This window comes from Paracoccus sp. PAR01, assembly GCF_014851995.1.
Taxonomy (GTDB): domain Bacteria; phylum Pseudomonadota; class Alphaproteobacteria; order Rhodobacterales; family Rhodobacteraceae; genus Paracoccus; species Paracoccus litorisediminis.
Window position 1 is genome coordinate 1 of sequence record NZ_JACVAW010000011.1, and the last position, 56,647, is coordinate 56,647.

General features: G+C 63.5%; 54 protein-coding genes (1 of these 54 cut by a window edge). 30 read left to right on the forward strand and 24 right to left on the reverse strand.

Translation table 11 applies throughout. The annotated features are described in order from the left end of the window. The first annotated feature begins 179 nt into the window (after positions 1–179). Positions 180–1,364: a glycoside hydrolase family 5 protein gene (locus IB235_RS16005; RefSeq protein ID WP_192337522.1), complete on the forward strand. Its 1,185-nt coding sequence runs from the start codon at positions 180–182 to the stop codon at positions 1,362–1,364. 25 nt (positions 1,365–1,389) lie between these two features. On the opposite strand, the gene IB235_RS16010 is transcribed toward IB235_RS16005, so the two are convergent. Both IB235_RS16010 and IB235_RS16015 read right to left on the reverse strand, forming a co-directional pair. Continuing rightward, positions 1,390–2,274 (reverse strand): EamA family transporter, encoded by an 885-nt coding sequence (locus IB235_RS16010; RefSeq protein ID WP_192337523.1) that lies wholly within the window; start codon positions 2,272–2,274, stop codon positions 1,390–1,392. A gap of 129 nt (positions 2,275–2,403) precedes the next feature. Beyond that, positions 2,404–3,054, reverse strand: a complete 651-nt coding sequence (locus IB235_RS16015) for a glutathione S-transferase family protein (protein WP_192337524.1) — start codon at positions 3,052–3,054, stop codon at positions 2,404–2,406. Positions 3,055–3,462: 408 nt separating this feature from the next. Here IB235_RS16015 and IB235_RS16020 point away from each other — a divergent pair, with 408 nt between their 5' ends. From IB235_RS16020 to IB235_RS16060, 9 genes are all read left to right on the forward strand, one after another. Continuing rightward, a complete protein-coding gene (locus IB235_RS16020; protein ID WP_192337525.1) occupies positions 3,463–4,131 on the forward strand; it encodes a Crp/Fnr family transcriptional regulator in 669 nt (222 codons plus the stop codon). A gap of 276 nt (positions 4,132–4,407) precedes the next feature. After that, the gene (locus IB235_RS16025; RefSeq protein ID WP_225612381.1) at positions 4,408–6,150 is read left to right on the forward strand and encodes an ABC transporter substrate-binding protein; all 1,743 of its coding nucleotides are present in this window, start codon (positions 4,408–4,410) and stop codon (positions 6,148–6,150) included. 89 nt (positions 6,151–6,239) lie between these two features. Beyond that, positions 6,240–8,078 (forward strand): ABC transporter ATP-binding protein, encoded by a 1,839-nt coding sequence (locus tag IB235_RS16030; protein WP_192337526.1) that lies wholly within the window; start codon positions 6,240–6,242, stop codon positions 8,076–8,078. Further along, a complete protein-coding gene (locus IB235_RS16035) occupies positions 8,078–9,031 on the forward strand; it encodes an ABC transporter permease (RefSeq protein ID WP_225612382.1) in 954 nt (317 codons plus the stop codon). The genes IB235_RS16030 and IB235_RS16035 overlap by 1 nt, the downstream gene beginning before the upstream one ends. A gap of 2 nt (positions 9,032–9,033) precedes the next feature. Continuing rightward, complete coding sequence (locus IB235_RS16040; protein WP_192337528.1) at positions 9,034–9,987, forward strand: ABC transporter permease; 954 nt, start codon at positions 9,034–9,036, stop codon at positions 9,985–9,987. A gap of 15 nt (positions 9,988–10,002) precedes the next feature. Then, positions 10,003–11,289 carry an alpha/beta fold hydrolase gene (locus IB235_RS16045; RefSeq protein ID WP_225612384.1) on the forward strand — a complete coding sequence of 429 codons (1,287 nt, stop codon included), beginning with the start codon at positions 10,003–10,005 and terminating at the stop codon, positions 11,287–11,289. Between the two features lie 10 nt (positions 11,290–11,299). Then, on the forward strand, positions 11,300–13,045 hold the full coding sequence (locus IB235_RS16050) for an aminopeptidase P family protein (RefSeq protein ID WP_192337530.1): 1,746 nt from the start codon (positions 11,300–11,302) through the stop codon (positions 13,043–13,045). A gap of 358 nt (positions 13,046–13,403) precedes the next feature. Then, positions 13,404–14,759, forward strand: a complete 1,356-nt coding sequence (gene brnQ / locus IB235_RS16055) for a branched-chain amino acid transport system II carrier protein (RefSeq protein WP_192337531.1) — start codon at positions 13,404–13,406, stop codon at positions 14,757–14,759. A 124-nt stretch (positions 14,760–14,883) separates the two neighbouring features. Continuing rightward, positions 14,884–16,320, forward strand: coding sequence for a coniferyl aldehyde dehydrogenase (locus IB235_RS16060; RefSeq protein WP_192337532.1), 1,437 nt, complete (start codon positions 14,884–14,886; stop codon positions 16,318–16,320). Positions 16,321–16,382: 62 nt separating this feature from the next. Here IB235_RS16060 and IB235_RS16065 read toward each other — a convergent pair whose 3' ends face one another. The 3 genes from IB235_RS16065 to IB235_RS16075 all read right to left on the reverse strand — a co-directional run bounded on the left by IB235_RS16065 (position 16,383) and on the right by IB235_RS16075 (position 19,067). Next, complete coding sequence (locus tag IB235_RS16065; protein WP_192337533.1) at positions 16,383–17,399, reverse strand: AraC family transcriptional regulator; 1,017 nt, start codon at positions 17,397–17,399, stop codon at positions 16,383–16,385. Between the two features lie 82 nt (positions 17,400–17,481). Then, positions 17,482–18,270 carry an HpcH/HpaI aldolase/citrate lyase family protein gene (locus tag IB235_RS16070; protein WP_192337534.1) on the reverse strand — a complete coding sequence of 263 codons (789 nt, stop codon included), beginning with the start codon at positions 18,268–18,270 and terminating at the stop codon, positions 17,482–17,484. Positions 18,271–18,278: 8 nt separating this feature from the next. Then, the gene (locus tag IB235_RS16075; RefSeq protein ID WP_192337535.1) at positions 18,279–19,067 is read right to left on the reverse strand and encodes a 2-keto-4-pentenoate hydratase; all 789 of its coding nucleotides are present in this window, start codon (positions 19,065–19,067) and stop codon (positions 18,279–18,281) included. A 190-nt stretch (positions 19,068–19,257) separates the two neighbouring features. Between IB235_RS16075 and IB235_RS16080 the strand changes: the two genes are divergently transcribed. Both IB235_RS16080 and IB235_RS16085 read left to right on the forward strand, forming a co-directional pair. After that, a complete protein-coding gene (locus IB235_RS16080) occupies positions 19,258–21,420 on the forward strand; it encodes a PQQ-dependent dehydrogenase, methanol/ethanol family (protein WP_192337536.1) in 2,163 nt (720 codons plus the stop codon). A gap of 87 nt (positions 21,421–21,507) precedes the next feature. Then, positions 21,508–22,440: a D-glycerate dehydrogenase gene (locus IB235_RS16085; RefSeq protein ID WP_192337537.1), complete on the forward strand. Its 933-nt coding sequence runs from the start codon at positions 21,508–21,510 to the stop codon at positions 22,438–22,440. Here the strand turns inward: IB235_RS16085 and IB235_RS16090 are convergent. Further along, positions 22,437–23,330, reverse strand: a complete 894-nt coding sequence (locus tag IB235_RS16090) for a LysR family transcriptional regulator (RefSeq protein ID WP_192337538.1) — start codon at positions 23,328–23,330, stop codon at positions 22,437–22,439. The genes IB235_RS16085 and IB235_RS16090 overlap by 4 nt on opposite strands. 108 nt (positions 23,331–23,438) lie before the next feature. On the opposite strand from IB235_RS16090, the gene IB235_RS16095 reads away from it, so the two are divergent. The 7 genes from IB235_RS16095 to IB235_RS16125 all read left to right on the forward strand — a co-directional run bounded on the left by IB235_RS16095 (position 23,439) and on the right by IB235_RS16125 (position 30,984). After that, a complete protein-coding gene (locus IB235_RS16095; RefSeq protein ID WP_192337539.1) occupies positions 23,439–24,452 on the forward strand; it encodes a TRAP transporter substrate-binding protein in 1,014 nt (337 codons plus the stop codon). 62 nt (positions 24,453–24,514) lie between these two features. Next, positions 24,515–25,075 carry a TRAP transporter small permease gene (locus tag IB235_RS16100; protein ID WP_192337540.1) on the forward strand — a complete coding sequence of 187 codons (561 nt, stop codon included), beginning with the start codon at positions 24,515–24,517 and terminating at the stop codon, positions 25,073–25,075. Then, on the forward strand, positions 25,072–26,331 hold the full coding sequence (locus tag IB235_RS16105; protein WP_192337541.1) for a TRAP transporter large permease: 1,260 nt from the start codon (positions 25,072–25,074) through the stop codon (positions 26,329–26,331). Before IB235_RS16100 ends, IB235_RS16105 begins: the two co-directional genes overlap by 4 nt. 19 nt (positions 26,332–26,350) lie before the next feature. Beyond that, positions 26,351–27,508, forward strand: coding sequence for an L-lactate dehydrogenase (locus IB235_RS16110; protein ID WP_192337542.1), 1,158 nt, complete (start codon positions 26,351–26,353; stop codon positions 27,506–27,508). 219 nt (positions 27,509–27,727) lie between these two features. Continuing rightward, positions 27,728–28,231: a molybdopterin-dependent oxidoreductase gene (locus IB235_RS16115; protein WP_155041756.1), complete on the forward strand. Its 504-nt coding sequence runs from the start codon at positions 27,728–27,730 to the stop codon at positions 28,229–28,231. A gap of 7 nt (positions 28,232–28,238) precedes the next feature. Then, positions 28,239–30,206, forward strand: a complete 1,968-nt coding sequence (locus IB235_RS16120; RefSeq protein WP_192337543.1) for a bifunctional diguanylate cyclase/phosphodiesterase — start codon at positions 28,239–28,241, stop codon at positions 30,204–30,206. Between the two features lie 67 nt (positions 30,207–30,273). Beyond that, the gene (locus IB235_RS16125) at positions 30,274–30,984 is read left to right on the forward strand and encodes an FkbM family methyltransferase (protein WP_192337544.1); all 711 of its coding nucleotides are present in this window, start codon (positions 30,274–30,276) and stop codon (positions 30,982–30,984) included. Positions 30,985–31,017: 33 nt separating this feature from the next. On the opposite strand, the gene IB235_RS16130 is transcribed toward IB235_RS16125, so the two are convergent. Then, on the reverse strand, positions 31,018–31,611 hold the full coding sequence (locus IB235_RS16130; RefSeq protein ID WP_192337545.1) for a 2'-5' RNA ligase family protein: 594 nt from the start codon (positions 31,609–31,611) through the stop codon (positions 31,018–31,020). A 142-nt stretch (positions 31,612–31,753) separates the two neighbouring features. Between IB235_RS16130 and corA the strand changes: the two genes are divergently transcribed. Further along, a complete protein-coding gene (corA, locus tag IB235_RS16135) occupies positions 31,754–32,707 on the forward strand; it encodes a magnesium/cobalt transporter CorA (protein WP_192337546.1) in 954 nt (317 codons plus the stop codon). Between the two features lie 71 nt (positions 32,708–32,778). After that, positions 32,779–33,603: a class I SAM-dependent methyltransferase gene (locus tag IB235_RS16140; RefSeq protein ID WP_192337547.1), complete on the forward strand. Its 825-nt coding sequence runs from the start codon at positions 32,779–32,781 to the stop codon at positions 33,601–33,603. Here IB235_RS16140 and IB235_RS16145 read toward each other — a convergent pair. Next, the gene (locus IB235_RS16145; RefSeq protein WP_192337548.1) at positions 33,600–34,499 is read right to left on the reverse strand and encodes a LysR family transcriptional regulator; all 900 of its coding nucleotides are present in this window, start codon (positions 34,497–34,499) and stop codon (positions 33,600–33,602) included. The genes IB235_RS16140 and IB235_RS16145 overlap by 4 nt on opposite strands. Positions 34,500–34,617: 118 nt before the next feature. Here IB235_RS16145 and IB235_RS16150 point away from each other — a divergent pair, with 118 nt between their 5' ends. The 4 genes from IB235_RS16150 (at position 34,618) to IB235_RS16165 (ending at position 38,352) form a co-directional block, all read left to right on the forward strand. Next, positions 34,618–35,547, forward strand: coding sequence for a ring-cleaving dioxygenase (locus IB235_RS16150; RefSeq protein WP_192337549.1), 930 nt, complete (start codon positions 34,618–34,620; stop codon positions 35,545–35,547). Between the two features lie 46 nt (positions 35,548–35,593). Beyond that, entirely contained in the window at positions 35,594–36,196 is a 603-nt protein-coding gene (locus IB235_RS16155; protein WP_192337550.1) for an alpha/beta hydrolase, read from the forward strand. A 120-nt stretch (positions 36,197–36,316) separates the two neighbouring features. Continuing rightward, a complete protein-coding gene (locus tag IB235_RS16160) occupies positions 36,317–37,708 on the forward strand; it encodes a sensor histidine kinase (RefSeq protein ID WP_192337551.1) in 1,392 nt (463 codons plus the stop codon). Next, positions 37,705–38,352, forward strand: a complete 648-nt coding sequence (locus IB235_RS16165) for a response regulator transcription factor (protein WP_192337552.1) — start codon at positions 37,705–37,707, stop codon at positions 38,350–38,352. The genes IB235_RS16160 and IB235_RS16165 overlap by 4 nt, the downstream gene beginning before the upstream one ends. On the opposite strand, the gene IB235_RS25180 is transcribed toward IB235_RS16165, so the two are convergent. After that, entirely contained in the window at positions 38,349–39,125 is a 777-nt protein-coding gene (locus IB235_RS25180; protein WP_225612386.1) for a hypothetical protein, read from the reverse strand. The genes IB235_RS16165 and IB235_RS25180 overlap by 4 nt on opposite strands. A 134-nt stretch (positions 39,126–39,259) precedes the next feature. Beyond that, complete coding sequence (locus IB235_RS16175; protein WP_192337553.1) at positions 39,260–40,174, reverse strand: alpha/beta fold hydrolase; 915 nt, start codon at positions 40,172–40,174, stop codon at positions 39,260–39,262. Between the two features lie 221 nt (positions 40,175–40,395). On the opposite strand from IB235_RS16175, the gene IB235_RS16180 reads away from it, so the two are divergent. The 3 genes from IB235_RS16180 to IB235_RS16190 all read left to right on the forward strand — a co-directional run bounded on the left by IB235_RS16180 (position 40,396) and on the right by IB235_RS16190 (position 42,395). Next, on the forward strand, positions 40,396–41,052 hold the full coding sequence (locus IB235_RS16180; protein WP_192337554.1) for a response regulator transcription factor: 657 nt from the start codon (positions 40,396–40,398) through the stop codon (positions 41,050–41,052). Between the two features lie 111 nt (positions 41,053–41,163). After that, the gene (locus IB235_RS16185; RefSeq protein WP_155041743.1) at positions 41,164–41,442 is read left to right on the forward strand and encodes a lipid-A-disaccharide synthase N-terminal domain-containing protein; all 279 of its coding nucleotides are present in this window, start codon (positions 41,164–41,166) and stop codon (positions 41,440–41,442) included. Further along, positions 41,439–42,395 (forward strand): glycosyltransferase family 39 protein, encoded by a 957-nt coding sequence (locus IB235_RS16190; protein ID WP_192337555.1) that lies wholly within the window; start codon positions 41,439–41,441, stop codon positions 42,393–42,395. Before IB235_RS16185 ends, IB235_RS16190 begins: the two co-directional genes overlap by 4 nt. A 131-nt stretch (positions 42,396–42,526) precedes the next feature. On the opposite strand, the gene IB235_RS16195 is transcribed toward IB235_RS16190, so the two are convergent. Next, positions 42,527–42,847, reverse strand: coding sequence for a hypothetical protein (locus tag IB235_RS16195; RefSeq protein WP_192337556.1), 321 nt, complete (start codon positions 42,845–42,847; stop codon positions 42,527–42,529). 72 nt (positions 42,848–42,919) lie between these two features. Here IB235_RS16195 and IB235_RS16200 point away from each other — a divergent pair, with 72 nt between their 5' ends. Then, positions 42,920–44,122, forward strand: coding sequence for a UMUC-like DNA-repair protein (locus tag IB235_RS16200; protein WP_192337557.1), 1,203 nt, complete (start codon positions 42,920–42,922; stop codon positions 44,120–44,122). Positions 44,123–44,341: 219 nt separating this feature from the next. On the opposite strand, the gene IB235_RS16205 is transcribed toward IB235_RS16200, so the two are convergent. The 4 genes from IB235_RS16205 to IB235_RS16220 all read right to left on the reverse strand — a co-directional run bounded on the left by IB235_RS16205 (position 44,342) and on the right by IB235_RS16220 (position 47,099). Beyond that, entirely contained in the window at positions 44,342–45,454 is a 1,113-nt protein-coding gene (locus IB235_RS16205; protein WP_225612388.1) for a Hint domain-containing protein, read from the reverse strand. Positions 45,455–45,725: 271 nt separating this feature from the next. Continuing rightward, positions 45,726–46,385, reverse strand: coding sequence for an SOS response-associated peptidase (locus tag IB235_RS16210; RefSeq protein ID WP_370576911.1), 660 nt, complete (start codon positions 46,383–46,385; stop codon positions 45,726–45,728). A 238-nt stretch (positions 46,386–46,623) separates the two neighbouring features. Beyond that, a complete protein-coding gene (locus IB235_RS16215; RefSeq protein ID WP_192337558.1) occupies positions 46,624–46,860 on the reverse strand; it encodes a hypothetical protein in 237 nt (78 codons plus the stop codon). After that, positions 46,860–47,099 carry a DUF982 domain-containing protein gene (locus tag IB235_RS16220; RefSeq protein WP_192337559.1) on the reverse strand — a complete coding sequence of 80 codons (240 nt, stop codon included), beginning with the start codon at positions 47,097–47,099 and terminating at the stop codon, positions 46,860–46,862. The genes IB235_RS16215 and IB235_RS16220 overlap by 1 nt, the downstream gene beginning before the upstream one ends. A gap of 201 nt (positions 47,100–47,300) precedes the next feature. Between IB235_RS16220 and IB235_RS16225 the strand changes: the two genes are divergently transcribed. After that, a complete protein-coding gene (locus IB235_RS16225) occupies positions 47,301–47,624 on the forward strand; it encodes a hypothetical protein (RefSeq protein ID WP_192337560.1) in 324 nt (107 codons plus the stop codon). A gap of 46 nt (positions 47,625–47,670) precedes the next feature. Here IB235_RS16225 and IB235_RS16230 read toward each other — a convergent pair whose 3' ends face one another. The 9 genes from IB235_RS16230 to IB235_RS16270 form a co-directional block, all read right to left on the reverse strand. Continuing rightward, entirely contained in the window at positions 47,671–48,186 is a 516-nt protein-coding gene (locus IB235_RS16230) for a hypothetical protein (RefSeq protein ID WP_225612390.1), read from the reverse strand. An 11-nt stretch (positions 48,187–48,197) separates the two neighbouring features. Then, positions 48,198–48,542 carry a DUF6527 family protein gene (locus tag IB235_RS16235; RefSeq protein ID WP_192337561.1) on the reverse strand — a complete coding sequence of 115 codons (345 nt, stop codon included), beginning with the start codon at positions 48,540–48,542 and terminating at the stop codon, positions 48,198–48,200. 4 nt (positions 48,543–48,546) lie between these two features. Further along, positions 48,547–49,368 (reverse strand): N-acetylmuramidase domain-containing protein, encoded by an 822-nt coding sequence (locus tag IB235_RS16240; RefSeq protein WP_192337562.1) that lies wholly within the window; start codon positions 49,366–49,368, stop codon positions 48,547–48,549. Positions 49,369–49,501: 133 nt separating this feature from the next. Then, entirely contained in the window at positions 49,502–49,873 is a 372-nt protein-coding gene (locus IB235_RS16245; RefSeq protein ID WP_192337563.1) for a hypothetical protein, read from the reverse strand. Between the two features lie 239 nt (positions 49,874–50,112). Then, positions 50,113–51,441, reverse strand: coding sequence for a hypothetical protein (locus IB235_RS16250; RefSeq protein WP_192337564.1), 1,329 nt, complete (start codon positions 51,439–51,441; stop codon positions 50,113–50,115). A 10-nt stretch (positions 51,442–51,451) separates the two neighbouring features. Then, complete coding sequence (locus IB235_RS16255) at positions 51,452–53,875, reverse strand: right-handed parallel beta-helix repeat-containing protein (protein ID WP_192337565.1); 2,424 nt, start codon at positions 53,873–53,875, stop codon at positions 51,452–51,454. After that, positions 53,875–54,153, reverse strand: coding sequence for a hypothetical protein (locus IB235_RS16260; RefSeq protein WP_192337566.1), 279 nt, complete (start codon positions 54,151–54,153; stop codon positions 53,875–53,877). The genes IB235_RS16255 and IB235_RS16260 overlap by 1 nt, the downstream gene beginning before the upstream one ends. Positions 54,154–54,198: 45 nt before the next feature. Then, on the reverse strand, positions 54,199–54,777 hold the full coding sequence (locus IB235_RS16265) for a hypothetical protein (RefSeq protein WP_192337567.1): 579 nt from the start codon (positions 54,775–54,777) through the stop codon (positions 54,199–54,201). Beyond that, on the reverse strand, positions 54,774–56,647 hold the 3' portion of the coding sequence (locus tag IB235_RS16270; RefSeq protein ID WP_192337568.1) for a phage tail protein. 1,531 nt of this gene lie beyond the right edge of the window; only the last 1,874 of its 3,405 coding nucleotides appear in the window; the start codon falls outside the window, past its right edge; the stop codon is at positions 54,774–54,776. Before IB235_RS16270 ends, IB235_RS16265 begins: the two co-directional genes overlap by 4 nt.

Sequence of the window (56,647 nt, forward strand, 5' to 3'; positions counted from 1 at the left end):
CTGCGGCCCCACCCCCGAGGTCGTCACCCCAGACCTCCTGCGCCACGTCTTCGACGTCACCGCCCGCATCGAACCCTGCTCAAAAGGAAAACCACAACTCATCGTCGATGGAAGAGCTAGCTAGGGGGATGGCCTGTCCGGTGGAAATGCTGCATTCAGGTGAAAAATCGGGCAGAACCATGATCCACAAGACCACCCTCGCCATCGCTGCACTTTGCGCCGGATTGGCGCAACCGGTCCTTGCCGCCGACCTGATCGGGTTCTGGGACAGCCCGCAAAAAGGCGCGAACGGCTTCAACGCCACCCCGCAGGATCAGGCCTATTTCAAGGCGCTGTCCGATACCGGGGCTAGCTGGCTGCGCCTTTCCTTCAGCAAGTGGAAGGGTCAGGGGCAGGATTTCCTGATCGGGGATGCCGATGATTACGCGGGCCTTGCGCCTCAGGATCTAGCGTCCCTGCGCAAGGTTCTGGATGCCGCCGAGGCCGAGGGCATCAAGGTGGTCGTCACCCCGCTTAGCCTGCCCGGTGCGCGCTGGACGCAGCAAAATGGCGGAAAATATGACGATCGGATCTGGTCGGAGGCGCGCTATCAGGATCAGGCGGTGCAGTTCTGGAAGGATCTGGCGGGCGCGCTGAAGGATCATCCGGCGGTTGCGGGCTACAATATCCTGAACGAACCCGCGCCCGAAAAGAACGGCGGCCCGACCGAGAATGCCCCGCAGCAGGAGCTGGACACTTGGCAGGCCGCGCAGGCGGGCGGTTTGCGCGATCTGCCGGGTTTCTACAGCCGCATCATCGCCGCGATCCGCGCCGTCGATCCGGTCACCCCGATCATGGTCGATGGCGGCTGGTTCGCCAATCCGCGCTCGCTGGCGGCATGGCCTGCCGCGCTGCCCGACGACCGGGTGCTATACGCATTCCACATGTATGAGCCCTATGCCGCGACCAGCGCGCCCAACATGAAGCGGGAAAAACCCCTGCGCTATCCGGGGGCGGAAACCGAATATGCGGGCGGAACGCTGGCTTGGGACCGCGACGCCGTGGCGGCCCATATCGGCGCGGCGTTCGACTGGGCCGAGGCACAGCACCTGCCGCCCGGTCGCATCGTCGCAGCCGAGTTCGGCTGCATGCGGCGCTGGCAGGATTGCGGCACCTATCTGACCGATGTGCTGGACACGGTCGAGGCGCGCGGCGGCCACTGGGCCTTCTATTCCTTCCGCGAGGATGAATGGGACGGCATGGATTATGAGCTGCCGACCGACCTGCCTCCGGGGCGGTTCTACTGGCTGACCGAACAGGGCCAGCCCGAGAAACTGCCGCGCGACGGCAAGCTGATGCAGATCCTGCGCGACAGGATGCGTTGATCGGTCCGGGCGGGGTGTCGGCGCCTCAGGCCGATGCCCTGACCCGCGGCTTGGTCAGCACAAACACATTGCCCAGCAGGACGAATGCCAGCCCCAGCCCGGCCAGCGGCGTGATCCGGTAGCCCTCATAGACGACCGAGATGCTAAGCGCGACGACCGGGAACAGCACCGTCATATAGGCCGCGCGCTCTGGCCCCAGACGATGCACCACGGTCAGATAGGTGGTAAAGGCGATCACCGAGCCGGGGATCGCCAGATAAAGCAGCGATCCGACATAAAGCGCCGATGTGTCAAAGGCGAAGGGCACGCCGCGCAGCAGGGCGAAGGCAGTCACGATCCCGGCCCCGTAAAGCATCGCCCAGGCGTTGACCGTGGCAAGCTGCAGCCCGTGACGCTGATTGCGGGCGGAAACCAGATTGCCTGCCGAAAAGAGCCACGTTCCCAGCAGCGCCAGGGCCAGCCCCTTGGCCGTGCCGGGGTCCAGCGCCGCCGCCGACAGCGTATCGCGAAACAGGCAGGCGATGCCCAGAACCCCCAGCCCCGCCCCGGCCAGAATGCGCCCCGAGGGACGGCGGCCATGAAACAGGAAGGCGTTGATCAGATTGAAGATCGTGGCCGCCGAGAACACCACCGAGACGACTCCGCTGGGGACATAGCCCGTCGCGATGTAGAAGCAGATGAAATTGCACGAAAACAGGCATAGCGCCTGCAGGACCACCCAAGGCTGCTGCCGCGCGGGAATGGCCCTTAGTTTGCCCATGGCCAGCAGCCCAAGGAACATGACCGCCCCGGCCAGCGCGAAACGATAGACCACCGAGGCCTCGATCGGCACGATGCCAAGCTGGTTGTGAATGGCGATCCAGGTCGTTCCCCAGATCAGCACGGTCAGGGCATAGTAAAAGGCGGTCACGGTGATCTTCTCGGTTGGGAATCGCCCGGCAGACATGCCCGAACCCAGCCGGACTGTCCTGCGCGATCTTACGTCAAATGGCGGGGGGCGGGATTCAAGGGGTGCTGCCCGGACTGCGCCAGCGCACGGTCAGCCCTGCTGGCTGCTGGTAAAGACCGCCAATTGCGCGGCAAATGCGCGGGCAAAGGCGGGCCGGCCTTCGGCCCGCGCGATGTATTGCATCAGGTTCGGATATTCCTCCAGCAGGCCCGCCCCCTTCAGCCTTTGCAGCACCGAGACCATCAGCAGATCGCCCGCGTGAAAGGAGCCGTCCAGCCAATCGGCGGTGCCGAGGCGCGCGGACAATTGGCCCAGCCGGATATGCAGAAGCTTGTCGATTTTGGCCAGACGCTGTTCGAACCACAACTCGTCGCGCTCAAACAGCTGCGCCATGCTGCGTTCGACGATTGGCGGCTCGATGGTGTTCAGCGCGGCGAACATCCATGCGATGGCCCGCGCCCGCGCATCGGCATCGTCAGGCAACAGCCCGTCATGGCGCTCGGCGATATGCAGCACGATCGCGCCGGATTCGAACAGGGTCAGATCGCCGTCCTGATAGGTCGGGATCTGGCCGAAAGGATGCAGCGCCAGATGGGCGGGCTGCTTCATGTCGGGAAAGGACAGCAGGCGGACATCATATGGCTGCCCCACTTCCTCCAACGCCCAGCGGACGCGCATGTCGCGCGCAAGCCCCCTGCCACGGTCGGGCGAGCGTTCAAAGGCGGTGATGGTAATGGCCATCGGAACCTTCCCTTCTGCGTGCAGATTATCGCCCGCCCCGCCCCCGCGCTCAAGGCCGGATGCCCGGCCACCGGCGGCGATCCGCGCGGCTGATCCGCAAATGCCCGGCCTTACCGGGTTTAGGCCTAGCCTTTGGGACAGTTTCGTCGCCTTTCTGCGCAAAATGTCGGCCAGCCGACACAAGTTGCGGCAGATTTGCCCTAAATACGGACATGACAGGACATGCTTCGTCCTTAGCGGTAACGAGTAGCCTTTTTGTAAATGTACCACTGAAGAGCAGGGCGGCTTGCATCGCCCTGCTCCACATTGCATTGATTGCCAAAGCGTTTCCGGAATTGCGCCGCCCTCGGGCTTGTCCAAGGCCGTTCGGACGGAAACCTGTCTCGGTTTCTGGGGACTGGCACAAGCATGGAACTGCCCGCGACCTATCGGCCCAACTTCGATTCCGACCTGCTGCAGGGTCTGTCAGAGCAGCAGAAGCTGACCTTCCTGTCCGATTGCATCACCCGCACCCATCTGCGGCCCAAGGACATTCTGCAGCAGGGTCTGGCAACCGACACCTTTTTCATCGTTGAGCAGGGGCAGGTCGAGGTCAGCTATATCGACCCGAACGGCAATTCCCTTGTCGTCTTTATTGCCGGTCCCGGCGAGGTGCTGGGCGAGGTCGAGGCCCTGTCAGGCAGGCCATGCGCCGCCACATGCACGGCGATGCCGGGCTCAAGGGTCCTGTGCTGCAGCTCGGCCGCGTTGCTCAAGCATGTTCCCGCGCAGCTGTTGATCGTGAATCTGGCGGGCTTGCTGCATGATCGGCTGGTCCGGGACAATCGCCAGCGTTCGGTCGACAATTTCATGACCGCCGACCAGCGGATTGATCATTACCTGCATCAACTGACGACCGAGGCAGAGCCCAAGATCAATGTCAGCCAGGCCTATCTGGCGACTTTGGCTGGATGCACCCGCCAGACTGTCAATCTGCGGCTGAACCTGCTGCGGCAGCAGGGCATTGTCGAATTCAGCCGGGGCGAGATCCTTGTTCTGGATCGCGACGGGTTGCAGGCAAGCGGTTCTCTCGTCTGAGAAACTGATCCGACTTGGCAATGCCCGGCACAGGCGGGGCAGACGCTATCGACTATGCGATTCCTCGGACGGCATCACGGCAAAATGGAACGGCGGGGCTGACGGTGGCAAGCCGCAGCCCAGCCGTCATCGAGTATAGACAAACAATTTCAATATTATAGCCGAGCCATGAGGTTTGGCGCGCTGTCTCGTGCGATTGACGCAGCAAACTTCTTGACTTCCATACCAGCAAATTCATTATGTCGACAAATTATATACAACAGGGATGCATGTCAGATGACCACCTTGCTTCGCTCCGCACGGACCCCCATGCTTGCCACGACCGCCATGCTGCTTGCGCTGGCGGTCCTGCCTGCAACGGCACAAGAGACCGGCGGCGTGCTGAAAATCCTTGGTTCGGGGGATATCGACCATTTCGACCCGGCCAGCGTCGGCGTCGTCACCTCGAACAACTTCATCCGCGCGACGCAGCGCACGCTGGTCGGCTATGACAGCTCGCTCGACCCCGCTGAAGGTGTCGCGCCGAAAGCCGACCTTGCGGTCGAACTGCCTCAGCCCGGCGATGATGGCCTGACCTATACCTTCACCCTGCGCGATGGCGCGGCATGGGACATCAAGGGCACGCCGCGCCCGATCGTTGCCGCCGATGTCGAACGCGGCATCAAGCGCATGTGTAACCCGGTGCTGGGTTCGTCCTTCCTGACCTATTTCGTGTCGCTGATCGAAGGCATGGACACGTTCTGCGACGGCTTCGCCAAGGTCGAACCGACCGCCGAGGCGATGAAGGCCTATGTCGAGGGCACGGACATCACCGGGATCGAGACCCCGGATGACAAGACCGTCACCTTCCGTCTGAAGGAAAAAGCCGGCGATTTCATCTATATGCTGTCGCTGCCCTCGGCCGCACCGGCCCCGGTCGAAATCCTTGACTTCATCCCCGACAGCCCGGATTTCCGCAAGAACTTCATGGCCTCCGGCCCCTATACCGTCGCGGATTACGTGCCGGACAGCACGCTGAAGCTGAAGCGCAACCCGGCATGGACCGCCGAAAGCGATCCGCTGCGCAAGGCCTATGTCGACGAGATCGAACTGACCTTCGGCCTGCAGCCCGACGCCGCGATCCAGCAGATTCAGGCGGGCGATGCAGACATGCTTTACGACATCCTCGTGCCGCCGGCGCTGCTGCCGATGCTGCAGGCGACCGGGGATGACAAACTGGTCGCGATCTCGGTCGGGCGGACCAGCTTCATCTTTGTCAACACGGCGGCCGACAACAACAACGGCGCGCTGAAGGATGTGAAGGTCCGTCAGGCGCTGAACTACGCCATCGACAAGGCGGCGATCGTGCAGCAGATGGGCGGGTCTTACGTTGCCGCGCCGCAGAACGGCATCTTTGGGCCGGGCGTCGTCGGCTATCACGACTTCGACCTGTATCCCAGCACCGAACACAAGGGCGATCCCGACAAGGCCAAGGCCCTGCTGGCCGAGGCGGGCTTCCCCGACGGGATCAAGCTGAAGATGCCCTTCCGCAACATCAACGACGAACCGTCCATCGCCCAGACCATTCAGGCCAGCATGAAAAAGGCCGGGATCGAGCTGGAACTGATCCCCGTTTCCGCCGCGGATTACTATTCGAAATACATGACCAATCAGGAAACCACCAAGACCGGCGCATGGGACATCGCCCCGGTCAGCTGGTCGCCCGATTGGGTCGGCGGTGCCGCGCGCTCGGTCTTCCAGCCGCAATTCACCTTTGACGGTCGCCACCAGACCTACAACTACACCGACTACAACAACGACGCGGCCAATGCGAAAGCCGCCGAGGCAATCAACGCCGCCGACGCTGCTCAGGCGGGCAAACTGTGGGCCGAGGTCGACGAGCTGGTCATGGGCGATGCACCGGTCATTCCGTTCATCTCGCAAAACGTCGTCGTCTATCACAGCGATGCGGTGAAGAACTTCCTGCCCTATGCGCTTGGCGCGAACGGGGATTGGAGCAACCTCTGGCTGGAGCGCTGATCGCGGCAAGCGACCGGCCCCGACCGTCGATCACACAACTCTCGCCCGCGCAGATGTGCGGGCGATTTCCTTGGCGCAGGAACACATGAATGCCCCTTCTTGAAGCGCGAAACATCTCAATCCGCATCCCGACCGAGGATGGAATCCTTCACGCCGCGCGCAATGTCTCGTTCACGGTCGAGGCAGGCAGCCTGTTCGGCATCGCGGGCGAATCCGGCTCCGGCAAATCGGTCCTGACCCAGGCGATCATGGGCCTGCTGCCCGGCGTCGAGATCGAGGGCGAATGCCTGTTCGAGGGTCGCGACCTGCTGAAAATGACGCCCGCCGAGCTGCGCGCCCTGCGTGGGGCACGGATCGGCATGGTCTTTCAAGACCCGCTGTCCAGCCTGCACCCCTATTACACCATCGGCCGCCAGATCACCGAAGTGATCCACGCCCATGAAAAGGTCAGCAATACCGAGGCCCGCGCCCGCGCCGCCGAGATGCTGGAAAAGGTCGGGATCAAAGATGCGGCGGCCCGGCTGGACGATTACCCGCACCAGTTTTCCGGGGGTATGCGCCAGCGCGTGATGATCGCGATGGCGCTGGTACTGCGTCCGTCGCTGATCATTGCCGATGAGCCGACCACCGCACTGGACGTGACGGTGCAGGCGCAGATCGTCGCACTGCTGGATGAAATGCGGCGCGAACTGGGCATCACGGTCATCATGATCACCCATGATCTGGGGCTGATGGCCTCGGTCGCGGATAAGGTGATGATCATGTATGGCGGCACGCGGCTGGAAATCGGCCCGGCCAAGGGGTTGTTTGCCGCGCCCGCCCATCCCTATACCTTCGGCCTGCTGCGCGCCTCGCCCGCAGCGGCGCGGCAGGGGACCGAGCTATATTCGATCCCCGGACGGCCACCCAGCCTGCTTGCGCGCCCCAAAGCCTGCATCTTTGCGCCGCGCTGCGCGCAGGTCCAGCCGATCTGCCAGACCGAGGCCCCGCCCAACCGCGCCTATGCCTGCGGGACCGAAGCGCTGTGCCATTTCGAAGCCCGGATCGACCGCGCGGATGCCGCCCCCGCCCAACCCGCCCGAAAGCCGCCCACGGACCGGCTGCTGTCGGTGCAGGATGTCGCGCTGACCTATACGATGTCCTCGGGCTTTGGCGCGAAGCGTCAGCTTGATGTGCTGAAAGGCATCACGCTTGAGGTCGCGCGGGGCGAGACTTTGGGTCTGGTCGGAGAGTCCGGCTGCGGAAAATCGACGCTGGCGCGGGTGATTGCGGGGCTGGTCCCGGCCACGCGCGGCAAGGTCGATTTCGACGGCATCGATGTCGGCGCGCTGACCCCAAAGGCATGGCGCGACATGCGCCGCCGCGTGCAGCTGGTGTTTCAGGACCCGTTCGGCTCGCTCAACCCACGCCGCAGGGTCGGCGCGATCATCGGCGAGCCGTTCCGCATCCACGGGCTGGCCAAGGGCGAGGCGCGCAAGAACGAGGTCCGCCGCCTGATGGAACTGGTCGGGCTGAACCCCGAGCATTACAACCGCTTCCCCTCCGAATTTTCCGGCGGGCAGCGGCAGCGCATCGGTATCGCCCGCGCCTTGGCGCTGAACCCCGATCTGGTGATTTTCGACGAGCCGGTCTCGGCGCTGGACGTGTCCATACAGGCGCAGATCCTGAACCTGATGCAGGAATTGCAGCAGAAGCTGGGGCTAACCTATCTGTTCATCAGCCATGACCTTAGCGTCGTGCGCCATATGTGCGACCGCATCGCGGTGATGAACGCGGGCCGCATCATCGAGATGGACGCGACCGAGCAGATCTTCCAGCACCCGCAGCAGGATTATACCCGCACGCTGCTGGACGCCTCGCATGTGCCGCCGGTGCCCGTGCAGGCCCAGCCGCGCGAACTTCTAAGACTGGAACAGGGAGCCGCATGATGAGCGAAGCCCAACTAGACGCGCCGAAAGTCGTTCAGCGATCCTCGGCCAACCTGACTTTCCGCCGCCTGATGCGCGACCCGGCCAGCCTGCTGGCTGCGGTCTTCATCTTGGCTCTGGTCGCTTTCGCCATCGGCGCGCCTTGGTTCGCCGGCTGGACCGGCCATGACGCGATCGAGCAATATCGCGATACCGGCTTGTCACCGGTCGGCCTGCCGGTCGGGCCCAACCATGAATTCCTGCTGGGCGCCGACCAGCTTGGCCGGGACGTGCTGGTCCGTATCGCCTATGGCGCGCGGATCTCGCTGGCGGTGGGGGTGGCTGCGGCGCTGGCGGCATCCTTCATCGGCGTCACCATCGGCATGACGGCGGGCTATTTCGGCGGCTGGACCGATACCGTGCTGGGACGGCTGATGGATCTGGTCATGTCGGTGCCGTTCCTGCTGTGCGCCTTGGCGCTGGTCTCAGTCTTTGGGCCGTCGCTGTGGCTGTCGATCTCGGTCATCGTGTTTTTCAGCTGGACCACCATCGGCCGAGTGATCCGGGCCGAGACGGCATCCCTGGCCCGGCGCGATTTCGTGCAGGCCAGCCGCTCGCTGGGGGCGGGGAACCTGTCGATCATGCTGCGCGACATCCTGCCCAACCTGTCGGTGCCGATCATCATCTACACGACGATGATGATCCCGAATTCCATCGTCTTCGAGGCGACCCTGTCCTTCCTTGGCCTTGGCATCGTGCCGCCGACGCCAAGCTGGGGCGGGATGCTGGCCGAGGCCGGGGCCAATTCGATCTATCTGGTCGCATGGTGGCTGGTGCTGTTTCCGGGGCTGGCGCTGCTGGGCTCGACGCTGGCCTTCAACATTCTGGGCGATGGGTTGCGCGATGCGCTTGACCCCAAGGGCAGGCGGGTGAAGCGCCGCCGCAAGCCCGCCAAACCCGTGACGGAGGGCTGATCATGGGCAAGTTCATCGCTAAGCGGCTGGGCTTCGGGGCCTTGGTCCTGTTCGTCCTGAGCCTGTTCGTGTTCCTGCTGTTCTTTGTCGCGCCGGGCGATCCCGCGCGGATCGTCGCGGGCGACAAGGCCAGCGCCGAGCAGTTGGAACTGGTGCGCCAGAACCTTGGCCTCGACCAGCCGATAACGCAGCAATATCTGCAATTCGTCGGTCGGGCGGTTCAGGGCGATCTGGGCTTTTCCTATCGCAACCAGCAGCCGGTCAGCGAGCTGATCCTGCGCCGGATTCCGGTCACCATCTCGCTGGTCTTTGGCGCGGTGATCCTGTGGCTGGCGATCGGCATCCCGATCGGCATCATGTCGGCGCGCCATCCGGGCGGGTTCCGCGATCGGCTGGGGCAGGTCTTCATCCTGCTGGGCCTGAGCTTTCCGACCTTCGTTCTGGGGATGCTGGCGCTTTATACGCTTTATTTCTTGCCCAAGCAGGCGGGATTCACCCTGTTCCCGCCCAGCGGCTACAAGCCCTTCCTGACCAATCCGCTGATCTGGGCATGGCATCTGGCGCTGCCTTGGGCCACGCTCGCGCTGGTCACGGCGGCGATCTATGCCCGTCTGACGCGGGGCCAATTATTGCAGGTTCTGGGCGAGGATTACATCCGCACCGCCCGCGCCAAGGGCCTGTCGGAACGCAAGGTCGTGCTGCGCCACGGCATGCGCTCAACCCTTATGCCACTGGTGACGCAGCTTGGCGCGGATATCGGGCTGATGCTGGGCGGCGTCATCGTGATCGAGCAAGTCTACGGCCTGCAAGGCGTCGGGTCGCTCGCGGTGCAGGCGGTGCGCAATCAGGACCGCCCGATCATCATCGGCGTGGTGCTGCTGGGGGGCCTCTTCATCGTGCTGTGCAATATCATCGTGGACCTGCTTTACGCAGCCCTTGATCCCCGGATGCGCTGAAATCGGATGACCGACATGAACGACTATAAAATCCCCGGAGCGATTATCCGCGACCACTCGGTCACGGTTCCCTTGGACTGGTCCAAGCCAGACGGTCCGACGATCAAGGTCTTTGCCCGCGAGATCGCCGCCCCCGATGGGCGCGAGCGGCCTTTGCTCGTCTATCTGCAAGGCGGGCCGGGCGGCAAGGCACCGCGCCCCGGCGGAGGCGCGCCCGGCTGGCTTTCGGTTGCGCTGAAACGCTTCCGCGTCCTCATGCTGGACCAGCGCGGCACGGGCCGCTCGACCCCGGTGCAGGGCCGCGCCTTTGCCGCGATGAGCGCCAATCAGGGCGCGCATTACCTGTCCTGCCTGCGCGCCGACAGCATCATCCGCGATGCCGAACATCTGCGTAAAGCGCTGTTCGGCGGCCAGAAATGGTACACGCTGGGGCAAAGCTATGGCGGCTTCCTGACCCTAACCTATCTGTCACTGGCACCGCAGGCGCTGCTGGGTTGCTATGTCACCGGCGGCATGGCGGGCATCCGCGCCAGCGCCGATGACATCTATCGCCGCACTTATCCGCGCGTGGCCGACAAGAACCGCCAGTATTTCCAGCGCTATCCGCAGGATCAGGCCGTGCTGGACCAGATCGCCGACATGCTGACGGATCAGGACATCCGCCTGCCCGATGGCGACCGGCTGAGCGTGCGGCGGCTGCAATATCTGGGCATGGATCTGGGCATGTCCGACGGGTTCGAGAGCCTGCACTGGCTGCTGGATGAGGCCATTGCCGATGACGGCCAGCTATCGGACAGCTTCCTTGGCCGGATGCGCGAGACGACATCCTTCGATCAGAACCCGCTTTTTGCCGCCATCCACGAGGCGATCTATGCCCAGCACGGCCAGCCGACCGATTGGGCCGCTGAACGGGTGCTGGCCGAATTTCCCGAATTCGCCGCCGCGAACCGCCCGCTGCTGTTCACAGGCGAGATGATCTATCCGTGGATGTTCGACGAGATCCGCGCCCTTCGCCCCTTCGCTGGGGCCGCGCAGCTACTGGCGCAGATGCCGATGGAGGCCGCGCTATACGATCTGGACCGATTGGCCGCCAATGACGTGCCGGTGACCGCCGCCGTCTATACCGACGACATGTATGTCGATCTGGACCTGTCGCTGCAAACCGCGCGCGCCTTGGGCAATGTGCGGATGTGGCTGACCAATGAATTTGAGCATAATGGGCTGCGGGCATCCACGCAGGTGCTCGAGCGGCTGTTTGACATGGAGGACGGCCTTGACGGCTTTAACTGCTATTCACGCTGAACGACTGGCCATGCTGCGCGGGGAACTGGCGCGGCTGGGACTTGACGGGCTGATCCTGACCACCTCGGACGCCTTCCAGAATGAGGAAGCGCCGGACCATGACCGCGTGATCCGTTGGCTGACGGGCTTTACCGGCTCGCTTGCCCATGCGCTGGTGACACCGGACCGGGCGGTCTTTCTGGTCGATGGCCGCTATACGATCCAGGCTGCAAAGCAGGTCAATGGTAAGCTGTGGCAGCATGGGCATTTCCACGAAACCCCGCTGGCGCAATGGGTGGCCGGGCTGGGTGCGGGCCTGCGCATCGGCTATGACCCGATGACTTGGACCGTCACGCAGGCAGAAACCCTGCGCGCCCGCGCCCATGGCGTCACGCTGGTCCCGGTGGCTGATCCGCTGGCTGCGATCTGGCTGGACCGCCCCGCGATGCCGCAAGCGCCCATCCGCGAAATGCCGCTCTCCGAGGCCGGGCGTTCGACCAGTGACAAGCTGGAATGGCTGCGCGGTGAGCTGTCGCGTCTGGGCGTCGAGACTTGGGTCGAGACGCGACCCGACAATATCGCATGGCTTTTCAACCGCCGTGGCGGCGATGTGGCGATGAACCCGCTGGCTTTGTCCTTCGCCATCATCGGCAAGGACAGCGCCGAATGGTTCATCGACCCGGCCAAGCTGGTCATCCCCGCGCCCGAAGGCGTCACCCCCCGCACCTTTGACGACTTCCTGCCCGCGCTTTCCGCGCTGACGGGCCGCGCGGCATTCGATGCCTTCTTCACCCCCGATGCGGTGCCGGTCGCGCTGGCGCAGGGCGCAGCCGTGCCCGCGCCGACCACGGGCCTCATCACGCTCGAAAAGTCGAAAAAGACCCCCGAAGAACTGGCGGGATTCCACCGCGCGCATCTGGACGATGCCGTGGCGCTGGCCAAATTCTGCCAATGGCTGGAAGCCGAGATGCCCCTGCGCAGCGCCTCGAACGATCCCATCGACGAATGGGAAGTGTCCGAGAAACTGGCCGGATTCCGCGCCGCCGTTCCCGGCTATCAAGAGCCGAGCTTTGCCACCATCGCGGCTTCGGGCGGGAATGCGGCCCTGTGCCATTATGCCCCCGCCGCAAGCGGCAGCGGGACGCTGACCCCCGATCAGATCTTGCTGCTCGATTCCGGCGGGCAATATGATTGTGGCACGACCGATGTGACGCGCACCTTTGCCTTTTCGCCGGTCGCCGATGACATTCGCCGGATTTCCACGGCGGTGCTGAAAGGCTTCATCGCGCTTTCGGTCGCGCGCTTCCCGGTGGGGACCTTTGCGCATTCGCTGGATGCGTTGGCGCGGGTGCCGCTTTGGCAGCTTGGCCTTGATTACGATCACGGCACCGGCCATGATGTGGGCCATAACCTGCTGGTCCATGAGCATCCCCATCGTCTGGCCAAGCCCGGCAATCCCGTCGGTCTGGTCGCGGGCAATATCATGACCATCGAGCCCGGTTACTATCAGGAAGGCCGCTGGGGCATCCGCATCGAAAATCAGGTCGAGCTGGTCGAGGATGGTCCGGGCTTCCTGTGCTTCAAGCCGATGACGCTGGTACCGATCGACCTGTCGCTGTTCGATCTGGCCGCGCTGACCACGGCCGAGCGCGCATGGATCGACGCCTATCACGCCGAGGTGCGCCACCGGGTCGCACCGCTTCTGCAAGGCGAGGTGGCCGATTGGTTGATCCGCCACACCGCGCCCATCACGGAGGCTGCCACGCCGCGCCAATAAACAACGCGCCTGCCCGTCGGTCACAGACCTGACGGGCAGGCCGTCACGACGCCTGAACCCGTCCGCTGTCGCCCTGACACCACGCGCGTAACTGCGGGTTCCGCAACGTACCTTGCGCGAACTTCCGCCGACAGGGTTCAAATCCCGCGCCCATCCATGCCATAGCGCCACCCGTATTTGCCGTTTCTGCCCGGCTGAAATCAGCGGGCATCGGCCTTTCGCGCATTGCGGGCGAGAGCCGCGACACGCGGCCCGCGACCGGAAACCTGAAATGGCGCCCTGCGACGGGGCGGCGACAGTCATGTCGCCGGTTGCTTGGTGCATGCCGTCAAGGCGGGAACGAGTTGACGAGGTAACGATGACCAGCACTGCCATGCCGCAGCGGATCTTCCGCGATTCCCTGATCGTGGGCTTCGCCATGTTTGCGGTGTTTTTCGGCGCGGGAAACCTGATCTTTCCGCCGCAGATCGGCTATCTGGCGGGTTCTGGATGGGTGCAGGCGCTGTTCGGTCTGGCCCTGACCGGCATGCTTCTGCCGGTCGCGACCGTCTTTGTCCTTGGGCGCAACGGCGGCAGCGTCGAGCGCATGACCGCGCCGATCGCGCCGTGGTTCGGCCCGGCCCTGCTGTTCATCGCGATGGTGTTTCTGGCATGGATGATCGCGATCCCGCGCACTGCCAGCGTCGCCTATGAGACCGGGATCCTGACCCTTGCCCCCGCCCTGCAAAAGGGCGCATGGCACTGGGTCTTCATCCCGCTGATCATCGGCGTAAGCACGTGGTTCGCCCTTGACCGTTCGAACATGATCGACCGGATCGGACGCTTTCTGACGCCGCTTCTGCTGGGATTGCTGGCGATCATCGTCCTTTGGTCGGTGCTGTCGCCGCTGGGAACCCCCGTCCACACCGGCGAGGCCGCGCCCTTCAGCCTGGGCCTGATCACCGGCTACCAGACGGGCGACGTGCTTGCCGGTCTGATGCTGGGCATCATCTTTGTCGAGGCCATCCGCGAGCGCGGTTACGCGGATGATGCCGGTTTCAGGTCGGTCCTGCTGGGTGCCTGCGCGGTGACCTTCCTTGGGCTGCTTTTCGTCTATGGCGGGTTGGAATATCTGGGCGCAACCGGCAGCGGCGTGCTGGGTACCGACGTGACCCATTCGAACCTGCTGACGCGGCTGGTCGGGCAGCTTGCCGGTTCGGTCGGCGCGAATGCCTTGGCCGTGGCGGTGGTGCTGGCCTGCCTGACCACCGCGATCGGCGCGACCGCCGTGCTGGGCGAATATCTGCAGAAATGGACCGGAGGCCGGATCAGCTACCGGACGGCAGTGCTGATCGTCTCGGCCACCTCGATGGCGCAGGCATTCGGCGGCGTCGATTATATCGTCAAGCTGGCCGATCCGTTCTTCCGGCTGTTCTACCCGCTGGCCATCTGCGTGGTGTTGCTGGGTCTGCTGTCGCGTTTCCTGCCGAATGACGGGGTCTGGAAGGGGGCTGCGCTGATCGCCTTTCTGATGGGGGCCTATGACCTTGTGCTGGCCTGTTCGGGCAAGCTGGGGGTCACCCTGCCCGCAGCCCTGCAACACGCCTATGACGCGATCCCGCTGTCGTCGCTGGGATTTTCCTGGCTGGTGCCGTCGATTGTCGGAGGCATGATCGGCGGGCTGATCTGGCAGTTGTCGGGCAGACCCAACCTGACCGACCGCCCCACCGTCTGATACAGGCGCCCCGACCCGGAGACGCGGATTTGACTTCATGAAACGGCGATGGCCATGTTCGGTCAATGTCGTCCGCGGGGAAGCACCCAGAATGGGTGCTGGCTCAGGGGGAGGAGTGTCTGAAATGGCGTTTGACAGCAACACGGCGAATGCGCTGGCGGATCAACTGGCGCGGATGAAGGCGGCGCATGTCCGTGACGGACAGCCCGATCAGGCGACGCGCGCGCGCTGGATCGACCGCGCCGTGGCGCTGCTGGTCGAAAATCAGGACGCGCTTTACGATGCCGTCTCGGCGGATTTCGGGCATCGCTCGAAGGATCAGACGGCATTCGCCGATCTGGTGCAGTCGGTGAACGCGCTCAAGCACGCCAAGAAAAACCTGCGCAAATGGATGAAGCCGTCGAAGCGTCCGGTCGAGTTTCCGCTGGGCCTGCTGGGCGCGCGGGCGGTGCTGCATTACCAGCCCAAGGGCGTGGTCGGCATCGTCTCGCCATGGAACTTCCCGATCGGGATGATCTTCTCGCCGCTGGCGGGGATTTTCGCAGCTGGGAACCGGGCGATGGTGAAGCCCTCGGAGTTCACCGCGCGGACCTCGGCGCTGGTGGCCGAGCTGGTGCCGAAATATTTCGATGCCGAGGTTCTGTCGGTCGCTACCGGCGATGCCCAGACCGGCGCGGCCTTTACTGCCCTGCCTTTCGACCACATGATCTTTACCGGCTCGACCGCTGTCGGACGCCATGTCATGCGCGCGGCGGCGGAAAACCTTGTGCCGGTCACGCTGGAGTTGGGCGGCAAGTCGCCCACCATCGTCGGGCAATCGGCCAACATGGCGAAATCGGCGCGCCGGATCATGCATGGCAAGACGCTGAATGCCGGCCAGATCTGCACCGCCCCCGATTACGCGCTGGTGCCCGAGGGCAAGACCGGCGAATTCGTCACCGCAACGCGCGCGGCCGTCGCCGAGATGTATCCGTCCGGCCTGAAGGACAATGACGATTACGGCTCGATCATCAACCAGCGCCATTACGACCGCCTGCTGGGCCTGATCGAGGATGCGCGCCAGAAAGGCGCCGAGATCGTCGAGATCAATCCCAAGGGCGAAAACTTCACCCAACAGCCGCATCACAAGATCCCGCCGCATCTTATCCTGAACGCGACCGACGACATGGCGGTGATGCAGGAAGAAATCTTTGGCCCGATCCTGCCGGTCCGCACCTATCGCAAGATCGACGATGCCATTGCCATGATCAACGACCGGCCGCGTCCGCTGGCGCTGTATTACTTTGGCGAGGCCGCCGAGGAACGCGAGCATGTGCTGAACCGCACCACCTCGGGCGGGGTGACGGTGAACGACACGCTGTTCCATGTCGCGCAAGAGGACCTGCCCTTTGGCGGCACCGGCCCGTCGGGCATGGGGAATTACCACGGCTGGGAGGGCTTCCTGACCTTCAGCCATGCCAAGGGCGTCTATCGCCAGACCGGGTCGGAAATCATCAAGATGCTGCGCCCGCCCTATGGCGCGGCGATCCGCAAGGAAATCCGGAAGCGGCTGACGAAATAAGGGTTCCCACGCCGCCGCCTCATCCCATGCGGGCATGCGCGGCGCGGGATGCGGCGCGAGGACTAACGGATTCGGTTCTCGCGCCGCCATTCAGAAGGCGTCATTCCGGCCAGGCGCTGAAAGGTGCGGGTGAACACCGCCGCTTCGGAAAATGACAGGATGCCGCTGATTTCGACCAGCGGCAGATCGGTTTCGGCCAGATAGCGCTGCGCCGCCTCGAAGCGGACGGATTGCTGCAGGGTCTGGAAACTGGTCCCGAAATCCTTGAGACGGCGCTGCAGGACATGGCGGCTAAGCCCCAGTGCCGCGGCAGCCTCATCCAGCCGAGGCGGGCCGTTTTCCAGCTGGTTGTGAATGATGCGCCGCAGCTGACCCACCAGATCGCTGCCCAGTTCGGCATTGAGACGCTCGATATGGCCGCGAAGGATGCTGAACAGCACATGATCGGCATTTTTCGGACGGGTTTGCAGCCCACCACTGGGCAGTTCGACCGCGGTGAAGGGCTGCTCGTAATAGATCGGGCAGCGGAACAGCCGCTCGTGATATTGCGGGCTGGCGGGGCGTTTATGTTCGAAATGGACTGCCGTCGCCGTCCAGTTTTCCGCCATCACCGAGCGCAGGAATTTCAGCAGCAAGCCCATGGCCAGTTCCACGCGCTGAATCCCCGGCAGCCCCTCCGCGCCCGAGAATTTCAGCCCGATCAGCGTGGTGTCGTCACTTTGATCGACCTCCAGAAAGGTGCCGCCGTCATGCAGCCGCAGGAAACGGGACAACTCCTCCAGCGCCACCTGCAATGTCGGGGCGTGGCGGGCCAGATATCCGACGGCGCCGACATTGTCCAAGCTTTGCCGCTGCGACAGCAGCAGGCCAAAGGCGGGCGTTCCCGTCGCCTCGGCGGCAAGGTTCAGCGCGCTGACGTAATGCGCAAGGTTGATCTGGGTCTCAGGCGCGTTCAGCGTGGCGGGGTCGATCCCGGCGTTGCGCAGGATCGGATCGGGATCGCCGCCCAGCATGAAGACATAGTCCCGAAACCCCTCAAGGGCGCCGGTGCGGATCAACCGCAATTGTTGGAATACCATTCTGCGCCTCCCCGCGCATCATGATGGATGTTGCATTACATCAATCATGACGCGCAGGAAATCAAGCCGGATCAGATGCGGATCAATAGCCGCCGGGCTTGCGCGTCTCCTGCTGGCCAAGGCCGCCTGCCGCCGCGATGGCGCTGGCCGTCCCCTGCCGCAAAAAGCCCAGATCCGTCCCGACCGAGACGAAGTTGAAGCCGTCCTTCAGCGCCTGCCCCGCCAGTTCCGGCGAATAGCCGAACAGACCGACGGCCTTGTCGGCAGCCGCGCAGGCGGCACGGATGCGGGCGATGGCCGCGGCAAAGGCGGGCGCGCCAAAATCGCCGGGAACAAGGCCCAGACCGAAGCACAAGTCCATCGGGCCGATGAAAATGGCATCCACCCCCGGCGTGGCGGCAATCGCCTCGACCTGTTCCAGCCCCTCGCTCGTTTCGATCATGACGATGCAGGCAACTTCGGCATTGGCGCTGCGCAGGTAATCCGGGCCGTCCAGCATGAAGCCGCGCAGCGGTCCACAGGACCGGGTGCCTTCCATCGGATAGCGACAGGCCGAGGCGGCGCGGCGCGCTTCCTCGGCCGAGTTCACCATGGGCACGATAATGCCATGCGCGCCGGCATCCAGCGCCCGCCCGATCTGCCCGGCATCATTGCTGACCACCCGGACGATCGGGGTCGCATCCGTCCCCGAAATCGCCGGGATCAGCGCCTGAAGCTGCGCTTCCGAGATCAGCCCGTGCTGCAGGTCGAAGCACAGCCAGTCAAAGCCCATGCGCGCCAGCATTTCGGCGGTATGGACCTCGGACAGGCAAATCCATGCGCCGGGGCTAGCCGTGCCGCTTTTCCATTTCTTCAACGAGATATTCTGCATGGTGACCCTCAGGCAAAGAAGCAGGTGACGCGGCCGATGCCGGTGAACTCGGCCTCCAGCCTGTCGCCCGGCGCGACCGGAACCATCGGTACCAGCGATCCGGGCAGAACGACATCGCCCGCCTCGATCTGGACACCAAGTGCGCCCAACCGGTTCGCCAGCCACGCCACGCTGTTCAGGGGCGAGCCCATCACCGCCTCGCCCTTGCCGGTGGATTGCACCGCGCCATTGCGCAGCAGCGTGCAGGTGACGGCGTTCAGGTCCAGATCGCGCGGATCAATGCGATCCTGTCCCAGTTGGAACAGGGCGCTGCTGGCATTGTCGGCCACGGTATCGACAATCGCCAGTTTCGGCGTGTCGAAACGGGTATCGACCAGCTCAAAGCTGGCCGCGACATACTCGGTCGCCTCCAGCACCATTTCCGGGGTCACCCCTTCCAGCGGCAGCGATGCACGCATGACAAAGGCGATCTCGGCCTCGATCATCGGGGTGATCATCTGCTGGGCGATGGTCACGGTCGCGCCGTCAGCCACCTGCATCGCATCGGTCAGGAAACCGTAATCCGGCTCGGAAATGCCCAGCATCTGCTGCATCGCCTGCGAGGTCAGGCCGATCTTCTTGCCGATCAGCTTTTCGCCATCGGCCAGCCGGCGGTTCAGCACGCCCAGAGACACGCGGTAGGCCTCATCGACGGTCACGTCGGGGTGGCGCTTGCTGATCAGCGGGATCGTGACCCTGCTGCGCAACGCGCCATACAATTCATCCGCCAGCCGGTCCGTGGTCTGTTGGTCGAACATCGCTCTGCCTCCTCGCTTTGCAGTCGTCGGGTCGCCTCCACGACCTTTCCGATCCCGAGACGATAGCGGACGACAGGTCAAGAGCTTGACCACGGACCGCGCGCCCGATGACGTTGGATCAAGCGCCCGCTGCGTCAAGACCGCAACTTCCACCCGAGGCCGGATCGTCAGTCCGGGTGGGAGAGAGAACATGTTCAGAAAAATGCAGGCAGGCGCCCTCGCGGGTGCGCTGCTGATCTTGGGAGGCGCGGCCACGCAGGCCGGGGATGGTGCGGGCGTCACGACCGAGCGTCTGCTGAATGCCGAAAAGACGCCGCAGGAATGGCTGACCTATGGCGGCACCTATGACGAACAGCGCTATGCGCGCCTGTCGCAGATCGACAAGAAAAACGCGGACGAACTGGGCATTGCATGGACCTATGACCTTGCGACCAGCCGCGGGGTCGAGGCGACGCCGATCATCGTCGACGGGGTGATGTATCTGACCGGAGCATGGTCGATCGTCTATGCGCTGGACGCCAAGACCGGCAAGGAGTTGTGGGTCTATGACCCCAAGGTCTCGGGCGAGGCAGCGGCGAAGTCCTGCTGCGATGTCATCAACCGCGGCGTCGCCGTCTATGGCGACAAGGTCTATGTCGGCGTCTTTGACGGTCGGCTTGAGGCGCTGGATGCCAAAACCGGCAAGCTGGTCTGGAGCACGGTCACCGTCGATCAGTCCAAGCCCTACACGATCACCGGCGCGCCGCGCATCGTCAAGGGACGGGTGCTGATCGGAAATAGCGGTTCGGAATTCGGGGTGAGGGGCTATGTCTCGGCCTATGATGCCCAAACCGGCGCATTGGACTGGCGCTTCTTCATTACCCCCAACCCCGACAAGAAGCCCGACGGTGCGGCGTCGGACGAGGCGTTCGCCCGGCTTGGCAACGACACCTGGGGCGATGAGGGCGCGTGGAAGACCGATGGCGGTGGCGGCACCGCATGGGACAGCATCGTCTATGATCAGGTGAATGACACGGTGCTGGTCGGGACCGGCAACGCCTCGCCCTTCAACCCCAAGATCCGCGATCCCAAGGGCAATGGAGACAACCTGTTCCTGTCGTCCATTCTGGCGCTGGATGCCGATACCGGCGCCTATAAGTGGCATTTCCAGACCACGCCGCGCGACATGTGGGATTACACCGCCACGCAAAGCATCATTCTGGCCGACCTGCCCCTGGGCAAGGACGGGGCCAAGCGCCGTGTCGTCATGCAGGCGCCCAAGAACGGCTTCTTCTATGTGCTGGATGCCGCCACCGGCGAGTTCATTTCCGGCGCGCCCTTCGCGCATCAGACATGGGCGACCGGGCTGGACGACAAGGGCCGCCCGATCGAGAACCCCGCCGCACGCGATAGCGAGGCCGGATTCCTTGCCATCCCCGCCCCGGCGGGCGCGCATAACTGGCATCCGATGGCCTATAACCCCGATACCGGGCTGGTCTATCTGCCGGCGCAGCAGATGGCGCAATTCGTTCAGGACCGCCCCGCCGACCGCACCAACCCGATGCGCTGGAACCCCGGCTATGATTTTGCCGCGGGCCTGCCGCCGACCTATCCGGCCGGCACGCTTGCGGAAGTGCGCAAGAACCTGACCGGCACGTTGATGGCCTGGGACCCGGTCGCCCAGAAACCCGCCTGGGTCTATCCGCATTCCGGTCCCTTCAACGGCGGCATCCTGACCACCGAAACCGGGCTGGTGTTCCAAGGCGACATCAAGGGTTATTTCATGGCGCTGGACGGCAGCACCGGGCAGAAGCTGTGGGGCATGAACCTGAAAAGCGGCATTCAGGCCGCGCCCTCAACCTATGAGATCGATGGCGAACAATATGTCGCCGTGGCGACCGGCTGGGGCGGCTCATGGGCGCTGAACTGGGGCTTTGCCTGGGACAAGGCCGTGGCCCCCGATGTGGGTCGGGTCTTTGTCTTCAAGCTGGGTGGCAAGGGCACGGTTCCCGACCCGATGCAGGACACGGTCGAAAAGACACCCAAGGCCGAGCCGATCAAGGATGCGGCGCTGGTCCAGAAGGGCTTCGTGCATTACGCGGAAAACTGCATGGTCTGCCACGGCCCGCTGGCGATCAGTTCGGGCGTGCTGCCGGACCTGCGCTGGTCCTATGTCTCGGCCAGCAAGGAGGGCTTCCACGATGTCGTCATCAATGGCGCATTGAGCGATAACGGCATGATTTCCTTTGCCAAGCATCTAAGCGCCGATGACGCCGAGGCAGTCCGCGCCTATGTGCTGGATCAGGCATGGCTGGCCGTCAACAACGGCGATGCATCCGCACCGTCGAAGCCCGAGTCTCCGAAGACCAACTGAGTGGTCGGTCCCGCGGCACGCAGCTGCCGCGGGATCATTCCTTCCGATCCGCCAGCCGCCTGAGGCTGGCCCAAACAGGAATCCGCCATGCCGCTGATCGCGACCAGCCGCCCGCTGCCCTTTCCCGCGAATATCCCGTCCCGTCAGGGTGTGCTTGAGTTTCGCCATATCCCTGCCGATGCGCCGGTCCCCGAAGGGGTGCCCGCCTATGTCTCGACCGCCGTCGATCCGGTGACGGCACAGATGATCGCGGCTTTTCCCGACAGCCTGCGCCTGATCGCGAATTTCGGCACCGGCACCGACAATATCGACCTGAGGGCCGCCCGCGCGCGCGGGATCACGGTGTCGAATACCCCGGTCGTGACCGAGGATACCGCCGATCTGGCCTTTGCCCTGATCCTTGCCGCCTGCCGCAAGCTGGGCGAGAACGAACGCTTCCTCCGTGACGGGAATTGGGATGCCACGCGACCGATGGCCTCGATGGGTCTGCGCGTGCATGGCCAGACCTTGGGCCTGATCGGCTTTGGTCCGATCGCGCAGGCGGTCGCCCGCCGGGCGCGGGGCTTTGACATGCAGATCCGTTATTGGAACCGTACCCGCCGCCCCGAGGCCGAGGCCGCCTTGGGGGCCGAATATGTGGCCAGCCCGGATGAGCTGGTCGCGGGTTCCGATATCGTGTCGCTGCACACCGCCTTGGTGCCGGAAACCCGCCACCTGATCGACGCGGCGCGGCTGGCGCGCTTCCGCCAAGGGGCGGTGCTGGTCAACACCGCGCGCGGTCCGTTGGTCGACGAAAAGGCGCTGGCCGAGGCGCTGCGCTCTGGTCATCTGGCCGCCGCCGGGATGGACGTGTTCGAGGCCGAGCCCACCGTCGATCCCGGCCTGCTGACCCTGCCGAATGTCGTCCTGACCCCGCATATCGGCAGCGCCACCGCTGCCTGCCGCACGGATATGGGCCGCCGGGTCATCGCCAATCTGCTGGCCTTCCTTGAGAATGGCGCAGCGCTGGACCCGGTCTAGGCGCATTCCGCCTTGACGGTTTCGACCAGCGCCCGCGCGGCGGGGCGCAGGACCTTGTTGCGCAGGGCCACGATGCACCATTCCGATCCGCCCGAAACGGGATAGGGCACTTCGACCAGCAGGCGGCCAGCCACGGCCGCCTGCGCGCTTTGCCGCGAGGTCAGCAGGATCAGATCGCTTTGGCGCACGGTGTCGATCAGCAGGGTGACATTGTCGCATTGCAGATGCAGCAGCGGGTCGATGCTGTTGCCGGGCATGAAGACCCGGCGCAAATTGTCATGTAATTCCTGCGGAATACGGACCGAGGCGATGCCATATTCATGGATCATCGGCCCGGTCAGGGTGCCCGCAGTCAGGACCGGATGGTCGGTGCGGCAATAGCAGGCCCCGTCCTTGGGCGGCAGCCGGGTGACTTCATAACTGGAATCCGAGGGGATTTCGCGGAAGTCGCAGATGGCGACCTCGATTTCCTCGGCATCCAGCAATTGCAGCAACTGGCTGGTCTGGCCCACATCCGCCTCGAATGTGGTTTGCGGGCTGCGCCGGGAAAACGCGGCAAAGACATTGCCGCCAAAGGACGCCGAAAAGATCGGGACCATGCCGCAGCGCAGATGCCCGGCAACACCGCTGCGCAGGGCGCTGATCTGGACATCCAGATTGCGGGCCTCGAACAGCAGCCAGCGGGCGCGTTCAAGGATTTCCTCGCCCTCGGGGGTGACCTTGACCGGCCTTTCGTCGCGCAGAAACAGCTGCACTCCGATCTGCTCCTCAAGCGTGCGAATCGAATTCGACAGCGCCGGCTGGCTGATATTGGCGCGGCGGGCGGCGGCGGCAAAATTGCGTTCCTCGACCACCAGAACGAAGTGATGCAGCGGTTTGAGGTTCAGCATCCGGGGCCTTTCATCATTCACGTTTCGTATCAAAACCAATCAACAAAAAAATTGGACCGAATGAAAGGGGCTGACTAACGATTCATGCGGGAGTCGGGGAGGATGACCATGAAACTGATAGCGATGGCGCGTCTTTGCGCTTCTGTCGCCACGTTCGCCATTGCGGGTGGCGCGATGGCCAATGCGGAAACCATCTGGAAAGTCGCGACTGCCGCGCCGGAAAACTCGCCGTGGCAAATGCAGATCGACCGATTGGTGGCGGATGTCATCAAGCATAGCGACGGGCGGGTGAAGCCCGAGGTCTTCTACAGCTCGCAACTGGGCGCGGAAAACGATGTCATCGGCCAAGTGGTGCGCGGTCGCGTCGATATGGGACTGTTCACGCTGAGTGCGCTGATGCTGCAGGTGCCGGAACTGGCGGTGCTGGACATGCCGCTGTTCTTCGAGGATCGCGACCAGCGCAACTGCGTGCTGGACGATCACATGATCGCCCCGGTCACCGCGGCCTTGGCCGACAAGGGCATGGTCTTTGGCACATGGTTCGAATCCGGCAGCGGCTACATCATGGGCCATGAGGAATTGCCGACCCCCGCCAGCCTAAAGGGGCGCAAGATCGGCATCACCATGAACGTCAAGAACGAGAAGCTGTTCTCGCAACTGGGCAGCGCGCCGATCGCCACACCGGTCCCCGAGGCGGCGTCGAACGCCTCGACCGGGCTGATCGATGCCTATGCGACGGTCTATCCCTTCTATGTCCCCAGCGGCCTGAACGAGATCCTGCCGGTGGTGACCGAGTTCCGCTATTCCGACGGGCCGGCGATCCTTGCCATCTCGCGCAAAAGCTGGGACCGGCTGGACGAGGCTGATCAAAAGGCGGTGCGCGCCGCCTTTGCCGAAGTGCCTGCCCGCCAGATCCGGGACGAGGTCGCGGCGTTCGAGGACCAGTTGCGCGAAAAGCACCTGCAGGGCGGCGGCAAGATCCGCAAGCTTGACGACGCCGAGACCGCCGCCTTCCGCGACGGCTTGCCGGGCCTGTGGGAAGATCTGGGCACCGGACAGGGTGCCGGTGCCGAACAGATGTACCGGGCAATGCTGGCGGCCAGATCCGCCTGCACCTCCTGACGCCAGCCTCCCCTGCCCAGACGGCAGGGGACATCCAGCCAATTCCGACAGAAAGCCCGGACATGCCGCTACCCAACGACCCCGCCTTGACGGGGGTCGCCCGAATATTGTCGCGATGGCAGCGGAGCGAACGCGCCTTGGCCGTTCTGGCGCTAAGCCTGATCCTGATGCTGATCCTTGGCGATGTGCTGATGCGCGAACTGGTCGCCCCTCTGGCGGATGCCTTTGGCATTCAGGGCGTGCCTTCGGGCGTCTACGCCGCGCAGCAACGCTCGCTTTACCTGCTGGTGGTGGTCGCGTTTCTGGGCATCGGCCTGAGCGTCGCCACCGCCGGGCAGATCGTGCCGACCGTCGCATTCGGCTGGGTCCCCAAACGGTTGGAGCCGCTGATCGAGCGTCTTAGCCATCTGGTCAGCGCCGCGATCATGTTTGCCGTCTGCTGGTATGGCTGGCTGTTCGTGCGCGACTCGATGGAATATCCGACGCTGCTTTCGGGGCTGAACTGGCCCGCATGGGTGGTGCAAAGCGTGATTCCGCTGGGCTTTCTGTCCGCCGGGCTGCGCTATCTGGCCTTTGCCATCTGGCCCGCCACCGCCCCTGCCCGCCCCGAGGTGCAGGAATGAGCGCGCTGTTCCTGCTGCTGCTGGTCGTGGGTCTGCTGATCCTGCGCCAACCGCTGATCATCATCCTGATTGCGGCCATCGCCTATGTGCAGATGGTCTGGGGTGCCGGAGAGCTGGTCTATATCGTCGAGGACATGTGGGTCTCGCTGAACAAGGAGCTGATCCTTGCGGTGCCGCTGTTCCTGCTGTGTGGCGGGGTGATGACCAAGGGCTCCAGCGCAAGGCGGCTGGTGCGCATCGTGCAAAGCCTGACCCGGCAGGTGCGCGGCGGGCTGGGGGTGGCGACGATCCTCAGCTGCGGAGTGTTCTCGGCGATTTCGGGATCGTCCATCGTCACCATGATCGCGGTCGGCAGCGTGCTTTACCCCGCGATGACGGCGGCGGGCTATTCCAAACGCTACGCGCTTGGCTCGGTCATGGCAGGGGGGACGCTGGGGATCATCATCCCGCCCTCGGTGCCGCTGATCCTTTACGGGCTGGTCACGGAAACCTCGATCGTGGCGCTGTTTCTGGCGGGCATCCTGCCGGGGTTGCTGCTGATGGTGATCCTTGCCATCCACGCGTCCCTCGCCAACCGCAATGTCCCGGCCGAGCCCTTCGATCCGGCCGAGTTCCGCGCCGCCCTGAAAGGCGGCATCTGGGCGGCGCTGTTCCCGGTGATCCTGCTGGGCGGGATCTATTCTGGCCTGTATTCACCGACGGAATCCGCCGCGATCGCGCTGGCCTATGCGCTGTTCATCGAATTCGTCATCCATCGCGACATGCGCCTAAACGATTATATCGAGGTCGCAAGCGAAACCGCCAAGCTGGGTGGGGCGCTGTTCCCGCTGCTGGCGGTCGCGCTTAGCCTGAATTTGGTTCTGACGGAAAACCATGTTCCCGCGCAGCTGGTCAGCCTGGCCACCGACCATATCCACAGCCCGCTGGCCTTTCTGCTGATCGCCAACCTGCTGCTGCTGGCGGTGGGCTGCGTGATGACCACGAACGAGGCGATCCTGATCCTTGCCCCCCTGATGCTGCCCATGGCCGAGGCCTATGGCTTTTCGCCGGTGCATTGGGGGGTGATCATGATCGTGAACCTTGAGATCGGCTTCCTGACCCCTCCGGTCGGGCTGAACCTGATGGTCGCGATGATCACCTTCCGCGAGAAATTCTCACTGCTGGTCCGCGCGGCACTGCCCTTTATCGGCCTGCTGCTGATCGGGCTGTTCATCATTGCGCTGGTGCCATGGCTGTCGCTGGCCTTTGTAAAATGAAAGAAGAAGAATGCCGACGATGAACCTCGTTCCCGCGACGGTCGCCGATTACCGCCGCATCGCCGAAGCCCGTCTGCCGCGCTTCCTGTTCGATTACGCCGATGGCGGCGCCTATGACGAATACACGCTGCGCCGCAATGTCGAGGACTTCCAGCCTATCGGCATCCGTCAGCAGGTGATGCGCGATGTCTCGAATATCGCGCTGGGAACGCAACTGGCGGGCGAGGCTGCCGCCATGCCGATGGCGCTGGCCCCCATCGGCATGGGCGGCATGTTCGCCCGCCGCGCCGAGGTTCAGGCCAAGCGCGCCGCCGATGCGGCAGGCCTGCCCTTTACCTTGTCCACCATGTCGATCTGCTCGATGGAGGAGGTCGCGGCCGTCTCCGACCGCCCGTTCTGGTTCCAACTTTACATGCTGCGCGACCGTGCCATCGTGGCCGAAATGCTGGAGCGCGCATGGGCGCTTGGCGTGCGCACATTGGTCTTTACCGTTGATTTGGCCGTGGCCGGCGAGCGCTACCGCGATGTCAGGAACGGTATCGCCGGCGGGACCAGCACTTGGGGCAAGTTCCGGGCTGGGGCGCTGTCCTATGCTGTGCGTCCGCGCTGGGTCATGGATGTCGGCATCAAGGGCAAGCCGCATCAGTTCGGCAATATCTCAGCCTATGTTCCTTCTGCCACCAATCCGACCGAATATCGCGGCTGGATCATCAGCCAGATCGACGCCTCGGTCACATGGAAGGACATCGAATGGCTGCGTGGGCTGTGGCAGGGCAAGCTGATCCTCAAGGGGATTCTCACGCCCGGCGATGCGCTTGAGGCCGCCCGCGTCGGCGCGGATGCCATTATCGTGTCGAACCATGGCGGGAGGCAGCTGGACGGCGTGTCCTCGACCATCCGCATGCTGCCGCGGATTGTCGACGCCTTAGCAGGTTCGGGACCTGAAATCATGCTGGATGGCGGCGTGCGCAGCGGTCTGGACGTGCTGCGCGCCGTGGCGCTTGGCGCCAGTGGCGTGATGATCGGCCGACCTTGGGTCTATGCCGTCGCCGCGCGTGGTCAGGCGGGCGTCTCGGCGCTGCTGACCCGTTTCCACAGCGAGATGCGCGTGGGCATGGCCCTTGCCGGGATCGACAATATCGCCGCCGTCGACCGCAGCATTCTGGATCTGGATTAGGTTCCGAAATTGGGCCCTCAGTCAAAAGCGCCAAGATGGGCCCATGCCCTTGATAACCTGCGCCAAGACGCTTCGGTCCAAGGTGTTGCGTGAAAAAGGTTGCATTCTAATGATCGCAATCTGACCGAATGCGAATCCAGTGGACACAATTCAGAGGAGAAGTATATCGATAGTTAATCGCCAGCCTACCCGGATCCTTATCTCAGGACAGATGCCAAGATGCTAATTCGCTCGTTTGCCGCGCTGATCGCCGGTATCTGCTTTGCAACTGTCAGTGTCGCCGACACGCTGCCCTCTCCGACCGGTCAGGTGATCCTGACCGTCACCGGAAATATCGCCAACACGAATGACGGCAAGGCCGCCAAGTTCGACCGCGCGATGCTTGAGGGGCTGGGGATGACCGAAATCACCACCAGCTCGCCCTGGTATGACAAGAAGTCGACCTTCGCGGGCGTGCCCTTCAAGGTGGTCATGGATTATGTCGGCGCCGAAGGCGAAAATGTCAGCGCAGTGGCGCTGAACGACTACTCGACCAACATCCCGATGGTCGATGTGCGGGAAACCGACGTGATCCTGGCGACGAAACTGAACGGCGTCGACATGGATGTCCGTGACAAGGGGCCGATCTTCGTTATCTATCCGTATGATTCGGCTAGCAAATTGCAAACGCAGACCTATTACGCCCGCTCGGCTTGGCAGGTTACGAAACTTATCGTCGAATAGGTGGCCGTTGACCCGTCTGCTGGTCATACTCATCTGCGCCTTTGTCGCGGCGACGGCATTCATGTCGACGACCGTGTCTCAGCGGCAGCAGGTCTTGCGTCACGTCGCCCATCACAACGATGCTTGGGCGATCAGTCAGTCCGTCGCCGAATTCATGCGGCTGGAAGCCCTTCTTGCCACGCATTTTCTTCCGGATGAGGACGTCCCGCTGGATGAAGTGCGGCTGCGGCTGGATATCATCGTCAGCCGCCTGAGCTCGTTCAAGGAAGGCACGCTCAAGACATTCCTCGAGGCAACTCCGACCCGCCGCGAGATCATCGGCAACGTGACCTCGGTCATTGCCGATCTTGATGCCAATCTGGAAACTCTGGACCAGACCGAAGTCGTCGCGATCCTTGATCGCATGCGTGAGCTGAACGGCCCCTTGACGCAGCTTTCCTCGCAAAGCGTCCAGCAGGGCTGGGACGATATCGAGGTCAATATCAATGCGTTGGAAGAACTGCACCTGATCTACAGCGTGGTGGTGGCCTTCCTGATCGTTGCCTGGTGCATCCTGATCCTGCTGCAGCTTCGGCAGAACCGTCTGCTGATGCAGTCGCAAAAGCAGGCTGAACTGCTGAACATCGACCTGATCGCTGCAAGCCGCGAGCTGCAGGAAACGAACGTCAGCCTGCAATATGTCGCGCATCACGATTCCCTGACCCAGCTTCCCAACCGCATCCTGTTCTGGAGCGAGTTGGAAAAGGCGCTGCAAGAGGGGTCCGGTACGGTCAATCTGCTGCTGATCGACCTGAACGACTTCAAGACAGTCAACGACACGTTGGGTCATGATTTCGGCGACATGCTGCTGAATCAGGTCAGCAAGCGCATGCATGAATTCGACACGAAGGTGCGCATCTTCTGCCGTCTGGGCGGGGATGAGTTCGCCTGTCTTCTTGTCGGCGCAAGCGGTGCCGAATCCGAAGCGATTGCCCGCGAGCTTTCCGCCCGGATCGCCGATCCCTTCCTGCTGGCCAATCGCGAGATCAAGATCGGCTGCTCCATCGGCATCTGCTCGACCTCTCAGCCGCAGTCCATCGACGCACAGGCGATGTTCAAGCAGGCCGACATCGCGCTTTACCGGGCCAAGACTGCCACGACCGAGAAGATCTGCCTGTTCGAAGAGTTCATGCAGGTCGAATTCGACGACCGGAAGGCGCTGGAAAACGACCTGCGCCTTGCGGTCGAGCGCGGCGAGTTCGAGCTGCTGTATCAGGCACAGGTCGACGTGATGTCGCTGGACCTGCGCGGCCTTGAGGCGCTGGCCCGCTGGAACCACCCGACCCGCGGTCAGATTACGCCCAACATCTTCATTCCGCTGGCCGAGGAGATGGGGCTGATTACCGAACTCGGGCAGCAGATCCTGACGATTGCCTGCACCGAGGCCGCAAGCTGGAAGCGTCCGCTGAAAATCGCGGTCAACCTTTCGCCGCTGCAATTGCAGGCCCCCGATTTCGTGCAATCCGTCGTCAGCGTGCTGGATAAAACCGGTCTTCCTCCGACACGGCTAGAGCTGGAAGTGACGGAAACCGTGCTGCTGGATGACCGCGACGGGGTGGTCGAAATCCTCAACGAATTGCGCGCCCTTGGCCTGACCATTGCCATGGACGATTTCGGCACCGGCTATTCCTCGCTGGCGATCCTGCGCGACATCCCGTTTGACACGATCAAGCTGGACAAGTCCTTCGTCCGGGACATTGCCGAAAACCCCAAGGCCGCCTCTCTGGTCAAGCTGGTCGTCGATGTCGGCACCAGCCTGAGCAAGACGGTGATCATCGAGGGGGTCGAGACGAAGGCCCAGCACGAAAGCATCCGCGCCATCGGCGGGCTTCTCAGCCAGGGCTTCCTGTTCGCGCGGCCCGTGAAGGCCGCGAAACTGAACTTCCTGCACGAGGCCGACCACCATTTTGATCTGATTGACGACTTTGCCAATTAGGTGATGCCGTCATAACCATCCATCCGATTGAACCAGGCAGCATTTCATCACGGCGGGCGAGGCCTTCATGACCACCACGGCTCAGGAACTGACCATTCACGGCATCGATCTGCCCCTTACTGCCGAGGATGTCTCGCCGGTGATCTGGCAATCCCTCATCACCGGTGGCTATGAAGCCAAAGAGGCGCGACAGGCCCGCCGCCTGCTGCGCGGGGGCGACCGCGTGCTTGAACTTGGCTCGGGCATCGGCGTCATCACCGCCGTGATGGCCAAGACCGAGGGCGTCACGATCTGGTCCTACGACGCCAATCCGCACACCGTTGCCCTGGCCAGGCGCGTTGCCGCGGCCAACGGCATCAAGAACGTCACGTTCAACCACGGCCTGATGACCGCCGGGCAACCCGAGACGCATTCCTTCTATATCCGCCGGGATTTCTGGATGTCGTCGATGCTCGAAAGCCAGGGTCCGTATGAGGACGTGATCTCGCTGCCCTCCCAGAATATCGACGATTTTCTGGTGCGGAACCGCATCAATGTTCTGGTCATGGATATCGAAGGCGCCGAGCGTGAGCTGCTGGGCAGTGCCGCGTTGGACGGGGTCGAGCGTATTTTCCTGGAGCTGCACGACCATCTTTATGGTCTTGCCGGCGTCCACGACATCTTCCGCACCATGACCGAGCGTGGCTTCATCTACGACCCGCGCAACTCTTCCGGTCCCTGCGTGCTTTTCACCCGCGACGACGGCGTGGTCCGCAGCTACTGCCCCGACGACCTGTAACAGGACCGATTGGCAGGGAAACCCCGTGTCGGGTCAGGGCCTCGGGTCAAGCCCAAGATCAAGTTGCTCGGCTCCAGCACCGCCCAGCTGCCAGGTCCCAAGGGGAATGTGGCGGCCCTTGCCCCGCAGACTTTCGGTCAAATTGAAGCTGTCGACGTGCCAGCGAATGGGTCGGGGCAGGATCAAGTCCTCGGCAAAACCCTTGCCATAGGCCAGCGTGACATGCGGCACGAGACGCCATTGCGGCCAGTGCAATTCCTGCGGCAGTGCGGAATTCAGGGCACGGACGACGGCATCGGCACCCGCACTGCGACCCGTCGCAGTGGTCAGGACCAGCGGATTGTTGTGCCCCCGGCCATGATGCCATGTGACGAGGCGGTCCAGCTCCATCTCGAAAGAGGGCTGGCGAACCGTCGCACCGGCGGCAAGAAGCAGCTCGACCATCCCCTCGGGGACTTCTGCGACATCGGTGACCGGCAGAAGCGTCATGTGCAGTTTGTCGCGGCGCAGCTTGTCGCCCGTGCCGAAAAGCTGCCAGACCTCGGCCATCTGATCCGCGACGGCATCAGGCGGTCGGGCCGCGTAAAAGAAGAAATGCGATGTCGAGGCGTTGCGGGGATAGGCCATGACCCGCCCATCATTCCCGATCCGCAGGATTCAGGCAACGGCGCGCGCAACGGAAATCTACACCCGCAGCCGCTTGAGCCGCCCTGCTTTTTCCGTGACAATATCGAGCTGGCTTTATCCGGCAATGCAAGGAGAAAGCCGCATGTTGCACGCCTATGAGCTTCGGAACGACCGCTTGCAGCCCGTTGCCGCCGATGCCGCGCAAATCGTGTGGTGGGATCTGCTGAACCCAACGCGGGAGGAGGAGCTTGGCCTTGAAGCCCTTCTGGGGCTTGAGCTTCCGACCCACGAGGACATGCAGGAAATCGAGGTATCCTCTCGGCTTTATTCCGAGGATGGCGGGCATTTCATGACCGCGCTGATCCCCTCGCATACCGATGGCGACGATGCGGTGATCGAGCCGGTGACCTTCATCCTGTGCGACCACCGGCTGATCACCATCCGCTATACCGAACCGCGCGTCTTCAGCCTGTTTCCGCAACGCGCCGAGAAGGTGGCACTTGGCCTGACCTGTGGCGAGGCGATCATGCTGGGGCTGCTTGAGGCCGTGGTCGACCGCCTTGCCGATATCCTCGAACGCGCGGGGCGCGAACTTGACGGCATCTCGCGCCGGGTGTTCGGGCAGAATGACCCCGCGCGTCAGGATGCGAATTACAAGGCGACGCTTCAGGAAATCGGACGCAAGGGCGACCTGACCTCGAATATCCGCGACAGTCTTGTCACGCTGGAGCGGGTGCTTGGCTATCTTCGCCCGAAACTTGGCGGGACCGAGAAGGCCGTGCATGAGCAGGCCAAGGCCCTGGTCGCCGATATCCGTTCGCTTACCGATCACGCGGATTACATGACGCAGAAGATCACCTTCCTGCTCGACGCCACGCTGGGCCTGATCAATATCGAGCAGAACGGCATCATCAAGATCTTCTCGGTCGCGGCGGTGATCTTTCTGCCGCCGACGCTGGTTGCCTCGATGTATGGGATGAACTTCGATGTCATGCCCGAACTGCACTGGAGCTATGGCTATCCGCTGGCCATCGGGATCATGATCCTTTCCGCTGTGGTGACCTATCTGGTCTTCAAACGGCGCGGCTGGCTGTAGCTGCCGCCCGAATCCTTGGCGCAATCGGGCTGGCGGAGTAGAATTGCCCTGTTGACGGGTTGGAGGCAGCGATGACGTCTAGCTTCAACGTCCATCAGGCAGCCGGCTATGAACAGTTGATGGGCCGCTGGAGCCGGCGGCTCGCGCCCCTGTTCATCAATTTCGCGGGCATTGAAAAAAGCGAAAAGGTGCTGGATGTCGGCTGCGGCACCGGCAGCCTGACCTTTGAACTGGCCGAACATGCCGATCTTGGCCAGATCGCGGCCATCGACTTTTCCCCGGTCTTTGTCGCCGCCGCGCAGCAGCGAAACACCTATTCCCATGTCACGATCACGCGGGCCGATGCCTGTGCCCTGCCCTTCGATGACGCGAGTTTTGACCGCGCATTGGCGCTACTGGTCCTGCATTTCGTCCCCGAGACGGGCAAGGCCGTGGCCGAAATGCGCCGCGTCGTGCGGCCCGGAGGGGTGGTTGCCGCCACGGTCTGGGATCATCTGGGTGGCATGTCGGCGATGCGGATGGTGATCGACACCGTCGCGATGATGGGTGAAAGCGGGCGCCAGTTGCGCGGGAAATATTGCTGGCAGCCCATGATGCAGCCAGGCGAACTGGGACGTGCCTTTGCCGAGGCCGGACTTGTCGACATTCATGAAACCCAGCTGACCATTCGCATGGATTACCGGAATTTCGACGATTACTGGGCCCCGATCGCCGCTGGCGAAGGCCCGCTGGGGCAGTACATGACCGGCCTTGACCCCGCCGAGCGGGCACGGACGGACGCCGCGGTCCGCGATGCCTATGAGGCCGGGCAAGCAGACGGTCCGCGCTCCTTTGCCAGCACGGCTGTCGCATGTCGCGGCACGGTGCCCGACACGCGGAAAAACAGCGCGGGCTAGATCTGCCAGCTTTCCCGGACCCGGCTTTCGAAAAAATCCGAGAAGGTGGCGACCCGCAACGGCAGGCGCTCATAGGGCGGGTAATACAGCGTCAGCCAAAGCTCGGGCGGTTGCCAGTCGGGCAGGACGGGAACCAGCGCCCCGGCCTTTAGCGCCGCGCGCAGCATGAACTGCGGCAGCATCACGATACCCTCGCCATTGACGGCCAACTGGGCCAGCAACTCGCCATTGTTTGACTGGAAGCGCCCCTTGGTGCGGATCTGGTGCTGTCTTTTGCCATTCGCCAGCAGCCAGTTTTCGCCCGCCGCGCTGCTGGCATAGCTTAGGCAGTCATGGGCCGACAGGTCCTCGGGCGCTTGCGGAACGCCCTGCCGCGCCAGATAGTCCGGTGCGGCGACCAGCAGGCGTGGCACCAGGCATATCTTGCGCCAGATCGTCGACTTGTCCGACGGTGCCCCCGAGATGCGGATGGCGACATCGACATCCTCGGCCACGATGTCGATCAAGCGGTCGGTCAGGCTGACCTCGACATGGGTGCGGGGATGGATCGCCGCGAATTGCGACAGCACGCTGGGCAGCACCTGCGCCCCCAGTGACAGCGGCGCGCTGATCCGCAAAAGGCCGCTGAGTTCACCCTGCCGTTCGCGCATTTCCTCGGCGGCCTCAGTCAGCCCCTCGGTCAAAGGTGACACGCGGGCCGCGTAAAGCGCCCCCGCCGCGGTCAGCGACACCGCCCGCGTCGTCCGCACCAGCAACTGCGCGCCCAACCCGTCCTCCAGCGCCGCGACCGCCCGTGTGACTGCCGCAGGCGCAATCCCCAATGTCCGCGCGGCCCCGGAGAAGCTGCGCTGTCGAGCCACTTCAAGAAAGATCCGGATCGATTCAAGTTCGCCCATTATTGCTCAATCTGAAATAAATAATGCTATTTTACGTGTATTCTCTGCAATGGCAAATGGGGCCATCTTTGCTCTCGACAAGGGCGCGGATCGACCCGCCCGAACAGGAGAGATAATCATGCTGCATCAGATCAAGGGCCTGCACCACGTCACCTCGATGGCGGCTGATGCCCAGGAAAACAACAGCTTCTTTACCGGGACGCTGGGTCTGCGCCGGGTCAAGAAGACCGTGAACTTCGACTCCCCCGACGTCTATCACCTGTATTACGGCGATGAGGTCGGCACGCCCGGCTCGGTCATGACCTATTTCCCCTTCCCGCATATCGTCCGCGGCCGCCCCGGCTCGGGTGAGGTTGGCGACACCCTGTTCACCGTGCCGAAGGATAGCCTTGGCTTCTGGAAAGCCCATCTGGCGGCACAGGGCGTGAAGGGGCTGAAGGACGAGGAACTGTTTGGCGAGAAGCGTCTGCGCTTTGCCGGTCCCGATGGCGACGGTTTCGCGCTGGTCGAAAAGGACGGCGACCCCCGCGCCGCTTTTGCCGGTAGCGTTCCCACGGATGAGGGCATTCAGGGCTTCCACGGCGTCAGCATGCGTCTGCGCGACAAGGGTGCCACGGCCGAGCTACTGAAGTTCATGAACTATGAGCCCGTGGACCAACAGGGCAACGTCACCCGCTTTGCGGTGCGTGATGGCAATGGCGCGGATTTCGTCGATCTTGAGACCCTGCCCGATGCCGCCCAGGCCCGTCAGGGTGCCGGTTCGGTCCATCACGTCGCCTTCGCGGTCGAGAACCGCGCCGCCCAGCTTGAGGTGCGCAAGGCGCTGATGGATACCGGCTATCACGTGACGCCGGTGATCGACCGCGACTATTTCTGGGCGATCTATTTCCGCACCCCCGGCGGCGTGCTGTTCGAGATCGCGACGAATGAGCCCGGCTTCGACCGTGACGAGGACACCGCCCATCTGGGCGAGGCCCTGCGGATCCCGCATCAGCACGAACATCTGCGCGCCGAGATCGAGCGCATTTTGCCCCCGATCAATGATTGACCCCAGCAGCGGCGGCCCCCGTGCCGCCGCTTGAAAGGAGGACAAGATGAGCATTCACAGCTATCACCATTTTGCCAAGGCCCCGGCCAAGGGTCAGCCGCTGATCCTGGCCTTTCACGGCACCGGCGGGGATGAACACCAGTTCCCCGGCCTGATCGCGCGGATACTGCCCGATGCGGGCATCGTTTCGCCGCGCGGAGACGTGTCGGAACATGGCGCGAACCGCTTCTTTCGCCGCACCGGCGAGGGCGTCTATGACATGGCGGACCTTGCCCAGCGGACAACGAAGATGGCGGAATTCGTCGCCGCCCATCGCGAGGCCAATCCCGGCGTGCCCATTTGGGGGCTGGGCTATTCGAACGGGGCGAATATACTTGCCTCGGTGCTGTTCAAGCAACCCGATCTGTTTGATCGCGCCGTGCTGATGCACCCGTTGATCCCGTTCCGTCCAGACCCACAGCCGGGTCTTTCGGGTCGCCGGGTCCTGATCACGGCGGGCAGGCGCGACCCGATTTCGCCGCTGCCCCTGACCAATGCCCTTGCCGACTACCTGAAGGAGCAGGGCGCTGCGATCGATCTGCACCTGCATGACGGCGGTCATGAAATCCGCCCGGATGAGCTGGAAGCTGTGCGCAGCATCTTTGCCTGAATCAAGCCACCCGGTCGCAAGCCGGGTGGCCCTCATCGCCGTGATTTTTCCGCGCCTTACAGGCTGTGCGGCAGCGATCTGCCCATATCCCCAAAGCAATTTCTGACGCATATTGGCGGCATGAGCGCGGATGCCACGACACGCATAAGCTGGAAGGGGGCGACGCTGGCCACGCGCTATGCGCTGGCCAGCGGGATTGTCCTGATCCTTGCCGCGCTGCTGATCAGCAGCTTCATTACCCGCCGGATCGAGGCGAATGTCGTCAGCAATTCCGCGAACTCGACCGCACTGTTCATGGACAGCGTGCTGTCGCCTTTGGCGCAGGATCTGGCCACGCAGGACCGGCTTGGCCCCGGCGCGCAGCAGGCGCTGGACGAAATCTTCCTGAACACGCCGCTTGCCGACCGGGTCCTGTCCTACAAGATCTGGAAGCCCGGCGGGCTGATCGCCCAGGCCTCGGACCCCGCGCTGATCGGGCGGACCTTCCCGGTGTCGGACAGCCTGACCCGCGCCCTGCACGGAGAGGTCGCGGCCGAGTTTTCTTCGCATTCAGATGAAGAGGACCGCGCCGAGCGTGCCTTTGGCGTGCCGCTTCTGGAAATCTACAGCCCGATCCGCAAGGATTACACCGGCGAGGTCATTGCCGTGGCCGAGTTCTACGAATTCCACGAGCAGCTTGAGGCTGACCTTGCCGCCGCACGACGTGATACGCGGCTGGCCGTCGCCGGGGTGATCGCCGGGCTTGGGCTGGTGCTTTACCTGATCGTCCTGCGCGCCAGCCACATGATCCAGCGCCAGCAGGATCGTCTGTCTAAGCAATTCGCGGAGCTGCAGACGATGGCGCAGCGCAATCGCCGCCTGCGCGATCAGGTGCGCGACGCGGCCGGGCGGGCGGCGGATGCCACCGAACATTCGCTGCGCCGGATCGGGGCTGATCTGCACGACGGTCCGGCCCAGCAACTGGCCTTTGCCGCGCTGCATCTGGATGGGCTGCGCGAGCGTCAGGCCAGTTCCACGGATGCCGCCGAAATCGCCGCCGTCGAGCAGGCGCTTGCCGGGGCGATGACGGAAATCCGGGCGATCTCTCGCGGTTTGGCCCTGCCCGAGATTGCGGGCAAAACCCCCGCGCAGATCACCCGAATGGCGGTTGATGAACACCGCCTGCGCACCGGAAACCCGGTCCTGTTCGAGGTCGACGGCGACAATTCCCCCGACTTGCCGCCCGCGGCGGATGTCTGCCTTTACCGCTTCGTGCAGGAGGGGCTGAACAATGCCGCCCGTCATGCCGGGGCCGAGGGGCTTGCGGTGCGGTTGACCATGTCGGAACGGCGGCTTGAATTGCGGGTGATCGATGCCGGGCCGGGCATCCCCTCTGATCCCGGCGCGGCGGGGCTTGGCCTTGCCGGTCTGCGCGACCGGGTCGAAAGCCTTGGCGGCAGTTTCCGCGCCGGGCAAGCCCCCGAGGGCGGCGGGTTGCTGGAACTGGTCTTTGATCCCGGAGAATGGAAATGACCCCGATCCGCGTGTTGATCGCCGATGACCATCCGCTGTTTCGCGAAGGCGTCGCGGGCATCCTTGACCGCCATGACGGCACCAGCGTCATCGCGCAAGCCACCAGTGGCCGCGAGGCGGTCGAGTTGGCGGCAAGCCTTGCCCCCGATCTGGTGCTGTTGGACCTGTCGATGCCCGATGGCGGGATCTGGGCGCTGGAGCAGATCAAGCAGCAGGATCAGCCGCCCGTTGTCGCCATGCTGACCGTGGCCGAGGATGACGACAGCGTCTTCCGCGCGCTGAAGGCGGGGGCGGACGGCTATATCCTGAAGGGGGTCGGCGGTCGCGATCTGGTCGCGGCAGTCGAGGATCTGGCCGCCGGGCGCAGCTATGTCTCGCCGGGGCTGGCGATGAAGGTGCTGCAGGCGCTGCGCGCCGCGCCGCCCAAACCCGGCCATGGCGATCCGGTCGATGCCCTGACCGCGCGCGAGGAAGAGATCCTGCGCCTGGTCGCTCAGGGCAAAAGCAACAAGGAGGTCGGGCGCGCGCTCGACCTCCAGGAAAAGACGGTCAAGCATTACATGACCATCATCTTGCAGAAGCTACAGGTCCGGAACCGGACCGAGGCCGCGCTGATCGCGCGCGACCGCTGGTCCCAGCCCTAGCGTGCGGCGGCGAACAGCCGTGCCCGATCCGAGGGGCGTGCCGGGCGCTGAATCACCGTGCGGCCCGAAGCGTCCTTAAGCTCATAGCGGCCGGCCTCGATTTCCTCTTTCCAGCCGTCGCTATAAGTGACCTCGATGTTTCTGCCGTTGGTTTCCAGCTTGGCCACGGTCCCGCCGCCCCGAATGCTGCCATTCGGCCCGATCCGACCACCACCCGAGGCGGTTCCAGCCTGTTGCAGGCGGGCATAGTCGCGGCGCGTGGCGGGGCGTTCTTCGATGGTGCGGCCAGCGGCGTCCTTGCGCTCGAACCGGCCATCCTCGATCTCGATCCGGCTGCCGTCGCTCAGGGTGACTTCGATGCCGCCATCGTCGTCATCGCCACGGCCCCGCGCCTGTCCACGACCCCGGTCGTCACCGACATCATCCCTGCCAGAATGGTCGTCGTCACCGTCGTCATCACCGCCCCGCCCGCGATCATCATCGCCACCGCGACCGCGGCCACCGCGATCATCGCTGCCGCCGTTATCATCGTCGTCGTCATCATCCCCGCCGGAATGATCATCGTCGCGGTCATCGTCACCGCCACGGCCATGGTCATCATCGCCACCGTTATCGTCGCCGCCGCCGCGATTTCCATCGCGCGCCATCGCCAACGATTTCTCAAGTGTGATCAATCCGCTGGCTGGGTCGTAGCTGAGCCCATAGGGTGCGGCCGCGAAAAGCGAAGCGGCCAGCACCAGTCGCGCAGAGGTCAAGATCAGATCCTTGGGCATCGCATGTCCTTTCGGTTCAGCGCCCGACGGGCGGGCAAATTGGGCTGAACCCAGAAGACAACATCCTGACGCCCAATTCTTCGGACCTTGGTCCGAGGATCTGGGCGAAAAGGTCCGGTGCTGAAAAATGCCGCCTAATCAGCCTTGCCGATGAAGTCCCTGACGGCGGCAATCGTCGCGGCGGGCTGTTCCTCCATCAGCCAATGTCCGGCATCGGGGATCACCACCCCGGTCACATCACCAGCCGCATTGCGCATCACGGCGGCCTCATTCGCGCCAAAGGACTTCTCGCCACCGATCGCCAGAACCGGCATCGTCAGCTTCGTCGCCATGGTGGCGCGATTGTCCTCGGCATCCTGCCGGATCGAGCGGAACTGCGCAAAGGCCGAACGCATTGCGCCGGGCCGGGCGTAAAGCGCGGCGTAATGCGCCCGTGTCGCCTCATCCAGCTTGGCGGGATCGGCGGCGAACTCGTTCCAGAAGCGATCCAGATAGATCCGCTCTCGCCCCGCCACCAGACGTTCGGCATCCGGTCCGCCGAAATCGAAATGCCAGAGCAGCGGATTTCGGACGATTTCGTCCCAAGGCGGAATCCCCGGAACCGGGGCGTCCATGACCATCAGCTTGTCGGTGGCCTCGGGGAACCGGGCGGCAAAAGCATAGGCGACCATGGTGCCGATGTCATGCCCGACAATGACCGCGTGGTCCGTGCCCAGCGAGGTCATCACCGCGCGAATATCGCCCGCTTGCGTGCGTTTGTCGTAGCCCCCTTCGGGATGCGAGGACAGGCCCATGCCGCGCAGATCGGGTACGATCACGCGGTGATCGCGGGCCAGATCCGCAGCCAATGGCTGCCACATATCCCCGGCATCGCCGAAACCGTGGATCAGCACGACGGCGGGTCCCTCTCCGCCGACCCTCAGGTGAATGGTCGCGTCATCCACCTGAACATCCTGCATCTGGAAGTCGGGCGGGAAATCATGGACCTCGGCCGAAACGGACGAGGCCAGCAGAGTCAGGGAAATCAAGCTGATGATGGGCCGGAACATGTCATTCATCTCCTGAACGGATCGGAACCAGTCGCGGCGGGATCATGGCATGAAAGGTGGCGTCTGACCGGATTTAATCGCGGTCAGCCATCGCGGCCCGCCATTTCGAGATCGCCATGCGGAAACGGCAGGCAGAAATACAGCGCGCAATCCGATTGCCACCGCGTACAGGAAACGGCGAAAAGAGGGCGAGGGAACACTCTAATCGGGAAAGGTCCAGGATGCGCATCCTGCTGGTCGAGGATGACGAAGGGCTGGGCACGGCCGTCAGGGATCAGATCGTCGCCGACCGGCATCTGGCCGACTGGGTTCGCGATCTGGCCGATGCGCGCGCCTGCACCGAGACCACCGATTACGACCTGATCCTGCTGGACCTGATGCTGCCCGACGGGCGCGGCCTCGATTTCCTGCGGGATCTGCGCGGGCGCGGCGCCGCAACGCCGGTCATCGTGCTGACGGCGATGGACCGCATCTCGGACCGGATCGAGGGGTTGAATGCCGGGGCGGACGACTATCTGGTCAAGCCCTTCGACCTGTGGGAGCTGTCCGCCCGCATCGGGGCCGTCGCCCGCCGCTATATCGGCAACCCCAATCCGGTGATCCATTTTGGCCCGTTTCGCGTCGATCTTGCCATGCGACAGATCACCGGACCGGATGGCCCGGTCGATCTGAGCCGGCACGAATGGATCGTGTTCGAGACCCTCATGCGCAATGCCGACCGGCTGGTCTCGCGCCCCGAGATCGAAAACCAGATCTATTCCTTCGATGAAGGCGTCGAAAGCAATACGGTCGAGGTCTATGTCAGCCGGTTGCGCCGCAAGCTGGGCCGCGACCGCATCCAGAACCAGCGCGGTCTTGGTTATCGTATCCTGAAATAGCGCCGCCGCCGCGTTCAGCTTCGCGTCAGGTTCGCTATCTAGCCTTGCGCCAGAAACAAGACTTCGGGGTCGCATAAGCAACGTTCGGGGCATTGCGGCATGGACAAGAGCATGACGACATCCACCTTCTGGCTGGCCATCGGCCTTCTGGGGCAAGCGCTGTTCAGCGCAAGATTTCTGGTCCAGTGGATCGTCAGCGAAAGACAGGGGCGCAGCGTCATTCCGCTGGCCTTCTGGTGGCTGAGCCTTGCAGGCGGCTGCGTGCTGCTGGCCTATGCCGTGGCGCGGCGCGATCCGGTCTTCATCATCGGTCAGGCCGCCGGGCTGGTGGTCTATCTGCGCAACCTGCGCATGATCCGCGCCGAGGCCGCCGCCAAGGTCGCAGCATGACCGATCAGCTTGCCGAAAGCCGCGAGGCGGGATTGCAGGTGCCGCCCCTTGCGCTGGCCATGTGCCTGTTTGCGGCGATTTCCGTGCTGGGCGTGATCCTGCGTCCGGCCTTGCCGATTGATGAGACCCGCTACCTGACCGTCGCGTGGGAGATGCGCCTGTCCGGCGACTGGCTGGTGCCGCATCTGAACGGGCTGACCTACAGCCACAAGCCGCCCCTGCTGTTCTGGCTGATCAACCTGATCTGGCTGGTCACGGGCCCGTCCGAGATCGCCGCCCGGCTTGTCGCTCCGGCCTTTGGGCTGGCGTCGATCTGGGCGACGGCGCGGCTGGCGCAAAGGCTGGTGCCTGCATCGCCCGATATCGGCGGGCGCGCGGCGCTGGTGCTGACGGGGTCGCTGGGATTTTCGATCTTTGCCGGGCTGACGATGTTCGACGCGCTGCTGACGCTGGCGACCGTCCTTGGCGTCACCGCGCTGACCAACGTGCAAACGCAGGCGCGGGCCGCATGGCTGGGCTTTGGTGCAGCGCTGGCCCTTGGGGCGCTGGCGAAAGGGCCGGTAATCCTGCTGCATCTGCTGCCGGTGGCGCTGGCCACCCCGCTTTGGGCCGGGATCGGTACCAAACAGATGATCAAGGGGCTGGCGCTTGGTCTGCTGACCGGGTTGGCCATCGTCGCGCTGTGGCTGGTCCCCGCGTTGATCGCCGGTGGCCCGGAATATCGCCACGCCGTCCTGTGGACGCAAAGCGCCGGGCGCATGGTCGATTCCTTTGCGCATCAGAAACCCTTCTGTTTCTTCCTTGCTCTGGCACCGCTGCTGATCTGGCCGTGGGGCTGGTCCACCACTGCATGGCGCGCCGCCCGGCTGCCCGGCCCGCTGCCGGTCTGGATCGGCGCGACTTTCGTGATCTTCAGCCTGATCAGCGGCAAGCAGGCGCATTATTCTATATAAATCTAACAAAAACAGAGTGTTTAGTTGTTCCGTAGGTATGGACAAAATGAAAACGAACCATGAATCTTGTTCCGACCTGCGCTAAGGAAGGAGCGCTAGACAGACCGACAGTTACGGACCGTCAAGGGCAGCTAGCCACGCGCTAACCGCTCGCCGATCCCTGCCCGCAACGCAATAGCAATGCGTCTCAGTTCCTGCGAGCGCAGACCGGCATTCTCAATCCACACCCCCTTCTGCCAGGCACGCGCCAGTATCGCGCCTTTGGGATGAGAGCCCGCCGCTAGCGATAGCGCCGCCTCCAGCTCTGCATCGCCGCGCAGATCCTCGGAGAGCGTATCGATAACGGCGCTGTCGATGCGCGTCATTGCCAGCGCCAGCCCTTCATCCGCCGCGATCTGCTCCGACCATGCACCTCCAAAGCTGACATTGCCGAGTTGCTGTTTCCTGTCCATTTCGCCCTCTTGCTGAATGAGAACAAATATAGAACATAAGAGCCGGTCAAACCATCCGCAGGATCTTGGGAAATGGGACCGTTCCGGACACTATACATCGACATGAACAGCTTCTTTGCGTCGGTCGAGCAGCAGTTGGAGCCGTCGATTCGAGGGCACCCGGTCGCCATCACCGCAATGGAAGATGAGAAAGGCTGCTGCGTCGCGGCCAGCTACGAGGCCAAGGCCTTCGGGGTCAAAACCGGCACCAGCGTGGCCGAGGCACGCCGCATGTGTCCCGCGATCGTGTTCCTGCCGTCTCGGCATCGACTCTATGTGCGCTTCAATTTGCGCGTGGCCGCAGTGCTGGACCGCTTTGCCGAGCTTGAGCGCATCCGTTCGGTTGATGAATTCCAGATCGCGCTATCTGGCCCGGCCACCGCGTTGGACGGCGCCCGCGCGCTGGTGGCACAGCTCAAGGCGGCAGTGGCGACCGAAGTCGGGGAGTGCCTGCGCTTCAGCGCCGGCATCGGACCAAACCATCTGCTGGCAAAGATCGCGGGCAAGCTGGAAAAGCCGAATGGCTGTCAGCACCTAGGCCCGGACAACATGCCGGATCGAATTGCGCATCTCGCCCTCGACGATCTGCCCGGCATCTCGCGTTCGATGCTGGTGCGCTTACAGCGGGCGGGTGTTCATGATGTGGTTTCGCTGTGTCGCCTCGATCCGCGCCAGGCGCGGGCAATATGGCACAGCGTCGAAGGCGAGCGATTTGTCCGATCGCTTCAGGGTGAGCCGATCCCGCTGGTCAAAACGCGGCGTGGCGGTTTCGGCAATAGCAAAGTGCTGGCACCCGAGTTCCGCCGGCCGGCCGAAGCCTATCTGGTGTCGCGCTGGCTCATTGAAAAGGCGTCGGCTCGGTTAAGGCGCGAAGGACGCGTGGCGGCAAGTTTTGCGCTGCAGCTGTCGCTCTATGATCGGGCGCCCTGGGCGCGGTCGATGCGCTGCGCCCCGACCCAAGACACGCTGGACTTCATGCGGATCAACCGTGCGCTTTGGCGAAGCTCGTGGCCCGATATCCGCGGCGGTCAGATTGCTTCTATTGGCGTGCATCTGGGAGACGTGGACTTTCTGAAGACCCGCACCGGAGATCTTCTCAAGCCAATCGCACCGGGAGAGATGACCGCAGGTGAGCGCGCATCTGCCGCTGCCGACTTCATCAACCAGCGCTTCGGCCAAGGCACCATCCAGTTCGGGATCAACCGCCCTCATCCCGGCTTCTTTGAGCGAGGCTGAGGTGCGGCGAGGCTGCTATGCGGACGAAGCGGACGTTCGTTATCGCAGCGGGGCCTCGCACACCCGAGAAAACCGTGACCATCAGGAAGGAGCGAAAACTCGTGAATTGAGGCGAGACGTTTCGTTCTTAACCTCCAAACGACGTCATCGCACTGCAGTATTGCGTCGGCTGGATCTCCGCACGGCGTGTCTGCAGACAGCCTATCAAGAGCGATCGGCTTAGGCGACCTCCACCAAGGTCTGCCCGTTCTTGCAATGTCGAAGCAGCATGCGTTCTACTTTCCGGGATCTTACAATGCGCCGCGCGGGAGCGGCAACATAGCTTGGCGTTGCAATCTCGGGAAAGAGAAGCGCGATTTCGCGCCGTGCTTCGGGTCCCATCATCTTGCGCGCCATTGCTCCCAGCAACAGCGTTTCCGACCAGCAGCCGTTGGCGCGAACAAGTTCGTGGTGATCGAGCAGGATGTGGAAATACTCGATCGGGGACGTTGGGTCCTGCGACACGCCGGGATAGCCAAGCAGTTTCTTCGCCGGCACCAGCACCTCATCCGCACCGAACATGGTCCGCACGATACGGGAAGACAGCAGGACCCGGTGTTGCGGCGAAAGAACGAGGTCCGTTTCGGGATTGTTGGCCCCAAACGCGCCGGCAGCAATGCGGATCGGACGAAGGGAGGGATGCCGGGAGAGCGAACGTTCACTGAGTGCACGCGATCCGATCCACCTGACGGGCATCGCTCCATGGTCCTTGGTGAGAACCAGATCCCCCACCGAGAGATCCTCGACCTTCCTTGGTCCCTCGGGCGTGTCAATCAGAACGCCCCTTGCAAAGCAGACGACCTCGAGATCCGCTACGACGAGTGCCGGACCCGGGGCGGGCACGATCTGGGTCGGCGTCGCGCTCAGGCCCCCGGGTTCCGTCGTCAGGAAAAGACGACCTCCCCCTATCACCAAGGGCTCTTCGCCGCCGTTCAGGTCGAAGATGCCCCATTCTCCTTCGAAATAGCCCATGTTTCCGCTGATCTGATTGTCGACGCGGATCACCGAATGGTTCGCGAGGATCGGTCTGATCTCGAACTCGGGCACATCGTCGCCGTCTGCATCGATGAGAAGACGCAACTCCGTTCTGTCCGGAATCCCGCTTTCCTCATAATCCGCCTCGGTCCCGTCAGCCTGCGTGATGAGCTGACCATCTGCGGGGTCGAAGCCGCGGTCGGTCAGAAAGTCGTTGACCGGGTAGGAACTCCCGGTGACGCTCCCGGGACTGCCGCCAATGCCGGGCGTGAATTCACCAAAAGCGAGCGCATTCGTGACCAGCGCATACTGAACCATGGTCGTCCTCCTGAATCTATCTGGGGCGCGCGGAAATAGTTCGGGTTCGTATAGTTTGCTTCACTTCTTTAGGAGCGGATTCCGGCGTCCAAGATCGACAGAAGGATAGTCCAGTTTTTATGATTGTCGCCGATAATCTGCTGTCGTCTGATCGATAATGCCGAAGCAAAGAAAGCGACGTCGCTGAACACGCGGCAGGATCGACCGTCAACGACTGGCCTTCCATGACGCGCTGCGTTTCGTGCAGCCCATGTGAGTGTCGGCTTTGGGCTCATTGCGCCCGACTCTCTTCAATCGGTTCGATTAGCTCCGGCCCTTCGGCCGCGATCCCGAATGGCGCAACGGGATGGTGCAGCAACTGAACACCCTCGCCAATCGACAGATCATCCGCGCCCCCCATCCATGCATCGCGCTCCTCGGCATTGAGGATCACCGGCATCCTCGAGTGGACGGCACTGACAGTGCCGTTCGCGGCGCGTGTCATGATCGTGCAGGTCAGCTGGTCCTGCCAGCGCGAGGCAAGACCAGCAAACCACAGCGTGCCTTCGTTTCCGGCCGACTGGATGAAATGCGGCTGCTTGTGTCCACGTTCGCCGATCCACTCGTAATAACCACCAGCTGGGATCAAGCAACGCCCGTACCGCCAGACGGCACGGAATGTCGGCTTGTCTTTCGCATCCTCTATTCTGGCATTGAAGGTCGTCAGCTTGAAATCCTTCAGCTCCCCCTTGTGCCAGGCCGGGATCAGCCACCAGCGCGCCATCATTGGCTCAAGGCTTTGCTTGGCAAGGATCAGAACATCTTCCGTGGGCTTGATGTTGAAGCGGTGGGGGAAGGGATCGATTTTGATCTGCGAGAGCTCGTCATCAGTGCCGCGTAGGATCGCATCAATAAAACGACCGCACATGTCAGCGATCGCAGCCGAGTTCACGGACAAATCGTGCGCACATCGCTATATTCTCCTCGTCGCCAAGCGGATGTTTTCGGAAGTTTACACCATCTCGGCAAATCTTCGGCGCGCGAAGAAATGACCGACCAGCGCCACACCTCAACGTGCGGGTTCTCTGCGAGAGCTAAGAAAGTTCGCCCGATGACCAAGCCATCGCGGAGGACACACCAGTCATCATCCCGTTCAGGCCAAGTGAGAACACGGGCCCAGCGGCAATCGGTCAGTTTTCGCCCCGGTTGTGCTTCAGGGCCTTCTGCAAGCGTTCCCAGCCGTCGGCCATCGCGGCGTCACCCAAGGCTATATTGTCTGCCAGTGAGGTAATGGCGGCGATGGCTTCGGGACGGCCCCAGCCCGCTGCTTCAGCTAGCTCAAGCACCGCGAGGATTTCAGCCTCAAGATCGGCTTCGCAGTCGATGAAGCGGTCGCCATATTCCGCGGGGTATCTCGGTCCCTTCATCACTCGCCCCTCACAAAAACGCCGGCGGCAGTCAGCGCCGCCACAAAGGCTTCGCGCGCGGCCTCCGGGTCGATCTCGCCATTGTTCAGCGCCAGAACGGCTTCGGCCGCCACCTGATATGCCGGGTCTTCGAAGTCACAATGAGCCAAGAGCGCGCGTCCCATGCCCGCCGCATCGTCGACAATGCGATAGGTGGCCGGTCTTTCCTCGAAGCTGACAGGTCTGATCCCCGCCTCCATCAACATCCCCCCCTTAGCTGTCAGAAAACGCCTACGGGCCAAGTGCGGTTCATCATTTCCGGCACCAGCGGCACTGATTGCACCACACAGGATTGTTACCCAACTGATGACCGACGGTTGTAGACTATCAATCCCAACCGGTGCCGCCCCGGATTCGGGCGGTTGGTACCGATCTCTTAGAACGCCAACTTGGAGGTCTCCATGAAGACCATCCCCTCCGAACTGGGAATCTTAGATCGCAGCTGCGCTACGCCAGCCCCCTCCGCGAGCGACGTGAAAGTCACGGAGAAGACGGTGCTCGAATGCTTGCCGCAACTTCTCCGACACGCGAGAAGCTTGGGCCTCAATGACGACGCGACGGAAGAATTGGTCGCCCGCACACTGACTTGGGCCATCGAACATGTCGACCGATTCAACCCGCACTTTGGCTTGGAAAACTGGCTGATCTTCATTGCTGATATGCTCGAATGCGAGATCTTCGACCCGAAGAGCCCGATCACGCCCAATGATCCTTGGGCGGACTGAAACGCAAAAAGACCGCCCCCCGGTGTGAGCCGAGGGGCGGTGTGGTTTATCCGGCCAGCGGCTTGCGCATGGCGTCCGTAAGCTTGTCGGTCCCGACGATCTGGGCGGCTTCCTGCAGCTTGGCCCGCGCGAGATTTTCAAGCACCTCGGCCGAGGGCTGAAGTGCGGTCACCGCATCCGGTACGCTGACGCTGACGTGCTTCAGGATCAGCTGGATTGCGGCGGCCGTGTCCAGCCTGCCTGCGATGGCCAGCCGCGCCCCGGTCAGGATTGCGGATTGCAAGGCCTCTCGGTGTTTGGCCTCGATCTCGATGCCCCATTTCTGGCGGGCCGTTCTGGCAGCCAAGGCGATAGCGGCGGTGAGGAAAGCCCCGAGCAATTCGATGATGCTCGGCGTCGCGGCGGTGATGAACGCATCAAGCGGCGCAGCAGTCGCGGGCAGGGCGGATAGCGCCAGCACGGCCACCGCAAAGACCAGGCGGGCCAGCCGATCCCCGAAGGCCCAGACCAGCAGCCCGATCAGGCAAAGCGCGCAGAGCGCGACGATGTAAGTCAAAAACATGATTGAACCTTTCAGCAGGGTTGCCAAGGAAGCCAATGGCCGTCGCGCAGCCAGCCGTGCCAGCCACACGGCATGCGGCCGTTGAATATCGACGGGGATAGGGTCGGGGCGTCGTCGGTGCCGGAGAATTCCCACGACGGGCCGTGGCAACAGGAAGCGCAGCCGCAGACCCGGCGACGCAGGTAGCTCTCACGTCCGCAGCCGCTGGGGCAAATGAAGGTAATGCCGCAACCGTGGTGGAAGTATGAGCCGGGGATGCGCTGACAGCGCAGCGCCTGAATGCTGGCCATGCGTTTTGCGCGCAGGCCGGGCGAGGGGAGGCAGTTGCACCCGCAATGCGGATGGGCGTGCTGCATCGGTCTATCCTTTCGTGAGGGCGGCCCAAGTGGGCCCGTCGATGATGCCGGTGGCGGGCAGGGCGGATGCGGTTTGGAAGGCGAGGGCGGCGGCGTGGGTGTCGCGCCCGAAGATCCCGTCTATGCCGCGCGTATCATGGCCCTTGGCGGCCAGCAGGCCCTGCGCGGCCCGCACATCGGCCCCACGCGAGCCCATGCCGATCTTGGGGTGGTCAGGGTCCATGAGGTCCGGCACGGCCTGCCAGCGGGCGAAAGCGGCGGCGAGGCGGGTGTGGTAGCCATGGGTGGCATAGCCCGCGCCGTTGTATCCGCGCGCAAACCCGGACCAGTCGTGGCGGCGTAGATCGTCGTCGAGGTTCTCGGTCTCGATGAAGCGGATCATGGCTTCGAGGCCCGCGACCTCGCTGTCGCAGAAGGCAGCAACCATATCCCCGGCCGAGGCATAGCCAGCGGCGCGGTGATTGCTGCCGAGGATCTGCCCCAACCCCCACGAGCAAGATCGCAGGGCGGCATTGGCGTCGATCCGCATGGCCGTCGCGAGGCGGGGATAGCTGTCCTTGGGATAGGGCTTAAGTCCCCATTTACGGTACGCCACGCCCTGTGCTTCGGCGGCGGTGCGCTTCTGGCCCGGTCCCAGCTCCAGCCAAAAACGGTGGGGCTCAAAGAGGATCTTCGGTCGGCCTTGGCTGTCGAATCCGCCGCCCGAGGTTTCAACCTCGATGACGGCGCGGACCTCATCCTCGCCCACGCCGATCAGGCGGCCGGTGCGAGGGATGTCGATATCGGTGAGCCGCTGCGCGCGGCCCTTGAACCCTGCGGGATACATGGCAGTCCTCGGAAAACAAAAAGCCCCGCGCGAGGCGGGGCAGGATCAGCGGATGAAGATGACCGCGACGATTAGCGCGGTGACGGCCCGGATGATGAGCGCCCGGCGTGGGCACACAACCACCGGCCGGGGATCACGGGGCCTTGTCATGCGGCAGTCTCCCAGCGCGGATGCGGGTTAGCAGCGCCTCGAAGATCGCGCCGCCAAGGGAACCGGACAGGTAGCCGAGCGAGCCGACAGATGCGCCGTCAGCGCGGGTGATCATGCCGGGCGGCATGCCCAGCCAATGCGCTAGGATCGGGCCTGCAAGGCCGCAGAGCCCGGCCGCAACAGCCGCGCCGATGGCGATATGGCGCAGGGCTTCCAGCGCGGTGACGCGGATCACCAGCGCGTTGGTCGCACCGCCGAGGCCGCCCCAGAGAGCCGCCGCTAGGGCCGGGATGGCAATAAGCGTCGCAAGGGCCGCCTTGGCCGAGGCCAGAAGCGGGTCGGGGTTTTCGGTCAACGGGGACCTCCAGGAATGGGAAAGCCCCGCGCAAGGCGGGGCTTATTGAGGATGGGTATGATGCAGGATTGCGCCGTCCGCGGCCCGCGACAGGGAGGAAACCGCGTCCCCATTGACAGAATCGTGGGTCAGGCGCAGGCTTCAGGGGCTCAATGTTGTTTTACCGACAAGACGGAAAGCCGAAGTCAGTGAAGCCTCGCCTCATGTCGGCGAGGCTTCATTCATTGGTTACTGTCAGGTCAGATACCCTCGGCCAGCAGCGTCTGCAGTTGCGCCAGCGTCTTGCCATGCGACCAGCCAATGATCCGCTGCAGGTGGCCGTCGAAACCCTCCAAGTCCACAGGCGACGACAGAATGAATGGCTGCGTTCCAGCAATCTGGGGAAGCTCGCCCTCATAGGTTTCGCTGCCGATCGCAAACCGCAGGACATTCCCCGTTTTCGAGAAAGCGAAGGTCGTGATGCCGTCCGCAGGCAAGGTGGCCGCGAGGGTCTGGACGGCGGCGACAGTCCCAGAAGTCCGGGTAACCAGCACCAGCGCGCCACTCGATCCGACGCGCAGCGCCGCCCCGGTTCCGATGGCCTGACCGACGAACAACCCGAACAGCGTGGGCGTGAACGAGTTGACCCACGGGCTGTTTCTGGCGCGCACAAGGAAGGTGAAATCGCTCGACTGCATTCCGCCATTGAGGTTGAACCGATCCCCCAGAACCGAATCCGCATTGAACAACGGAGAAAGCGGCGGGACGCGGGCTGTCTCACCACTGTTGCGGGTCTTCAGCTTGGGCAGGCGCGCCGCCACCGCCCCGACCGAAACGGCGGTGGCCGCAGCCTGCTTGCCGCTTGTCGGGGTGGCAATAATCGATACGGTCGGGGTTTCAACCGCCGCCGTTGCCGACTGATACTGGATGTAGCAGATCGCGCCATCGACCGTCGGCAGAACCGCGGCGAAGACGATGCCAGGACCTTGGCTGACCACCGCCTTCGTCTGTAGATCGAAGTTGGCGTAATCATCCGCATCCCCGGCCGCGCCGCTCGAAAGCTGCACATAGCGATGCCCGGCCGTTTTCAGTTCAATCGCGAAGCCGCGCCGGGTGTTGGCGGCAAGGGAGGCGGTGGACGCAAAGGCCAGATCATGCGCCGCGTCCCCGGATGGGGTCAGCGTATACCAGCGATCCCAAAGGTTCGTCGGCAGCGCGCCCGCCGCGACGGCAACGCCCGATGCGGCGGCCTGCGTCAGGTCCAGCCGCTGTGCCGCCGTGATCAACTGGCTCTGAGACCCTTCCAGCAGCATGCCGAGCCGTTGGCCCGCTGCGTTATACTCGACCCGCCCCGCCGCCCCCGCAGCGGCCTGCGCATAGCCGCCGTCAACATTGCGCAGGAAACGCTCGCGCATTCCCGAGAAGTCGAAGATCTGCGCCGGTTCGGTCCCGCGATAGGCTGCGGTGATATGCAGGTCATTGAGAAAATCAGCATAGAGCGCAGCATCGGCAGGCATGGGCGCATTGATCGGAGGTAGGTCGGCAATAGCACCGCGATAGGGCATGTTGGACCGCAGGATGACAGCCATGGCGTCCTCTTTACGTGAAGGTGAAGCCGGGATTTCGACCCAGCGTGATGTTGGTTTGCACCCCGGTGAGGGCGTTCGGGGTGGCGTGCCCGGTCTGGACGCATTCGCTGATATCGACATTGGTCAGCGCGCCGAGCCCAGAGATGGCCGTGGTCTGCAACGCCATCCCAAGAGTGGAGCGGGCAGTCAGGCCGAGGATGCGGCTATCGGCCAGCGCCGCGTCGATCTGCAAAGCCACGCCGGTATTGTCGATGATCCGGGCGTGGAGGATGTCGAAGCCACGGAAGCTGCCCTGCTGCAGGACGATCCCGCCTTGGGCGTTCCCCTTGATCTCGTCACCCCTCAGCGCGAAATCGACCATCTCCTGACCGATCTTGCCGATGAACCGCATCCCTGCGCCGCCATTGCGGTGGAACTGGTTGTGGTTGGTGTAGAACCCGGTCGTGATCGCGGGTTTGTTGAGCGTGCCATCCCAGCGCAGCCCGTCCGAACCGTTCCCGATCGCGACGTTTTCCGACACCATCGTCTCGATACCCGGATGCGGGCCGTCGTTCGATCCGCCGATGGTGCCGCCGTAGAGATAGATCCCGAACAGGACGTTATCGTTGCACTGGTTGCTGTTCAGCACGGTGCTGCCCGCGCCGACCTCGCCAATGCCCGCGCCGTTCTCACTGCAGATGTTCTCGGTGATGATGTTCTGGCGCGCGATATAGAGATCGGTGGCCGAGTGCTGCCGCTCCAAGAAGATGCCGAAGTTGCGGTTCCCACGGCAGATATTGCGCGAAATGATCAGCGGTTCCTTGGCATATTTGCCGGTGCCAATCCCGATCCCGGATGACCCCGGATCGTTGAACTGTGATCCGCGACCGCAGTCCTCGAACCGGCCGTCAATGATCCACGATCCGCCCGGCGCGCCGCTCGCCCCCTCATCCGCCGAAAAGTCGATGCCGAGGCCGGTGGCCCAGGTGTCGTGGATGTAGCAGCGCAGGAATTGGCAATCAGCCCAACGCTGGAAGAACATGCCCTTGGTCGATACGCGTGGGCCGCCCTCATAGAACTGTTCGGTGCCGTCGATCTCCACATCGATAAAGTTGGCCCGCGTCAGCGGCGGCGAGGCGTTGCGCAGAAATGCCGACTGGATGCCGGTAGGCAGGAACCGGCTCTTACCCCAGCCAGCCATGACGGTCGTCACATTGCTTTTCGGGGTGATATAGGCGTCGAGGCGAAAAACCCCTTGCGGGAAATACAGCACTGACGGCCCGAGGATGTTCGCCTGCGCGCCGAGGAAATCATAAGCCGCCTGAACCGCTGGCGAGGCATCGGTGATGCCGTCATTCGGGACAGCAAAATCATGCACCGCGTCATAGACCCGGCGGCGCTTCAGCATTTCCTTGACGGCGTTGCCGGGCAGCTCGGCGAACTTGTCGCGCATTTGCAGGATGTGATCCTGCACTGCCTTGCCGCCGAGGCGCGGCAGATACCAGTTGCCCAGCTCGTCGGTCAGCTCGATCACATGCCCCTCGGCCGAGGTCATGCGGCGGATATGCGGCGAGGCCACGCGCTGCACGCTCTCGATCGCTGGGGCCGCCTCGACCAGCCTTTCCTGCGCGGCCTGAATATGCTGCTGCAGCGGCTTCGTGCCCAGCCGGGCCAGATAGAGGTTGCCCAGATCGTCCAGCAGGAAGGGCGAGCGGCCATCGCTGGTCAGGACCCGCCACAGAGCGGTGCTGGTCGTCAGGTCGATGCTGGTGATTGCCGATTGGGCCCGGCCGATCTGTTCATTGGCATCAATGATGTGCTGTTGCAGCGATTTGGAACCGAGCCGCGCCAGATGCCATTCAGCCATGTCGTCCAGATAGGCCACGGGTGTGCCGGCATCGTCGTAGGCCACCAGCAGAAAATTGTTGCCAGATGCCCCGACGCGCGCCGACAGCGCCACGACCTCGCTGTTATCCGCCAGCTCGACCACCGGCGTATGCGTCGTGGCGCTGTCGCGGCGATAGACGGTCGGACGCAGCAGCCCGTCCGTGCCGCCAGCGCGCACCCCGAATGTTTCACCGTTCGCCACGGAAGCGCGCCCGATCGCGATGGTGTCACTGAAGCGCGCACCCTGAGCAGCGGCGGCCGCATAATTGGCCGCCTGATCGCTGGCCGCGACAGCCCCCGCTCGCCCCTCGGCCGCAGCTTCCGCATCAATCGCCGCACGACCCGCCGCCGCCGAGGCGGTCCCGGCGTGCTGCCCGGCCGCGCCAGCCGCGTCAACGGCAGTCCCGGCCGCCTCCTGCGACTGCGACCGATTGCCTTCGACCTGCTCGACTGTGGCGGCGAGATTGTCGCCAAGCTCGGCCGCGCGGTCGAAGCGCTCGCGGTCCTCGGGCTCGATTGCGCCGCGCGGACCGCGTTTCGATACACGAAGCCTGATTTGGCCTGCCATCAGCAGCCCTCCGAAATTCGAATGAGAATATCGCCCTCGAACTCGAGGCCTTCGCCCCAATCCAGATAGACCGAGGCCACATAGTCGCCTGCAGGTTCGTCGAGCGGCTGCAAATTGACTTCCAGCGCGCTGTCGATCGGGAGGGCGATGCAGGTATCGCGCGCGGAAACGCGTAGCTCGCCGGTGACACCATCGCTATCTACCGACTGGCCGTTCTCGTCTTCGGGATCGAAGGTGTAGATGCGCCGTGCACCGCGCCGGTGACTGATAATCGTCATTGTCAGAGTCCATGAAAAAGCCCCGCGCGATGGCGGGGCGGAAGGTCAGGGATGCAGCTGGCCGTCGGGCCATGAGGCGAGCGGCGGCGGCCATGCGAGGCCGAAGATCTGATCGAGCTGCCACTCGTCTGCGAGGCCGATGATCAGGCTGCTCATCCGATCGACCGCGACCGCGCCTTTCCAGCGCAGCCGTGCTTCGAACTGCGCATCAGAAGGGAGTGCCGCGACGATATCCTGAAAGGCGGCCGGGAAGCCGCCATCCACCGCGATCAGCGCATCATCCTGCGAAAGGATGCCGCGCTCTGTGCAGGCCAGCACGAAATCGAGCCGGGCCATGGACGCGACCGCGCGGCGGGTGGAAAGGGCAGCAGCCCAATCCGCCGCGCTGCGAGGGTCCACCCACGCCCCCTGCGCCCGGTCATAGACCAGATGCGGGGCGGGCTTGGGCGGCAGGTCCAGAACCGCGCCACCTTGGATATATTGCGCACCGGGGGTGACGTTTTCCCCGGGTACCAGAGGGTGAACCCAACCGAAGCCGGAGCATGACGCCTCGGCATCGGCCAGCTCGGGAAACTCCCCCTCGCCGATGATCATCCCGTTGAAATCGCAGATTGCGTATCTCACTTCATGGTCCCCTGGACGATCAAGGATCGCTGCTGGATGTTGAGGTTCGAGTTTTCGCCGAGCCAGTCCACCCGGATCGTGTGAGAACCTGCGGTCAAGTTTTGACTCCAGCCCATGCTGAGCCAGTCAGTTTCAAGCCCGCCCGTCGTGCGCGACCACACGATGCTGCCGTCGACCGCCAGCCGAATGCCGACATCCTGATTGCTCTGGCTGTCATAGTATTGGCTGGCGAACCACATGATCATCGCTTGGCCAGCATAGGGCATGGTGAACGTGACGGTGTTTGCCGTCCGCCAACCGCCATCACCAGCAAGGGTGCTCGATAGCGACTGACTAACCGGGATGGTGACCGCGTTATCAGCGATCCGCAGCGTATCCACGGCCAGCTCACGGATATGCGCGCGGGCAATCACCGCATCGTCGATCTGCGCCGAGCGCGTGATGATCCCGGTCGTGGCCAGCAGCCCGCCGGTGATCGTCTCGAACTCGAAATGCACCCCGCGAAGCGTGCCTTCGATGATCAGCTCGCCACCGTTCTTGCGCCGCACGATCGGCGTCCCGACCTGCCAGTTGCCATCCGCGCCCGCCGAAAGCGTCAGCAGGACACGCGCGGCCACCGCTCCAGCCGGAGCGACGACGCTGGCCGACTGGGTGGCCGCGCCGGTATGCGATCCGCCCGAATAGCTGCGGTCAAAGAAGGCCGTGCCGCCGCCGATAAAGGCGCCATCGGCATCGCTGAACTGTAAGCGAGCGACGAACTGGCCGGTCGTCCCGGTCGTGCGGAGCCCCGTCAGCTGGCAGTGAAACTCCGATCCGGCCTCGACCGGGAATTCCAGACTGGTAGCACGGGCAAGATTGGCGCCTGCATCCGCGCCTCGAAAGCGCAGGTAACCAAGGCTGCTGAAAACTGACCCGACCGAGGTGGTCTGAAAATCAATCGCATCGCCCTGCGCGAAACTCCACGATCCCCGGTCCAGCAGCTGGTTATCCGGGATCAGGTTGGTGAAATCCGCGACCAGCAGATTTTTGGCCGAGACGGCATTCGCCGCCAGCTGCTCGGCCCCAATCGCGCCGGCCTGAATCTGACCCGCGATCAGTTGCCCGACGATCTGGTTTGCTGCAACCTCGGCCGTCCAAACGGTTCCGTTCCACCGATAAAGGAAGCCATCGTTGGTGCGATAGACCAGATCGCCGACGCTCTGCCCGGTCGCGGGCAAGGTGCCGGTGATGACCTTCGGCACGCGCAGGCCTGCCGCGAATGCGGTCTGGTCAAGAATGCCCTGAACGCTCTCCTGAATGAAGTGGACCCATGTAGTGCCGTTCCAACGATAGAGACGACTGTCGGCGCGCGACCACGCAAGTTCCCCAACGTAGTTGCCGGGCACCGAGCGGTCGAGGATATCGCGAGTGGGCTTCATCCCAGCGCTTTCGAAAAGCCCGGTGACGCCATCAACGAAATCGTCTTCGCCCAGATAAATTGCACCGGTGGTGACGGTCAGCCAGCCGGTCCATTGCGTGCGCGCCGTCAGGCGGGACCGCAACTGCGCGCGGATCTGATAGGTGGTGCGCTGCTGCACGGTATGGATGTGCCAGGAGTAAGGCTCATCCCAAGGCCGTATCGCATCGATCGAGGCATCCGTTTCGCCCGCCTTACGCACCTGCAACCGGATCGCGGTCACGCCGACCTCATCGCCATCGCACCACGCGCGAATGGCCACGCTGCGGGCGCGGGTGGCACTGTCGGTCAGGATCACTGCCGAGGCCGAGAACCCCGAGATGACCTGCGTCCACGGGCGCACCGGCTTCGGGATGACGATTTCCGGGTCAAGCTCGAAGTCGCTGGACCAGTCATAGTCCCCAGGATCGACCT

What these genes read in the sequence shown, in the direction of transcription:
- IB235_RS16005 (WP_192337522.1), top strand. Translation starts at nt 180, where the DNA reads ATGATCCACAAGACCACCCTCGCCATCGCTGCACTTTGCGCCGGATTG.
- IB235_RS16015 (WP_192337524.1), bottom strand. Translation starts at nt 3,054, where the DNA reads ATGGCCATTACCATCACCGCCTTTGAACGCTCGCCCGACCGTGGCAGG.
- IB235_RS16020 (WP_192337525.1), top strand. Translation starts at nt 3,463, where the DNA reads ATGGAACTGCCCGCGACCTATCGGCCCAACTTCGATTCCGACCTGCTG.
- IB235_RS16025 (WP_225612381.1), top strand. Translation starts at nt 4,408, where the DNA reads ATGACCACCTTGCTTCGCTCCGCACGGACCCCCATGCTTGCCACGACC.
- IB235_RS16030 (WP_192337526.1), top strand. Translation starts at nt 6,240, where the DNA reads ATGCCCCTTCTTGAAGCGCGAAACATCTCAATCCGCATCCCGACCGAG.
- IB235_RS16035 (WP_225612382.1), top strand. Translation starts at nt 8,078, where the DNA reads ATGAGCGAAGCCCAACTAGACGCGCCGAAAGTCGTTCAGCGATCCTCG.
- IB235_RS16040 (WP_192337528.1), top strand. Translation starts at nt 9,034, where the DNA reads ATGGGCAAGTTCATCGCTAAGCGGCTGGGCTTCGGGGCCTTGGTCCTG.
- IB235_RS16045 (WP_225612384.1), top strand. Translation starts at nt 10,003, where the DNA reads ATGAACGACTATAAAATCCCCGGAGCGATTATCCGCGACCACTCGGTC.
- IB235_RS16050 (WP_192337530.1), top strand. Translation starts at nt 11,300, where the DNA reads ATGCTGCGCGGGGAACTGGCGCGGCTGGGACTTGACGGGCTGATCCTG.
- brnQ (WP_192337531.1), top strand. Translation starts at nt 13,404, where the DNA reads ATGACCAGCACTGCCATGCCGCAGCGGATCTTCCGCGATTCCCTGATC.
- IB235_RS16060 (WP_192337532.1), top strand. Translation starts at nt 14,884, where the DNA reads ATGGCGTTTGACAGCAACACGGCGAATGCGCTGGCGGATCAACTGGCG.
- IB235_RS16065 (WP_192337533.1), bottom strand. Translation starts at nt 17,399, where the DNA reads ATGGTATTCCAACAATTGCGGTTGATCCGCACCGGCGCCCTTGAGGGG.
- IB235_RS16070 (WP_192337534.1), bottom strand. Translation starts at nt 18,270, where the DNA reads ATGCAGAATATCTCGTTGAAGAAATGGAAAAGCGGCACGGCTAGCCCC.
- IB235_RS16075 (WP_192337535.1), bottom strand. Translation starts at nt 19,067, where the DNA reads ATGTTCGACCAACAGACCACGGACCGGCTGGCGGATGAATTGTATGGC.
- IB235_RS16080 (WP_192337536.1), top strand. Translation starts at nt 19,258, where the DNA reads ATGTTCAGAAAAATGCAGGCAGGCGCCCTCGCGGGTGCGCTGCTGATC.
- IB235_RS16085 (WP_192337537.1), top strand. Translation starts at nt 21,508, where the DNA reads ATGCCGCTGATCGCGACCAGCCGCCCGCTGCCCTTTCCCGCGAATATC.
- IB235_RS16090 (WP_192337538.1), bottom strand. Translation starts at nt 23,330, where the DNA reads ATGCTGAACCTCAAACCGCTGCATCACTTCGTTCTGGTGGTCGAGGAA.
- IB235_RS16095 (WP_192337539.1), top strand. Translation starts at nt 23,439, where the DNA reads ATGAAACTGATAGCGATGGCGCGTCTTTGCGCTTCTGTCGCCACGTTC.
- IB235_RS16100 (WP_192337540.1), top strand. Translation starts at nt 24,515, where the DNA reads ATGCCGCTACCCAACGACCCCGCCTTGACGGGGGTCGCCCGAATATTG.
- IB235_RS16105 (WP_192337541.1), top strand. Translation starts at nt 25,072, where the DNA reads ATGAGCGCGCTGTTCCTGCTGCTGCTGGTCGTGGGTCTGCTGATCCTG.
- IB235_RS16110 (WP_192337542.1), top strand. Translation starts at nt 26,351, where the DNA reads ATGAACCTCGTTCCCGCGACGGTCGCCGATTACCGCCGCATCGCCGAA.
- IB235_RS16115 (WP_155041756.1), top strand. Translation starts at nt 27,728, where the DNA reads ATGCTAATTCGCTCGTTTGCCGCGCTGATCGCCGGTATCTGCTTTGCA.
- IB235_RS16125 (WP_192337544.1), top strand. Translation starts at nt 30,274, where the DNA reads ATGACCACCACGGCTCAGGAACTGACCATTCACGGCATCGATCTGCCC.
- IB235_RS16130 (WP_192337545.1), bottom strand. Translation starts at nt 31,611, where the DNA reads ATGGCCTATCCCCGCAACGCCTCGACATCGCATTTCTTCTTTTACGCG.
- corA (WP_192337546.1), top strand. Translation starts at nt 31,754, where the DNA reads ATGTTGCACGCCTATGAGCTTCGGAACGACCGCTTGCAGCCCGTTGCC.
- IB235_RS16140 (WP_192337547.1), top strand. Translation starts at nt 32,779, where the DNA reads ATGACGTCTAGCTTCAACGTCCATCAGGCAGCCGGCTATGAACAGTTG.
- IB235_RS16145 (WP_192337548.1), bottom strand. Translation starts at nt 34,499, where the DNA reads ATGGGCGAACTTGAATCGATCCGGATCTTTCTTGAAGTGGCTCGACAG.
- IB235_RS16150 (WP_192337549.1), top strand. Translation starts at nt 34,618, where the DNA reads ATGCTGCATCAGATCAAGGGCCTGCACCACGTCACCTCGATGGCGGCT.
- IB235_RS16155 (WP_192337550.1), top strand. Translation starts at nt 35,594, where the DNA reads ATGAGCATTCACAGCTATCACCATTTTGCCAAGGCCCCGGCCAAGGGT.
- IB235_RS16160 (WP_192337551.1), top strand. Translation starts at nt 36,317, where the DNA reads ATGAGCGCGGATGCCACGACACGCATAAGCTGGAAGGGGGCGACGCTG.
- IB235_RS16165 (WP_192337552.1), top strand. Translation starts at nt 37,705, where the DNA reads ATGACCCCGATCCGCGTGTTGATCGCCGATGACCATCCGCTGTTTCGC.
- IB235_RS25180 (WP_225612386.1), bottom strand. Translation starts at nt 39,125, where the DNA reads ATGCCCAAGGATCTGATCTTGACCTCTGCGCGACTGGTGCTGGCCGCT.
- IB235_RS16175 (WP_192337553.1), bottom strand. Translation starts at nt 40,174, where the DNA reads ATGTTCCGGCCCATCATCAGCTTGATTTCCCTGACTCTGCTGGCCTCG.
- IB235_RS16180 (WP_192337554.1), top strand. Translation starts at nt 40,396, where the DNA reads ATGCGCATCCTGCTGGTCGAGGATGACGAAGGGCTGGGCACGGCCGTC.
- IB235_RS16185 (WP_155041743.1), top strand. Translation starts at nt 41,164, where the DNA reads ATGACGACATCCACCTTCTGGCTGGCCATCGGCCTTCTGGGGCAAGCG.
- IB235_RS16190 (WP_192337555.1), top strand. Translation starts at nt 41,439, where the DNA reads ATGACCGATCAGCTTGCCGAAAGCCGCGAGGCGGGATTGCAGGTGCCG.
- IB235_RS16195 (WP_192337556.1), bottom strand. Translation starts at nt 42,847, where the DNA reads ATGGACAGGAAACAGCAACTCGGCAATGTCAGCTTTGGAGGTGCATGG.
- IB235_RS16200 (WP_192337557.1), top strand. Translation starts at nt 42,920, where the DNA reads ATGGGACCGTTCCGGACACTATACATCGACATGAACAGCTTCTTTGCG.
- IB235_RS16205 (WP_225612388.1), bottom strand. Translation starts at nt 45,454, where the DNA reads ATGGTTCAGTATGCGCTGGTCACGAATGCGCTCGCTTTTGGTGAATTC.
- IB235_RS16215 (WP_192337558.1), bottom strand. Translation starts at nt 46,860, where the DNA reads ATGAAGGGACCGAGATACCCCGCGGAATATGGCGACCGCTTCATCGAC.
- IB235_RS16220 (WP_192337559.1), bottom strand. Translation starts at nt 47,099, where the DNA reads ATGGAGGCGGGGATCAGACCTGTCAGCTTCGAGGAAAGACCGGCCACC.
- IB235_RS16225 (WP_192337560.1), top strand. Translation starts at nt 47,301, where the DNA reads ATGAAGACCATCCCCTCCGAACTGGGAATCTTAGATCGCAGCTGCGCT.
- IB235_RS16230 (WP_225612390.1), bottom strand. Translation starts at nt 48,186, where the DNA reads ATGTTTTTGACTTACATCGTCGCGCTCTGCGCGCTTTGCCTGATCGGG.
- IB235_RS16235 (WP_192337561.1), bottom strand. Translation starts at nt 48,542, where the DNA reads ATGCAGCACGCCCATCCGCATTGCGGGTGCAACTGCCTCCCCTCGCCC.
- IB235_RS16240 (WP_192337562.1), bottom strand. Translation starts at nt 49,368, where the DNA reads ATGTATCCCGCAGGGTTCAAGGGCCGCGCGCAGCGGCTCACCGATATC.
- IB235_RS16250 (WP_192337564.1), bottom strand. Translation starts at nt 51,441, where the DNA reads ATGGCTGTCATCCTGCGGTCCAACATGCCCTATCGCGGTGCTATTGCC.
- IB235_RS16255 (WP_192337565.1), bottom strand. Translation starts at nt 53,875, where the DNA reads ATGGCAGGCCAAATCAGGCTTCGTGTATCGAAACGCGGTCCGCGCGGC.
- IB235_RS16260 (WP_192337566.1), bottom strand. Translation starts at nt 54,153, where the DNA reads ATGACGATTATCAGTCACCGGCGCGGTGCACGGCGCATCTACACCTTC.